The organism is Brachyspira pilosicoli P43/6/78 (assembly GCF_000325665.1).
GTDB classification, from domain to species: Bacteria; Spirochaetota; Brachyspiria; order Brachyspirales; family Brachyspiraceae; genus Brachyspira; species Brachyspira pilosicoli.
This window is the reverse complement of record NC_019908.1, coordinates 1038087-1095757: the sequence shown is the minus strand read 5'-3', so window position 1 is coordinate 1095757 and position 57671 is coordinate 1038087. Positions and strand designations below refer to the sequence as shown.

Below are 57671 nucleotides of genomic sequence, written 5' to 3'. Positions count from 1 at the left end.
CATATTTATCATTAAGTGAAAGTGATTTGGAGAAACTTGATACTTATGCTGTGCCTTCTGGTTCTTGGTCTTTGCTTTTTAATCCTGTTCCAAATAAAGCTCCTTATACTGTTACTACAAGAGACGGCAAAACTCATTTTAATCCTTTAGCTATAAAAGAAGTAAGATTTGCAATGAATTTTTTGATAGACAGAAAAAAGCTTGTTGATGAAATTTTAAGAGGGGCAGGGGAGCCTTCATTTACTCAGGCAACACCAGGTCAGCCAGGCACTTATAGATATAATCTCATTCCTTCAAAAATGGGTATGACAGCAAACGGCAATGAAGAAAAAGCAATTAATGATATAAATAAAGCTATGGAAAAAGCTGCTAATCTTCCAGAAAACAGAGGAAAGCTAAAAAAAGAAAATGGCTGGTGGAAATATAATGGTGAAGTAGTAACTATTAAATTTGTTATAAGAGTAGATGACCCAACAGGAAGACTTCCTGCAGGCAATGCAATATCTGATTTAATAGAAAAGACAGGCATAAAAGTAGAAAAACTATTATACGACAGAAACAAATCCACCCAAGTTGTGTATGGTTCAAACCCAAAAGATTATGAATGGAATATTATAACCGAAGCTTGGGGGGCAGGAGCAACAAGAGCTTGGTGGGACGTTACGCTTAGGCAAATGTATGTAAGAGAAGGAAACTATATGCCTGGCGGAAACATTGCAGAGTTTTGGAATTATGACAACAAAGAAGCTTCTAAAATAAGCGATAAAAATTCAAACGGCTGGTTTTTAACTGCTGATGAATATTGGAATGGTAATATGCGTTTGCAAGAGATTGGGCTTGAAGATGCTGTGCGAATATATTTAAACTCTCAAACACAGTTTTTTGTAGCAAACAAAGAAAGATTTAACAGAAGAATGCTTTACGGTGTTGGCGATGGTGTTAATGATTGGTCTATAAGAAGTGCCGACATAAAGCCAAATAGAAACGGTGAAAAAGTATTAAGAGTCCTTCAGCATTCTGCACAAGGTTCATTATTTATAAGCCCATGGGACCCTGTAGGTGTAGGAGGATTTTCTGATGCATATTCTGCTATAATGATAGGCCCTTGTTCTGATGCGGGTGCTACATTTGAATCGCCTTCCACCGCAAAGACAGAGTTTATACTTGGCGAGGCTGATACTAATAGTTTGGAGATAGGTGTAACTGCAGGAGATAATGGCATACCAGTAGGCACTGTAAAAGTTCCTAATAATGCTAAAATGTATAACCCTTATACTCAAAAATGGGAAGAAGGTTTAACTACAAAAGTTGAAAATGGTGAGATAATTTATAAAAAAGCTGATAATCTTACTGCTTATGTAAAATGTGATTTTAAGCCTAAAAGTTTTAAATGGCATCATGGCATAGATTCGTCTTTAGTTGATTTGATGTATGGAAGCGTGTTTATTGCAAATATAATAACAAAGACAAATGAAAATGATAAGTATTATGATTCTGCTATGGCTGGAAGATATACTTCTGCTATGGATAATGCCGTTGGAAGTGTAATAAATGAAGATGGAAGTTTTACACTTTATGGTAACTATTATTGGCCAATGGATATGAATAGGCAAATTGCTATTGCTGCCGTTGGACCAAAAATAGGTAACCCTAATAGAAACACAGTCATTCCTTTTGAGATAAATGAAGCTATAATGAAAATGGTTCTTGAGGGTTCTAAATCTGGTAATGTTTATACTATTTCACAAGACCAATCATTGACTGCTATAGATGTAAAAAATCCTATATGCGTGTCTGATATAAAAGAAAAATTAATTGAGATGAGAGACAGCGAATATATACCTCTTGGAATAGAAGATTTTATTACAAAAGAAGAGGCTGTTAAAAGATATCAGGCTGCTATTGACTTTATAGATAAATATGGACATGCTTATATATCAAACGGACCTTTCTTTATTTCAAGAATAGATTCAAAGGCTAATTATATAGAATTAACTGCTTTTAAGGATTATGCTTACACTGCTGAATATTGGATAGAAAAATTATCAACAAAAATGAGCAGAATAGAAGATATTGAAATGCCTGCAATAGTAAATAAAAACAATGATATGAGTATAGATATTTATGTTTCATCATATAATTATCCTAATAATGCTTTAGAGATGCCAGACCCTAATACAAAAGTAAAAGTGCTTCTTCAATTACAAAATGGAGGAGAAAGAGAGTATAATGCAGTTTTAGAAGATGATGTGTTTAAGCTCACTATAGCAAAAGAGGAATTAATGGCTCTTCCAAAAGGAAATTATATTGTTGTAATAGAGTCCTATATTGCCGATGAAACGCCTTATATAGAAACAAGAAACTTTATATTACAATAAATATTTTAAATCTCATTATATGAATTATCATTATTCATTTTATATAGTTTTATGTTTTCATTTTTTAGTATGCATTTCATGAGGTTTATATCAGAATCATCAAAGCTATATGATAAATATACCGCTTTTACTTTTAATTGTAACTCTTTTTTATATGATATTATTTTATCTCTATCTTTATAAAAAATAGAAAGTAAATTGCCGTATTCTATATTTTCATTAGATGATAAAAATTTAGCCTTTTTACCGTATATGTTAGTGTTATCGTTTTTATGAGCAATGCATATATTATGGTTTAATAATTCATATTCTACGCATATAGTATCAGTATTCCAATTATTAATATCATCTATATTTTTATAAAACGAAATTATATTTGTTTTTTCTAATATAGGTTTTAATGCCCTTAAATGATTTTCTGTAAAGTTGTCTTTTAATATAGTATTGATATCTTCAAATTGTATTCTGTTTTCGAATATGGTTTTTAAAGTGTTTGTATCATATTTGAAAGTTTGATATATTGTTTTTATATAATTTGTATATGTGATACTTTTCTCTAAACATTTATCTGCTAGTTTTAAAAAATCATTATAGCTAATTTTTTTGTTTGCAAGTAAACTATATGAAAGCAAAAATATACTATAACTTGCTAAACTATTATTCTCTAAATATTTTAAATAAGTTTCTACAATAGAAGGGTAGTCATTTTTTAAGAAAAACAAAATAGCAATATTATTATAATAAATAAAATTATCTTTGTTTGTTTCTAAAAGTTTTTTATAGTATTCTATGGCTTTATCATAATTTTTTGTGTAGAAGTATGAATTAGCTATAATCTCATTATTAACTAGATTATTATTGTTTTCTTCAAATAAAGTTATTATTTTTGAATATTCTTTTTTATCATACAAAATATTTATAAGCTTATCATAATATTTATTATTTTTTCTAACGCATACAATTGCCTTATCATAATCTTCTAAATCTATATAAATATTAAAAAGCATATCTATATAATTTTCATTTATATTATCAATGTTTTTATTTAAATAATATGCAGAAGTCTCTTTTTCGCCTTTACTATAATAACAAATAGCTATTCCATAATAAGCCTCATCGCTATCATTAATATCTATGGAAGATTTAAAATATTTTATAGCTTCATCATAATCTTTTAAATTTAAATATGCATTAGCTAAATTATTGTAAGCCTTATAATACATATCATTTATTTCTATAGCCTTTTTAAAATATTCTATAGATTTGTCATATTCTTCATTTGATAAGTAGCAAAGCCCGATAAAATTATAAGCCTTATATGAATTAGAGTTTCTTTCTATAACTTTTTTAAAATACTCTATTGCTTCATAATAATATTTTTTTGAATAATAGCTAATTGCCAATTTATAATAATCTGTAAAAGAATCCAAATCAAACTTTCTTGCTTTATCAAAATATAATGCTGCTTTGTCGAAATTTTTTTGTTTAAAAAATATTAATGCTAGATTATTATAAGCGTTGGCGTATTTAGGGTTAATTTCTATTGCTTTATTAAAATACTCTATTGCTTTATCATAATTTTTTAGATAAGAATATATTGCTCCTAATGTATTTGATATTTTATAAGAGCGGCTATTGCTTTGTAAATATCTGTTTAAACATTCTATTGCTTTATCATAATTTCCAATATTATAATAACACATTCCAAGCATATCATAAGCTTTAAAAAGCATTTCGTCCATACTTTTTGAGTTTTCAAAGAAATTTATTGCTGCTTCATAATTTTTGCTTCTATAGTGGTATAATGCTAAGTTGTTGTAAGCTTTATCATATTTAGGATTAATTTCTATTGCTTTATTAAAACATTCTATAGCTTTATCATGTTCGTTTTTTTTGTAATAACTTATACCAAGTAAATTGTATGCGGTATAAGATTTTGGAATTATTTTTAATGTTTCATAAAAGCATTCTATTGCCTTATCATAGTTGCCTATTGCATGATAGCTTATGCCAAGTAAGTTGTATGATTTAAATGTGTTAATATCTACTCTTTTCGCTTCTTCAAAATATTTAATAGCATCATCAAATTTTTTTATCTCAACACATAATTGTCCTTTGTATAAATTGGCTCTATAATTTTTTGGTACTTTTTTTAGAATATTATCTAATGCTTCTAAAGTACCTTCATAATCTTCATTTTTTATATTATAGGATATATGATTTAAAATATTATCCATAGAGTTTTGCATGCGTAAAACCTCAAAAATTATAAAATAATAATATATTATATTGTATAGTATATATGTATATTATGTCAACTAAAAATATTTTTTATATGTATTAAATATATAATAGGGTATTGATTTATATGAAAAATAATATATAATTTTATGACTTTTTGATTTATGGCTACTATTTTTAAAAAATAGTTAAAGGAGCGAAAAAAACTTTTATTTATAGGGGAGAATTATGAAAAGGATTGTTATCATTTTTAGTATAATACTGTGTGCTGCCAATTTGGAAACACATAGTTTCAATATCAATAATTATTCTTTTGTTACAAATAATTGGGTTAATTTAATACAAGACATTTCTAATCATTACAATCAAGATTTTTGGTTTATTAAAGATATTTTCGACATATCTCAAAGCTATGATATAGACCCGCTGCTCATGGTAGCATTAATAAAAATAGAAAGTGATTTTATACCGACTGCATTGTCTAAGAAAAATGCCTATGGTTATTGTCAAATTACGCCTATAGCTAATGAAGATGTTGACCCTACTCTTAATAGATATAATCATAGAGAAAATATCATACTTGGCACTAGATTTATAGCTAAACTTTTAGACAGATTTAATGGAAATATAATACAGACTCTTAGATATTATAATGCCGGAAGCAATTATGATGAAACAAGGCTTTCTTATTCTGAAGATATTAAAGAAGAGTATGATATGCTTACATCTCTTTATGTTAATAAAAAAGATGTATATGGTGATATATATAAAAAAGAGAGCTTTTAAAAATTTAAAAACTCTCTTTATTTTTTGTTATAGAATTAAATTATCTTTTTAAATTTACAACAGTAGCTAATAGATTATCGCTAGTTTGTACAGCTTTAGAGTTCATTTCATAAGCTCTCTGTGCAACTATCATATCTACCATTTCATCTACTACTTTAACATTAGACATCTCAACAAAACCTTGATGTATTCTAGGGAAACCTTTAGAACCAGCTTCACCTTCAAAAGCAGGGCCGCTTGCTATAGTTTCTTTATATAAGTTATCACCTATAGAAAGTAGTCCGGCTTGGTTTATGAATCTATGTAATGTTATGTTTCCTAATTCAACAGGTTCATTTTCATCTCCTATTGTAACAGAAACAACTCCCTCTCTTGATATATTAATTTTTTCTACAAGGAAGTTTTCTGGAAAAATAATTTCTGGTACTAATTTGTATCCATTAGAAGTTACAAGCTGACCATTAGCATCTACTTTAAAAGAACCATCTCTAGTATATGATACGCTTCCATCTGGCATAAGTACTTGAAAGAATCCTTCTCCTTCTAATGCTAAATCTAACTTATTTCCAGTAGCCTGCAATGAACCTTGGTCAAACATCTTTTGTGTAGCAGCACTTTTTACACCCAAACCAGTTTGAAGTCCAACAGGTGTTACAGTATCTTCTGTTGCAGGAGTGCCCTGTATTTTTAAGTTTTGATATATTAAATCTTCAAAATCTGCTCTTACTTTTTTATATCCAATAGTGTTAACATTAGCAAGGTTATTTGCTATTGTATCTGTTTTAAATTGCATACCATTCATACCGCTTGCAGCAGTCCATAAAGAACGTAACATAATTTATTACTCCATTTATTTATGATATTATATTTTCGGTATATACTAAATTCGCTTTATAAATTTTTATACTAATAAAAAAGAGGCAATTGTAAATTACAACGCCTCTTTATTTATTTTTTTGATACAAAAGATTATTTATTTAATCTTGCCTTTAATTCTTTTCCCATTTTCTCATAGCCTTTTTTACCAAGCATAGCAAACATATTTTTCTTATAAGCCTCAACACCAGGCTGGTCAAATGGATTAACTCCAAGCATATGCCCAGATATACCGCAAGCTTTCTCAAAGAAATACATAAGCTCTCCAATAGTAAATGGAGTAATCTTGTCTATATCAACTATAATATTAGGAACTCCTCCATCAACATGGGCTAAAACAGTAGCCTCTAATGCAGATTTATTTATTTGATGTAAAGATTTTCCTTTTAAATAGTTAAGTCCGTCTAAATCAGATTCTTCTTTTTTTATTTTCAAATCTATCTCTTCTTCGTTTACTCTTATAACAGTTTCAAATAATCCTCTTCTTCCATCTTGTATAAATTGACCTAGAGAGTGTAAATCAGTAGAGAAATCTACAGAAGCAGGGAATATTCCTTTTTTATCTTTACCTTCACTTTCTCCGTATAATTGTTTCCACCATTCAGATATATAATGCATTCTTGGTATATAGTTTACCATTATTTCTGTATTAAAACCTTTACTGTAAAGTGCGTTTCTTAGCATAGCATAAAGCATAGAAGGGTTTTTCTTGTAGTCTGATTTTTTTGTAGCCTTAGCCATAGAATCAAAGCCTTTTATAAACTCTTTAATATCTATTCCAGCAACAGCTATAGGTATAAGTCCAACAGGAGTAAGCACAGAATATCTTCCTCCAACATCATCTGGTATAACAAAAGTTCTGTATTTATTTTCTGTAGATAATGTTTTTAATGCACCTTTTGATTTATCTGTAGTAGCTATTATTCTTTTTGCAGCTTCTTCTTTGCCATATCTTTTTTCAGCATATTCTTTTAATATTCTAAAAGCTATAGCAGGTTCTGTTGTAGTGCCGCTTTTTGATATAACATTAATATAAAAATCTTTATTTTTTAAATAGTCTAATAAATGTTTAAAATACTCACCATTCATATTATGACCAGCATATACAACTTGAGTATTACCTTTTTTAGCTTGAGCAAAAGGATTTAAGAAAGATTCTATAACAGCCTTTCCTCCAAGATATGAACCTCCAATACCAACAGATACTAAAATCTCAGCATTTTCTCTTATTTCTTTTGCTAAAGTTTCTATATCTTTTGCCATCTTCATAGCTTCAGTTGGAAGATTAACCCAACCTAAAAAATCATTGCCGGCACCTTTTTTATTTTCTAAAAGCTCATTAGCATACTGTGCTGAGCTTGCTAAATATTCTAATTCATGCTCTTGCAAAAAACTCAATACATTTTTATAATTTATAGATAGCATTTTTTACACCTCATATTATAGTTTTATAATACATAAATTATACAATAATAATACCGAAAAATAAAGAAAATAAATATAAAAAAATAAGGTACAAATAAAATGATTTTGTCTGGACTTGAAATAGAAAAGAATTTAAATAAAAATATTATAATAGAGCCTTTTAACAGAAAACAATTAAACTCAAATAGTTATAATGTAAGGCTGCATAATAAACTTTTAGTATATAAAGATAATGTACTAGATATGAAGAAGCCTAATGAAACTAAAGAAATAATTATACCAGAAACAGGATATCAGTTAGAGCCTAATCAGCTTTATTTGGGAAGAACTTTAGAATATACCAAAACAAAAAAATATGTGCCTATGATAGAGGGTAGGTCATCTATAGGAAGGCTTGGCATATTTATACATATTACTGCTGGATTTGGAGATGTTGGTTTTGCGGGTTATTGGACATTAGAGATATTTTGCATTAAGCCTATAATAATATATCCGGAAGTAGAAATTGCTCAGCTTTATTATCACACTATAGATGGTGAATATGAAGAGTATGCAAGCAGTAAATATCAAAACAACACTGATGTTCAGCCTAGCATGCTTTACAAAGATTTTAAATAATTATCAATAAAATCAAATTATGAAAAAATCTAAAAATAAACTCAATTCTACTAATAAAGAATTATATGAAGGTGCTGTTATAAGGAAGTGCCGTATCGAAGAAGATATTGAATCTATGCGATTAGATAAATATATGGGAAACAGATTTTCTTATTATTCCAGAAACAAGTGGCAGGATTTGATAGGTGAGGGGCTTGTATTAGTAAACGGAGAGAAGATAAAATATACTAGAACTATTTCAAAAGGCGATGAGATATCATACTATTTTAAAGATATGAAAGAGCCTGAAGTAAATAAAGATATAGAGATAATTTATGATGATGGCGATTTAATTATAGTGAATAAGCCTGCTAATTTGCCTGTTATTCCTTCTGGAAAATATTATTACAATACTTTGCATACTATTATGCAAGAGAGATTAAGATGTCATTTAAATATGATTAACAGAATAGACAGAGAGACGAGCGGGTGTGTAATACTTTCTCGCGGTTCTTTAGTTGCTTCAAAGTTTTGTGCTATGCTTGCAAATAAAAATAATAATAATATAAAAAAAACTTATATTGCCATAGTGGAGAATGCTAAAGATATAGAAGATTCTTTTACCGTTGAAGGATATATGCAAGAGGTAGGCGATAAACTTTATAGAAGATATCAAATACTTCATAAAGAAAATGTTGAAGATTCAAAATATTCAAAGACAAAGTTTAAAACTGTAAAAAAAATAGGCGATTATGCCATACTAAAAATAAGGCTCTACACAGGACGAATGCATCAAATAAGGGTGCATCTTCATTCAAAGAATCTCTATATGGTTGGAGATAAAATATATGGTAAATACGGTCCTAAAGTTTTTAATTCTTTTATAGAAAAAAGTATTATACCAGAAGGATTTTTTTATAGGCAGGCACTTCATTCTTATATGTTAGAGTTTAATCACCCAATTACCAATGAACGTATAAAAGTAAAGGCAAAAATACCAAAAGACTTAAAAGATTTTATTGTTAGCATATAGTGAAAATTTTTAAGTTCGTTAAAAAATATATTTTTATTTTAATTATTTGCAGGGCTTTGCCCCGCACCCCAGTTCTTTTGTTGGCACAAAGAACCAAAAAGACTGCATTTTTATGAAATATAGCTAAAAATATATGGTATTATTTATATATTTACTTTATATAAAAATATTCAATTTGCATTTTCGCAAAGCGTGTCCGAAGGACAAAAAACTTTTTGCTGCGGGAAAAAGTTGAATAAAATAAAAAATCTACTGCAAAATATATTTATTTCAGTATATAAAACCGTTCTTTATTATAAATACATTCTTGCCGTCTGAGGCTATTGATATAGCTTCGCTGCTGTAGGCATCTATTTCTGATATATAATCATAGCCGCCTAACTCTTTTCTTGTAGCTGTTTCTTTATTCCATATAAAATAATACTTTCTTCCAAGTCTCTCTGCTGTAAAAGCAAAAGAATCTCCATAAAACTTAAATGAAGTTACAGTGTTGTATGAAGGGCTTTCAAAGTTGTCGGATATAATATATTCTCTGTCATTTTTTGAAGCGTTGTATACTAATTCATTATTGTCAGAGAAGTATATATTATTTATTTTATTGTATTCTTCATTAATTTTTTTGTTATTAAAAATTATAAAAGATATATTATTGCTGCTTACTCCATAGGCAAAGTTTTTTGAGTCTTTGGAATATTGATAAGTATATATATTATCATAGCTACCTAGCATATTTCCTTTAACATATAATTGCATCATATTGTTTGTGTCTATATTAATAAATACTAAACTTTGACCGTCTGGAGAAAAACTCATATTTGTAATTAAATTAAACTCTCCTATATTTCTATTGTTTATTAATATGCTTGTGTTTATAAATTCGTTTGTAATAATATTTGTATCTCCGAAATTCAATGTGTTTTCTACTATGTTTGTAATAATATTTGTAACCATCATTAATGCTATAGTGTTTGATTGACCTTTTACAGTTATTCCTTCTTCATTTGTATAAACACTTATATTAGATAGATTATAATTTGTAACAGTAGATATATTTGTAAGAATAGTATCGTTTGTGTTAATATTTGTAGACATCATATTATCATTTGTTGTTATTAAATTAGTGTCTATTTGAGGCATTAATTTTACAGCAAAGGCTTGATTTTGTAAGCTGTATGAAGCTAAATCATCAACAGATATAAAACTCTCTGTATCATTATTTCCATTATATATAACAGCACTTCCTTCACTGTTTATAACATACATTAAAGTTCTTCCGTCAATACCATATTTCATCTTTTCTGCTTTTCCCGAAACGGATTTTTCTTCTCCATTGATATTAACAAAATATTCTCCGTCTCTAGAATAAGAAAATGCATAGTTATTATTATTTATAACATATTCATATAATTCAGAGTATTGAGTTGCTGCTTCTCCATTAATAACTGCAATACCATAATCCATAAGTCTTGCAAATATTATAGAATTGTTCTCAGCAAAAGCAGAAGCTTCTATAGAATCAAATTCCTGTTCTTTATTGCCGTATATAACAACCCACATATCTTTACCAATAGAAGGTTTTAGCATAGTAGCAACTAATGTGCCATTTGGTAATACTTTTATTATACCAGAATCTTTGTATCCTTCTAATCTGCTGTTTTTATAGAGTATATCATATGTTTGGTTATTAGCGTTATTTTTCTCTATGATTATAGCATAGTTTGTATCATTTAATATATGAGCATTCTTTAGAGTTTCATTGTTTTGTAATGTGTATATTTGAGGGAATAGTAAATTGCTTATTAATATAAAATAAATAGGTATGTATTTTTTCATAGTAAATTCCAATTGTTTTTATAAAGAAAATTATTTATATACTCGGTAATATTATAAACTAAAATTAATAATATACAAAATTATCTTATTAAAAAAACTAAATTTTTACGATTATTTTTTATATAAAATACTTGAGGTTGTTATGAGATATTTTATTATAATATTGCTTTTTATTTATTCTTGCAGCTCTGTAAATACTAATTCTAAAACTCTTAATAATGGTTGGATTAATGAAAATAAATTTAGCATTAATTCTATAGGCTATCCAAATAGTGATAATAATGCCACATTAGAAGAAAATAAAAATAGTGCTTATAATGCTGCTTTATCTCTTTCTATTGTTAAAATTGAGAATGCTTTTTCAAAAGAATTGCCTCAAAATTATAAATATTATGATGATTTAAAAAGTTTTATATCTAATAATGTGAAAGTAGAATATGCAAATTATGTAGATAATAGATACTATAATATAATGGTTTCTATAGAATATGATAATTTATTAGATAATTTAAGAAAAGGTAAAAAAATAACAAAATAGTGTAAATTTTTTTGTTTTTATTTTACTTTTAAATTAAATATGAGTTTTTATAAGAATAAAAATATATACAATAGGAGAAAAGTATGAAGTCTACTAAATTGATTGCATTTGTAGGTTCAATTGCATTATTATTTGGTATGATAGCTTTTGCTCAAACTCAAATTGATTTGGCTAAGATACCTGATGGTACTTATTTGGGCAATTACAAAGCTACTTACAAAACTAAACAAGGTGACTACCAAGCTAAAGTAACAGTTCAAGGTGGTAAATTAACTAAAGTTGTAATGACTAAATGTGCTCATTCAAGCGGTCCTGCTAGAGCTAAAGCAGCTTATGACCAAATGATTAAAGCTAACAACATTTATGTTGATGGTGTTACTGGTGCTACTTGGAAAGCTCTTGTTGAAGATGCTTTAACTAAATTAACTCCAGCAAAATAATCTTAAAAATAGGTGAAAAATTGTATTAGAAAGTGTATTCAAATATGAATACACTTTTTTTATATACTTTTATTTATTTTTATATTTAATAATAATCCTATTAGCATAATGACAAAAGTAATAAATATTGCTATATACATATTTAATTCAAAATTATATCTTAAGTATTGAAAATCAGAAATTCCTTTAGATAATTCTATTAAAAGATTTGCAGCAAACTCTGTTGTTTTTGCTGGGTATATTGATAGACTATTAAATATTTGATATGTGAATATAGTTATTAATGATGATGAGAGTATAATAAAAGATAATGGTACAGCGAATATATTTGCTATTATTGAGTTAAGATTTAAAATTTTAAAATGGTATATATTTAATGGAAGTATTGATATAAGTGATATTATATTAATTGCCAAAAATCCTAATATGGTTATAAATATATTTTTTAAAAAAGTATTTATTTTCAAGTTTTTAATTTTTGATATTATATAAAAATTATAAATAGGGTAGTATAATATTATGCCTAATGTTGCTAAAAATGAAAATTGAAAACTTATTTCTTTTATAGAGTTTGGTTCTATCAGTAATATTATTAATGCTGCCAAAAATAGAGAGTTTACATTGTTTCTGTTTCTGTCAAAGTAGTAGGATATTAATATACAAAGAGCCATTATACTTGAACGAACTATTGAAACAGAGAATATGCTTACAGTTGGGTATATTATTATAGTTATGATTGTAGAGATGAATATTTTGTTATAAAAGTTTATTGGAAAAAAAGATAATGCTGTAAATAATATAAAAAGTATCATAGATATATGAAGACCAGATATTGATAATATATGAGATATTCCAGAGTTTATAAAGTATTGATTAATATCTGCCGGTATAATATTCTTATCTCCTGTAATTATGCATTGAGCAACTGAATAGCTTATTGGTTCTATATGTTCAGCTAAAGATTTTTTTATTGTATTTCTAAAATATAGACCGATTCTATTTAGAAAGTTTAATATTGAAAAAGCTTCTTTTTGTACAGTAAAATTAATATATGGATAAATACTGCTTACACCATAGAGCATTTGATTTTCTAATGCTTTTACTATATTGATGTTATTTGTAAGTAAATTTTTATATAGATTAATTTTTGTGTATACTGTAATAGTATCATTTATATATATTGGTTTTGCTGAGTTATGATATAGTCTAATTTTTCCAGCATAATTATACCAATTCTCTCCGTCATAAACTTTATCAACATAGGCAATATATCTGTCTCTAAAATTAATCACTCCATCATAATCTATTATTTTGCAATTATATCCTTTAATTTCTTTGTTAAATTCTTTTAATGGCGATAAAAATATATTGTAATATCTAGAAATTGTATAACTATAACCCAAAAAAAATACTGAAATTATTAAAATAAAAAAGCTATTTTTGTTGCATACAGCAAGAATTATTGATATTACTATTAGAATAAAAGATATTATTAATGATATATAAAAAAAATAATTGCTGTTAAACTTTAATGCAATAGATATACCAAAAGCAAAGCTTGTTGTAATATAAAGTATATATGTAATAGGATAGGGTATTTTCATCATTAATAATTATCTTTTTACTATTCCATAGAAGATAATATTAATTATGATATCTAAATCTTTTTCATTATTTTCTATATTTTTATTTTTTGCCCACTCCATTTCAAAACCCTTAATGATTGCTAGTATTGATTCTGTGGCAAGTCTTAAATCTATATTAAATAAACCCTTTTTTACACCGCTTCTTAATATCATTTTGATAGTATCATATTCTTCTTTATGATATTTAGCTCTCATATGTTCTATTAATGTAAAATCTTCAAATATTTCACTATGAAGTGCCTCATAAAGATTAGCTAATTTAATATATCCCTTTTGCCTTGTAAGTATATATGCTCTTATTTTGGCTTCGGCGGTATCTTCTTTTTTTATTGCCTCGTATATAGACCTTTTTAAATCTGATGCTTCATTTTCAGCTATGGCAAAAAAAATTTCTTCTTTACTTTTAAAATAATGATAGATACTGCTTTTAGATTTGTGAACCATTAAAGCAATATCACTCATAGATGTTTTTTTAAATCCATATTTTTTGAATAGCTTTTTTCCAGCATTAACAATTTGTTCTCTTGGATTCATTTGTATCCTTCATATAACTTTCTTCTATAATTATATATAATATTTTTTATTTGTCAAAAGTTATATGAAGATAGCAATATTATATAAAGTTTTTAATTTATTTTTCTATAGTAGATTGATTAACATTGATTACTGTATTATCAGGTAAAGTTACTATACTTCTATAAAAATTTACTTGAGTAACATTATTAGCATAAGGCATATTAATTATTTCATTTAAATAACTTTTAATATTTGCATTCAAAACTATATTGCCTGTAGTTATTTCTGTATTTGATATATTAGCCTGCATAAAAGTACTAAGTTCTGTATTATTATTAATTTTAGCAGAACCAGATAATACTTTAACAGTAGTTATACCATTATTGTTGGCTATTATAGCAGTACCTCTCATAGAAATATTAGCATTTGGAGTAATTATATTGATTGAATCAAGTTTTGTAATTGCTATAATTTCTCCGGAAGATAATGTGAATTTTATATTATTATTTCTATCTAATGACTCATCTATATTTAGAGAAGTATTTTGTTTTAGTTTAAATAAAGAATTATTTTGTATATAATAAGTTAAGTAAGAATTTCCCTGCAATGTTAATCTATCATTACTAAATAATAAATCGCCAATATTAGCAGGTTTAGCTATTATATCTTTTGATGTAATTTTTACTTCACCTTGAACTGATACTACTTCCATATAATTAGCATTATATTGGGCATTTAAAGCAAAAGCACATACAAATATTATAGCAATTATTTTTTTATACATTTGTAAAACTCCATAATACATTTTGGTATATTATCGGAAATATTTTTTATATATACATAATATTTTTTATTGTACAAATATATTTACTTTTATACTGTTTAAGTTTTGATTTTCTTTATTTAGTGCTTTTATATAAAAACTATGCTCTCCTTCTTCTAATTTCCATCTAATATTTCCGCTTTTTAATTCTTCTATGCTTGCTATAATTTTATCATCACAGTATAGATTTGCTGAGACAATATTTTCTGGTATATATGTTTTTATAAATATGTTTTGATATTCTTTTGGAAGGGTAGAATCTATTTTATATACGGAGTTATCTGTAGGTGATGTAATCATTATATTTTTTGAGTATTCACTTTTTTCTCTGTAAGTTAATGTTCTATTATAAATATTATCAGCTTTTATCCAATCTCTTGTTGGAGTTTCTATTTGCTGTTCTTTTATCCAGCCATTATATTCTGAAGGAAGGTTTACAAATACTTTTTTGCTTATGCTTCCATCTTCATTATTTTTTATATACAAATTATGAACATCGCATTCTTCTGTTGGTACATGTTCTTTAGAAAACTCTTCATTTCTATATTCTTTACAAAACTCTCCTCTTAGTTTTCCGCTTATTAAACATATATCTCTATTTACTATATTTTCTGGCTTATTCCATTTTGTTTCTTTTTGACTTTTATTAAGCATGATAAATAAATCATATATTATAGGAACAGCTCCGTTTCCGCCTGTAATATTTATCATCTCGCTTCCCTTAAAATCTCCAAGCCAAATACCAACTATATAGTCTTTAGTGTATCCAATACCCCAAGCATCTCTCGAGCCTTTTGATGTACCTGTTTTTATGGCAACAGAAAAAGGATAAACAATTCCTCTATAGCTTCTAAAAGAACCCATTCTTGCATTTCTGTCTGATAATATGCTTGTTATAAGGTAGGCACTTTCTTTTGATATTACCTGCCTTGTGCTTTTTTTGGGTATATTTATTATTTCTCCATTTTCTTTTTTTAATGATTTTATAGAATAATGATTTATAAATTTGCCTTCATTTGGAAATATGGTGTAGGCTGAAACCAAATCAACTAATCTCACCTCAGCACTTCCAAGCACGAGAGAATAACCATAATAATCTGGATTTTTGTTTATAGAGCTTAAACCAGATTTTAATAATATATTTTGAAAATCTCTTATACTGTATCTTGCAAGCCATTTTACAGCTGGTATATTTAGAGAATTAGCAAGTGCATCTCTTATTGTAACAGGACCATGATATTTATGATTAAAGTTCTCTGGTATATAATCCCCTCCAGGTGAGTTTATATAAGTTTTAACATCGGCTATAACAGAGGCAGGAGTTTCACCTTTATCAAATAAATATCCATACAAAAAAGGTTTTAAGGTGCTTCCAGCTTGCCTTAAAGAAGTAGCTCCATTAACAGCCCCATCAACTTCTTTATCAAAATAATCCATAGAGCCTATCATAGATAATATTTCACCTGTTTTAGCATTTAATATAACGCATGAAATATTTCTTACATTGAATGTGTGAAGTGATTGACTTGCATTGCTTATTACTGTTATTGCTTCTTGTTGAAGTTTATAGTCTAGAGTGGTTTTTATTTCTGTTATGTTGTTGTATTTTAATTGTGCTAATGATTCTTTTGCATACATTGTAAAGTGCGGTGCTTTGAAAGTATATTCATCTTTATTGTTGTATACATCTATCTTTTCATTAATATTTTTTTGATATTCTGCATCATCTATATAGCCGTTATTTTTCATTTCGTTTATAACATATATTCTTCTGTCATTTAACCTCTCTTCATATTTGTATGGATTAAACTTTGTGCCTGATTTTATAATTGAAGCTAGTATTGCTGATTCATTTACATTTAAATCTTTTGGCTCTTTTTTGAAATAAACTTGAGAGGCAGCTCCCACTCCATAGCAGTTATTGCCTAAAAAAACTCTATTTAAATATTCTGTAATAATTTCTTCTTTTGATAGGTTTCTTTCTAATCTTATGGCGTCTAATGCTTCATAGAATTTATTAATATATGTTCTCTCTCTTGGTATTATGCTTTTTGCTAGCTGCTGAGTAATAGTGCTTCCTCCAGATACCACTCTGCCGCTTATTATATTAGCTAAAAAGGCTCTCATTATTGCTTTATAATCTATTGCATTATGCTTAAAAAAGTTTTTGTCTTCAGCACTTATGACTGCATTTATGAGGTTTGTTGATATGTCGTTGTATTTTACTTCACTATAAAAACCGCCTTGTTTTGGAAAGAGTGTTGATATTAAAATATTGTTTCTGTCATATATTTTTAATACTCTCTCTTCGTCTAAATTTAATTCATCTTTTGTAAATGGTATATTTATATAATCCTTACAAAACTTATAAAAATCATATCCCTTTGGAATAAATATTACTGATAATACTAAAACAGAAATTAATAAAATATATATTATAGCTAATGATATTCTTCTAATTATTTTTTCCATAAGCAGTTTTCCATAAACCTATATTTTTATTTTACAATAAAATGAACAATAGTCAATTTTTTGTTATATTGTAATAATTTTTAAATTTGGCAATTTTTAATTTTTTAGTCTTGTAATTTGTGGGGACTAGCCACCACACCCCCAGTTCTTTTATTGATATAAAAGAACCAAAAGAACTGCATTTTAATAAAGTATACCTTTAGGTGAATCAAAATATATGTGTAATCTTACATTTTATAAATATTCAATCATATAAAATTAAAACACTTGCACTTTTTGGTTCTTTTGACGAAGTCCGCACCGCGAGCGGCGGGAAAAAGAACAATAAAAAAATTATAAAATATAATCATAATCCATAAATGCTTTACAATTTTCTATTATCATTTATAATTCACTTTCAAACATTAATATACCTACAGAGGCTATCTCAATATGTCTGAAAATAAATTAATTAATAACAGTACTAAAAAGATATTATATTTTTTATTAGTATTTACTCTTATGATGTTTTCTTCTATTCCTATGGATATACAAATATTATTGTTTGATACTACATATGATTCTGAAAAATTAATTTATAATATAATTTTTAATAGTTTTTATTTTCAAGTATTTTACTTTTTTTGTTATTCATTTTTATTTAGTATAAACAGTAATTTTGAAAATGTTAATAAAAGAACTGTATTAATAACATTTTTTATCATTTTTACTTGTGCTTTTACTTGGTATATTTACTTCAGCTCCGTTAAAAGATGAAATACCTAATATGCTCGATTTTTTTATGTCTAATATAATGATTAATAAAAGCATACTATCATATATAATATTTTTTATTATAATAGTTTTGGCAGATAACAATTTTAAAAATAATATATCTAATAGTTTTACTAAATTAGGAGATATAATTTTCTTTTCTGCAATAGCTGCAATTATTGCATTTGTATTTTGTATATTTATTGTTTTTTTATATGACAGATTTATTTTTAGAACTAATATAGCAAGTGATTTAGAACCGTTAATTGAAAAGCTCATTTTTATGTCTATTATATTTGTTCTTTCTATAATACCTTTTATATTTTTCTTTATTCAAAAGAGATTTAAAACTGTTTTGTCAATATATATTTCTAGAGTCTTATTATTTATATATTCATTTTTAATATTTATTTTGTTTTTTGCATTATTATATGAACCTATAAGACCTTTTGAAAATATGAAGTCTTTTATAGTTTATAATATATTATTATATTTATTTGTATTTACTTTATATTTTGTGAGGGCTGATTATAAGGCTGGAATAATAACAAAAGCAATTTATATAATATTTCCAATACTAGCATTTTTATTTAATATATTAGTATTAGGTGCAAGCATATACAGAGTGATTATTTCTGAAGTGAAAATAAATGAAGTTTCTATTACAGTTCTTAATACTATAATAGCTGTTAATTTAACATACATAATAGTACAAAATATAAAATCTATAATAACAACTTTAAAAAACAATGTGAATATAAATGAAGCAATAATTGGAAATAATAAAATATATAGTTTTATTTATGTTTATGGAATTTACTCATTTATTTTTTCTTTTATAGCTCCTATTGTAATGATATTTCTAAAAAATAAATAAAAGTTTAATAATTTAAAGAGGTTTATGAATTATGAAAAAGTTAATATTTATTTTATTTTTATTTAGTCTGTGCTTATACGGTCAAAATAATAATAAAAGCAAAGTTTCTGAAAAATTAATAGATTATGTTAATGAAGGCAATATTAAAGAAGCTGAAAATATTCTTAAAAAATATAATGATTATGTAAATAATCGTAATTATGAGGGATTTACATTGTTATCTCTTGCCGTTATGGATAATAATATAGAAATGGCTAAGCTTCTTTTGAAATATAAAGCAGATGTTAATGAGACAGTATATCTTACAGATAGTGTATTAATACTTGCAATTGATAATAATAATATGGAAATGGTTAAACTTCTTTTAAGTTATGGTGCTGATATTAATTATCAGGGCTTTAGAGGAAGAACTGCATTATTTTCTGCTTTAGAACATAATAGAAAAGAAAATATTGAAATGGTAAAACTCTTAATAAAAAATAAAGCCGATGTTAATATAGCTTATGACGGAGATGATGAAAACGAAGAAACACCTTTAATGTATGCTGCTATGAAAGGCTATAAAGAAACTGTAAAAATATTAATTGAAAATAAAGCTGATATAAATAAAAGAAACAGAAATAATGCAAATGCTTTGATTTATGCTTATATGTATGGACATGATGATATAGCAGATATTTTACTTCAAAATGGTTCTGATTCTTTGGATAGAAGTTTGAAAGTTTGTGATCTTAATCAAGAAACTTTGCTTAGTTATAGTGTTCCATTGATAACTGCAGTAAATTATTCTACTAATGAAGTTTTTTTACAGAAGTTAATTGATAATAGTGCTGATGTAGATTATAAAACTTATGATAACAAAACTGCATTGATAGAAGCTGCTTCTTATAACAATATTAATGCTGTAAAAATACTTCTTAAAAATAATGCCGATGTTAATGTTCAAAATAAGTATGGTATGACAGCATTGATGTGGGCTTGTCATAGAGGAAATTTAGAAATGACAAAAATGCTTTTAGATGCTGGTGCTGATAAAAGTATAAAAAGAGGTAATTATGATGCCTTGTATTATGCAAGAGAATACGGAAAAAATGAAGAGATTATAAAACTTCTTACAAGATAAAAAATAATTTACTAATAAAGCAAAAGATTATTTATAATCAATTGCTTTATTAATAAAACTATAATTATTTTGAAGATATAATTCTTATTATTTCAAGAGTAGTTTCTAAACTTTTATGAAATGATGGTATAGGCAAAAACTCATATATAGAGTGGAAATTATGTGCACCTGTAAAATAGTTTGGTGTTAGTAGGCCTTTTACAGATAATGCTGAGCCGTCTGTACCGCCTCTCATTGATAAAGTTTTTGCTTCTATATTTAAGTTTTTCATTGCCTCATAAATAACATCTATAGGAAACTTATCTTCTTTAACAGAGTCAGCTATATTGCCGTATACATCTTCAATAGTTAGTTCTATTTTTGCTCTAGGTTCTAATTTTTGATGTTTTTCAACAGCCTCTCTAATCTTAGCTTTTTTCTCTTCATAGAGTTTTTTGTTATGGTCTCTAATATTTAATTTTAAAGAAGCATTTCTCTGATTTCCGCTAATACCTTGCACCCAAATGTATCCTTCTTTTTTTTCTGTACATTCAGGAGTTTGCTTTCTATCGAATTCATTAGCTATATCTATTGCTATAAGTATAGGGTTCACCAATACACCTTTAGCACTCATAGGGTGAGCAGTTACTCCTTCTATCTCTATAGAAGCACTTCCAGCATTGAATGTTTCATATACTACTTCTCCTATTTCGCATGAATCTATAGTGTATGCAAAATCCGGCTTAAATACATTCAAATCTAATTGCTTAGAACCAAGAAGTCCTATCTCTTCATCTGGGACAAAAGCTATATATATATCGCCATGCTCTATATTATTATCTTTGATATATTTTAATGCAGACATTATTGTTGATATTGCTGCTTTGTTATCAGCACCTAATACACTTGTTCCATCAGAAAATATAATATCATTGTTTATATAATTTTTTATTTCAGGGTGTTCTGATACTTTAAACATTATATTTTTTTCTTTGTTTAAGCATAAATCATTGCCTTCAAATTTAAGTATCTGAGCATGAACATCTCCTGTAAGTCCAATATCAACAGTATCAAGATGTGCTACAAATCCAATAGAATGTATATTATCTTTATTTTTTGGAAGCAATGCTGTAACAATAGAATTATCATTTACAACAACATTTATTAAACCTAAAGCTTTCAAATCTTCTGCTAAAACTTTTGCTAACTTCATCTGTCCTTCAGAGCTTGGAAGTGTTTTTGAAGATGCATTGCTTTGACTTGGTATAGAAGAATATTTAAAAAAACTGTCAATTTGAAATTTTTTAATATCATCGTTTAACATATTATTTTACCTCTTTTAAGTTAATTATTTAATGAACTGGCGGATAAACATAGCCGCTATTAAATCCTATAGGTATATTTAATCCCCAGAATATATAAAGCATTATCATAAGAACAATTAATAAACCTATACTATAAGGAAGCATCATAGAAGATAATGTTCCCACACCTGTTTTATTACAGTATTTCTGACAATAAGAAATTATTAACGGATAGAATGCAAACATTGGAGTTACAACGTTTATAGCAGAATCGCTTACTCTAAATGCTGCTTGAGTTAATTCTGGAGATATCCCTACAGCCATAAGCATAGGTACAAATATTGGTGCTAATATTGCCCATTTTGATGAAGCTGAAGTTATTAATAAATTTAGTATTGCTGTAAGTAAAGTGATGCCTGCTACTGTTATTTGCGGTGCCATATTTAAAGATTTTAAAAACTCAGCACCAGATATAGCTATCAATGTTCCAACATTAGAGTTTCCAAATACATACAAAAACTGAGCACAGAAAAATGAAAAAGTTAAAAATGAAGCTAAATTTTTAACACTTCCAGCCATAGCTAAACTAAACTCTTTTGTAGTTCTAAATTTGTTAGTAAGCTTTCCATATATATATCCAGGTATTACTAAGAATAAAAATAGTATAGGTACTATTGCTTGCATTACAGGAGCATCTGGAGTAGTTAATTCGCCGTTTGGAGATCTTAATAAAGAGTTCTCTGGAATAAGTAAAACTACTAAAAGCACAATCATTAATATTAAAACAGAAAATGCTATTTTAAAGGCTCTATTTTCTTCTTTTGTTATTGAAGAAATACTTGTATCTTCTGGTTTAATGCCTTCATCAATAGGCATAGTTTTCCATAAGAAAGGCTCTACTATTTTATCTGTTATAAACCAACATACTAAAATTACAGCAAAAGTTGATGATATGCTTAAAAAATAATTACATAAAACATTTACTGTATAAGTAGGGTCTATGAGTCTTGCTGCTCCTTGAGTAAAGCCTTGCATTATAGGGTCTATTGTAGAAGGAGTGTAACTTGCAGAAAAACCTCCGGCAAGCCCTGCAAATGAAGCTGCTATTCCTGCTAATGGGTGTCTTCCTACTGCAAAAAACATTATAGAAGCTATAGGCATTAGTATTACATAAGAAGAATCTGAAGTTATATGGCTTACAACAGAAATAAATATAATTGCTGGTGCTATTGCTTTTTTTGGTATAATAGCTAGTAATTTTATAAGAATCATTCTAATAAATCCGCTTCCTTCAGCTGCTCCTATGCCGAGTGTAGCTACAATTGTGATACCTAAAGGAGGGAAGTTTATAAAGTTGTATGTCATCTTTGTTATAAACTTTGTTATTTCTGCTGGAGCAAGCATATTAATAATTTTTATTTGCTCTCCTGTGGTAGGGTGAAAGTAATTAAATGTAAAATGAGACAATATCCATGACACTATAAGCATTATAAAAAATGCTATTAAAAATAAAATAGTGATGTCTGGAAGTTTGTTTCCTACTGTCTCAATGACATTTAAAAAACTTTCAAACTTATTTGACTTTTTCATGTCTTTAGTATTCATAATAATACTCCTGTTATAAAACTTTATAAATAAAATAACTATAAAATTAAATATTTATAATTATATAGTTGAAATAAATAACATAATTTGCCGGTTTTAAAATAAAAAAGTATTATTTATTTTATTAGATTAAAATAAAAGAAAAAGCAATTATATTAAAATTAGACATATTATACTATTAAATTATCTATTCATCAATAGTATTATGAAAATTTTATATATAATATTATTATTTGTAATAATGATAAAGTTATTTATTAGAATTTTATATAAAATGATATAATAATTTTTATTAAAATATTTTATAATTGAAATTTTGTTGATTTGAATTTATTATTCAAAAATAACAATACGTACATGGGGTCTATATGAAAAATATTATTTCTATATTTGCAGCATTCATTTTAATGATTGCTGTAATTTCATGCGGAGGCGGAAACAAAGAAACGTATCAAACATCACAAAACAACAATACACAATCTCAAAATATTCAAACAAATACTTCAGCTAATCAAAGCAAACAAACAGATAATCAAAAAGAATTCTTTGATATGAAATATGTTTATAAAGGTATTAGAGCAGATAAAGCTAAATTTAATGAGAAGCTTAAAAAATTAAGAGAAAATAATGAATATGCAAAAAGGAATTTTGATTTTCTTAATAGGAAATTTTCAAATGATGATGAAAGAAAAAAATATTCTATAGAGTTTATATCAAATGTTAATTATGCTACATTAGATCTAGAATTCTTAATAAGCTGGGGTAACTGGGGCATATATAGTGAAGTTGAAGATTATTATGCTGTTGGATATCTATATGTTGATCAAAATTTAGCATTAAAAAAAGCAAGAGAGGAATTATTAAAATTAAATAAAAAAGATGCTGATGTTTATTTAGCTTTATTCTTATCGCATTTTGCTTGCGATTCGCTTTACTATTTTGAAGAAGAGAAAAAATATTTAACAGAATGGAAAAAAGCAGGTGGAAGTAATATTGCTATGATGCTATCAAAGTATGATGATGATAATGATTACAGCAATAAAATGAAATTAGTTGATTATATAATAGAAGCTCCCGATTCTTTAAGAGCAGAAAAATTAGTTGCTGATGCTTATAAAGATAATTTCTATAGATACATTGTAAAAGATAATGGATATATAGATTTATTCAATGAAAATAATTATTCTTTAACTTCAATTGAATTGGAAGGTACAGCCCGTTTATCTTCAGTAGAAATAGCAGAAGAAATAGGCAATACAAATATAATGAACAAATATATAAAAACTTATATAAATAATAGATTAGGCAATGATGATATACAAGACCATTTAGAATATTATCAAAATTATTACAATATTAATGCCGTTTATTGTTATGACGGTTGGAACAATCTTAATTTACTTGAGTTTAAAAAGAATACATTTTTAATTGAAAGCACTATGAAAGGATTAGTAAATATGCATTATTACAATCCTGAGTTCATAAAAGATAATTTATATGCTTCATTTAAAGAAATAAAAAATTATAATTTTAGACTTGGAGATATAGATAAAGTAGAATATGCTGAAATTAATTCAATTTCTACAAATGATTTGAAAGATTATACTAAAGGCTCTAAATTTATAGATTCAGGTAACTTTGATATAAAACAATATTCATCTCATATAGCTAGCAACATGTATTATCCTTTGCATAGCGTATCTTTCTTCTTATGTGATATCAATAATGACGGCAAAGAAGAATTAATGCTTTCAGGAGAATATACGAGTTCGGCAGGAAGAGGCGGTATAGCACATTATACTTTACTTTTAAAAGATAATTTGGAAGTAGATTTTGATTCAGAAATAGGACAGCTCATTAATAATTCGGATTTTCAAGATTTGGGATGTATTCAAAAAATATACACAGAAAATAGTAAAAATAAAATGATTTTATTGGATACTCTTAATAATAAAGCATATGATATATTTATTGATAATAATGAAATAAAGAATGCATAAGTTTTTGACTATATTATATATACCTATCAGCCAAAATTGGAATGGAAAGGAAGTATACTTGACGGAGTGCCTGAAGGAGCTTTAAAAACAGATGCCAGTTTTGATATGTCTAAGGCAGAAAATGCATCAGACAAAGCAATAGTGTCAGACAGAACTTTAAGAGTAGCTGACAAACTTATAAGCGATGCGTACTTTACTAAAAAAGCTACTTTGGATAAACAAGGTCAGGAAGAATTATTGGAGCAAAGAAGAGCAGAAATAAAAGCTATTCAGGAAGCAAAAGGAGACATTAAGGCTATAGAAGCTGAAATGCTTAAAATTTTGAATATACAATAATTTTTAATAGTTTCAATAAAAGTGCTTGCATTATGTATGTATGCACTTTTTTATTAATATTTTCTAATTGAAATTTTGTTAATTTTTTTTTATTATAAAAAACTATAATACATATAGAGGTAAAATATGAAAAAATTTATTTCAATACTTACAGCGTTTAGTTTAATGATTGCTGTAATTTCCTGCGGCAATGTTGACAAAGAAACACAACAAAATATTCAAACTAATCAAACAGAAACTAATAAAGTATATGTTAATCCTACAACTAATAATACAGATATTGATATTAATTTTGATGAAACTCAATATACTAATGAATATATTAAAGGTACAGAATTAGACCCTATACCTACAGGATATAAAAAAATAGATGAAATACTTAATGAGCATAAATATAAAGCACCAATATACGAAATATCAAAACTAATAGCAGAGGAAGGACTAGAAGGAAAAATTACTGAATATACAAATTTTGGTGATAAATACATATTTGAAGATTCTACACCTTTGTTTTTGGCAGTACAATTCGGATACAATGATTTGGCAAAAGAGCTTATAAAAGAAGGTGCAGATGTTAATGCCAGAGCAAGCGATATGGAAACAGAAGACGGTATTGATATGCTTTATTATGCTGTTAAAAATAATAATCCTGAAATGACTAAAATCTTAATCGATAAAGGGCTTGATAAAAATAGAGATTATGGTTACGAGTATTCTTATTATTTGACAGATATTGCTATTGGCAACAATAATCTTGATGTACTTAAACTTCTTGTAAAAAAAGGAGATTCAAAAGAAACTTTAATTCCAAAAGCAGTACAAGAAAATAATATAGAAATGGTTAAATATTTATTATCTATAGGACAAGATATAGATGCTCAAATATTTTATGACGGATTTTGGGTAGATTCTCCTTTGAAAGTAGCTGCAGAAAACGGATATATAGAAATGGCTAAATTTTTAATTGATGAAGGAGCAAATTTAAACTCAGCTGATGATTATATGTATTATGCAATAAATTCTGGTAATTATGATATAGCTAAATTATTAGTGGATAATGATGTTTTTAATCTTAATACTAATACAACTAGAGAAGAAGCTATAGAATTATCAAAGAATCAAAAATATTATGAATTAGAAAAATTATTATCAAGCAAAGATTCCAACAATATAGACGGATATGATGAATTAATGAATGCTGTATCAAAAGGCGATATGAAGGCATTAGAAAAACTTATAAAAGATGATACTGATTTAAATAAACAATATAGTAAGATTACACCTCTTGGTTTAGCTGCTGCTAGAAATGATAAAGAAATGGTTAAATTTTTAGTAGAAAATGGTGCTGATATAAATTTAGAAGATGGATACGGATATACTCCTTTAATAATAGCAATGAAGTATCGTAATATTGGTTTAGCTAAAAATATTGTTGATTTGAAAGCTGATTTAAATGCTATATGCTCAGCAACAGGTGATACTCCTTTAACATATTTAGTGCGTGAAGTTTGGTTTGGAACAGATGTTTGTTATTATTTAATAAAAAATGGTGCTGATATAAATAAAAAAAATAAAGACGGAGATACTCCATTAATAGTTGCCGTAGAAAATGTTGTTGGAAGTTATGGTATCTTAGGAGTACTTATAAATATGGGTGCTGATTATAACATTAAAAACAAAGAAGGAAAAACAGCTATGGATATTGTTATAGAAAAAGATGACAAAGCAGCACTTCATCATTTAAATAATCCTGACGATTTAGAATACTATCTTACTATATAAAAAATAATAAAATAAAAAAGTGCATGCATTATATGTATCACTTTTTATTTTATTATTTTCCAATTGAAATTTTGTTAATTTTCTTTTATTATAAAAAACTATAATACATATAGAGGTAAAATATGAAAAAAATTATTTCAATGCTTACAGCGTTTAGTTTAATGATTGCTGTAATTTCCTGCGGCGGTAATAAAGAAGCAAATCAAACATCACAAAATACTAATGAACAAAAAACTGCTTCATCAGATAGTCAAAAAACAGAAACTAAAAAAGAATTCTTTGATATGAAATATGTTTATAAAGGTGTTAGAGTAGATAAAGCTAAATTTGATGAAGAGGTTAAAAATATAAGAGAAAATGATGGATATGCAAAAAGAAATTTTGATTTTCTTAATAGGAAATTTGCAAATGATAATGAAAGAAAAAAATATTCTATAGAGTTTATATCAAATGTTAATTATGATCCGTTTAGTGAAACATTCTCAAGTTGGGATAGATATAATGAAGATTTGACAGATTATTATGCTGATGAATATTTATATGTAGAGCAGAATTTAGCATTAAAAAAGGCAAGAGAGGAATTATTAAAATTAAATAAAAAAGATGCTGATGTTTATTTAGCTTTGTTCTTATCTCATTTTGCTTGCGATTCGCTTTACTATTTTGAAGAAGAAAAAAAGTATTTAACAGAATGGAAAAAAGCAGGCGGCAGTAACATATCTATGATGATATCAAAGTATGATGATGATAATGCTTATAGTAATAAAATGAAATTAGTTGACTATATAATAGAAGCTCCTGATTCTTTAAGGGCAGAAAAATTAGTTGCTGATGCTTATAACAATGGTTTCTCTAGATATATTGCAAAAAATAATGGATATATAGATTTGTTTAATGAAAATAATTATTCTTTAAGTTCAATTGAATTGGAAGGTACAGCTCATGTAGCTGCAGTAAATATAGTACCGGAAATACTTAATACAAATATAATAAATAAATATTTAAAAACATATGTTACAAATAGACTCAGCAATGATAAATTATATTTTGATGATGCGGAGTATTTTAGAAATTATTACGGAATTGATTTAATGGAGTATTATGACGGATGGAATGGACTTAGTTTTCTTCAGTTTAAGAAAAATACATTTTTAATTGAATCAAAAGTAAATATGCATTATTATAATCCTGAGTTTATGAATAATCATATATATGCTTCATTTGAAGAGACAAAAACTTATAATTTTAGACTTGGAAATATAGATAACCTAGAATCTGCTGAAATCAAGTCAATTTCTACAAATGATTTGAAAGATTATACTAAAGGCTCTAAATTTATAAGTTTCGGTAAATTTGATGAAGAAAAATATTTGGAATATATAGATGAAACAATGGATTGGCGTATATATTTTCCATCTTTCTTTTTATGCGACATCAATAATGACGGCAAAGAAGAATTAATGCTTTCAGGGGATTATGATTATGGCGGAGGAAGAGGCGGTACAGTGAATTTTACTTTACTTTTGAAAGAGAATTTGGAAATAGATTTTGATTCAGAAATAGGACAGCTTATTAATAATAAAGATTTTCAAGATTTGGAATGTATTCAAAAAATATATACTGAAGACGGTAAAAATAAAATGTTTTTATTAGATAAATCTTATAATAAAGCACTTGATATATTCATTGATAATAATGAAATAAAGAATGCAGATTATTTTGATTATATTATATATACTTATCAGCCAAAATTGGAATGGAAAGGAAGTATAGTTAATGGAGTACCTGAAGGAGCTTTAAAAACTGATGCTAGTTTTGATATGTCTAAGGCAGAAAATGCATCAGATAAAGCAATAGTGTCTGACAGAACTTTGAGAATGGCTGACAAACTTATAAGTGATTCATATTTTGCTAAAAAGGATAGTTTGGATAAACAAGGACAAGAAGAATTATTGGAGCAAAGAAGAGCAGAAATAAAAGCTATTCAAGATAAAAAAGGCGATATTAAAGCTATAGAAGCTGAAATGCTTAAAATATTAGAATAGTTTATTATGGAAAATAATATAGAAACACATCTTTTTAGTGATACAAATTTCTTTTTTGATGATAGCGATATACTCATATTAGGAAGTTTTCCTGTGCCGTTATATACGCAAGAAGAAAAATTTAATTTGCTTAATGATGAAGAGAAAAATAATTCTTGGTATTATTCGAGCAAAAAAAGTGAGTTTTGGAAATTAATTGCATATAGTTTTGATATTGATAATAAAGATTTTTTAGTTTCTAAAGAATTAAAGAAAAAACTTTTTTATGATAAAGAAAATAGCTATAGCAGATGTGTTTTATACATGCAAAAGAAAAAATAAAAAATAGCTCTAAAGATACTGATTTAATTGTAGTAGAATATAATAATTTAATTGTTGATATTATAAAAAATAATAAAGCTCATAATTTTTACAAGCAGATTTACGGAGAATAATTTTTTTAAAATATTAAATGACAATAATATAAAATATAATTTAATTGAAAGCGAAGAGAAAAATATTTTAAATTTGTCAGAAGAGATTATTAATGCCGTTCGTGAAAGATATATTATTATAGAAAATAAAAAAATAAAAATAGCAACTATCACTTTAAAAATTAGCCCTATTAAGGGAGTGAGTCTTTATTCTACAAAGCAATTATTATTTAAACATTATTTAAATAACTAAAAAATATATTATTATTTTTACTTGAAGTTTTTTCATAAAGTAGTATATTTAAAAAGTATTCTATATTTAGGAGTTTTTAATATGTCAAAAATGAGAGTAGTTATAGCTTCATCAGAGGCTGTTCCTTTTATAAAGACAGGAGGTTTAGCAGATGTTGCAGGCTCTTTACCAATATATTTAAAAAAGCTAGATGTAGAGGTTTCGGTTGTTATTCCAAAATACAGAGATATTGATTTTAAGGGCTGTCATTTAGAAAATGTACTTCCTACTATGGGAGTATGGATGGGTACAGGTGAAGAGTGGTGCAGTGTTTTTAAAACTGTATATAATGGTATAGATTTTTATTTTATAGAGCATCATCATTTCTTTAGCAGAGAAGGGCTTTATCATGATAATGCTTTTAATGACTATCAGGATAATGCTTGGAGATTTGGATTTTTTTCAAGGGCAGTGCTTCAATTATGTAAGGATTTAAATTTAAAACCAGATGTAATTCATGCTAACGATTGGCAAACAGCAGCAATACCAGCATATATAAAAACTTGGCACTGGAATGATGAAGTAGGTAAGGCAGCAAGCGTACTTACTATACATAATGCTAACTATCAAGGTATTTATAATGCAACAAGCACTTATAATTATTTAGGTTTAGGTTGGAATAATTTTAGCCCGGACACTTTTGAAGACCATGGCAATATTAATCTACTAAAGGGCGGAATATTTTTCTCTGATTTAGTTACAACAGTAAGCCCAACTTATGCAAGAGAAATAGCTTCTCCTTATGGAGGTCATGGCATAGCACCTTATTTAAACAATAAAACAACAAGTTTCTTTGGTATATTAAACGGAATAGATGAAGATGTTTGGTCTCCAGAAAAAGATAGTATAATACCAGCACATTTCTCTTCTAAAGACATGAAAGGTAAAAAAACTTGTAAGAGAGAGTTACAGAAGAGATTTTTACTTGAAGAAGATGATGATGTAGCTTTAATTGGTGCTATAGGAAGATTTGTTGATCAGAAGGGGTATCATTTACTTGCTTCTGTTATTGAGCCTTTGATGGCTAATATGAAGTTTCAATTTTGTATACTTGGTACGGGTGATAAAGGTTTTGAAAGTTTCTTTGGTGATTTGCCTAAGAGATATCCTGGCAGAATTGGCTCTTATATAGGCTATAGTAATGAATTATCACATTTAATAGAGGCTGGTGCTGATATGTTTGTAATGCCTTCTTTGTTTGAGCCTTGCGGACTTAATCAGATGTATTCTTTAAGATATGGAACCATTCCTATAGTGCATGCTACTGGAGGGCTTGAAGATACTGTTGAAAATTATAATGAATCTACGGGAGAAGGCTCTGGATTTAAGTTTTATGATTCTAATGATTCTGCTTTATATAATACTATTGGCTGGGCTATTAGTGTTTATTATGACCATAGAGATAAATTTGAAGCTATGCAAAAACGTGTTATGGGTATAGATAATTCTTGGGAGAAGAGTGCTAAGGAATATGTAAAAGCATATAATATTGCTATAGAAAATAAGAAAAATTATGATAAAAATTGCGGACTATAATAAAGGAGAATATTTAAAAAATGTCTAAAAGTGTATTGTACGTAGTTGCGAATGAGAATTTTCAAGATGAAGAGTTTTTTGAAAGTAAAAAGATTTTAGAATCTAAAGGATATAGTATAAAACTAGCTTCTAGCATAATAGGCGAAGCACATGGAAAATTAGGAAGTACTGTTAATACAGAGCTTTTGTTTAGCGAAGTGAGTACAGATGATTTTGATGCTATAGTTTTTGTTGGAGGAGTTGGTTCTATAAAGCTTTGGGACGATTGGCGTACACAAGGGCTTGCTAAGTTATTTCTTGACAATGGAAAAATAGTAGCTGGTATCGGAAGCGGAGTTGTTATAATGGCTAATGCTGGTATATTGGCAAATATTAATGTTACTTGTTTAAAAGAAAATGAATCTCCTGTAAGACATAATAATGCTAATATTGTAGAAGAGAATGTTGTAGTATCTGGCAATATAATAACAGCTAACGGACCTCAATCTGCAAAAGAGTTTGGCAATGTTTTGCTTAATGCTTTAGAAGCCGTATAAATTTGTTTGATAGCATATAGATAAACAACTATATTTTTTTATAAAAGTTTTTATTTTATTCAACTTTTTCCCATCGAAAAAAGTTGTAAAAAATGCAAATGTTTTAACTTTATATATTGGAATATGTATTTAAATATAATGTAAAACATAAATTTGAGCTAAAAATGCAGTTCTTTTGGTTCTTTTATACCAATACCGAAAGGTACCTACTCGGTAAAAGAACTAGGGGGCCGGGGGCTAGCCCCCTAAAACAATAAAATTCAAGAACTCAAAATTGACAAACTCAAAAATTTTCAGTATATATAAAATTAAAATAAATAATATTTTTTATAGTTTAAAAGAGTTTTTAAATATTATCTAACTAATTAAAACATCTGGTTTTCTTTTTTTGTATAGTAGGGCAGAAACAATTAAGGTTGATACTTCGCTTATAGGAAGAACTAAAATTAAACCAAGAAATCCTATTATGTTAGGTAAAGTTAATACTAAAGCTATTGGAAGTATTGTGCTTCTTAAGGCTGCAACTATTGCTGAAGCTCCTGCCTTTTGTACAGATGTGTAGTAGGCACTCATTATAATATTTATTCCTACACCTATAAAAGTGGGTATTGATGCTCTTACAAAAAAATTAGCCTCTTCAAATGTTTTTACATCAATATCTTGTAAAAGCATTTTTACTAGTGAACTTGGATTTATTAATAATACAATTGATATTAATATTGATATAATAGAAATTAAGAATATTGATATTTTGAGAAAATCTTTCATTCTATTTTTGTTTTTGGCACCGTATGAAACGCTTACTAATGGCTCTAATGCTTCACCAATAGAATATGCTAGCATTATAAAAAACATTATAGCATAATTAGCAACTGAATAAACAAGTATACCGTTATTACCAGAAATATTATATGCTGTAATGTTAAATAGCCAAGGTATAAGTCCTGAAGAGAGATTGCTTAAAAACTCTGAAAATCCATTGAATGATGCTTTTAATATATAAATCCAGCCTCCATAAACTTTTATAATTTTTAATTTGCAATTTGGCTTAAAGAAATATAATAGCCCCATAATAAATGCAATCATTTGAGATATTGCAGTAGCCCAAGCAGCCCCGGAAATTCCTAACTTAAAAACCACGATAAAAATAGGGTCTAATATCATATTTGCTATAGAAGATATTATAAACATTAAAGAAGCAAACTTAGGAGAACCATTAAGCCTTACAAATTGGCTAAGTACATAAGCAATACCCCAAAAAAATGTGGCAAATAATACTCCCTCAATATAATCTAATGATAATTGATATATCTCTCCATGAGCTCCAAATAATGGAAGTAAACTAGTTCTAAATATATATGCTATTATAAGAGGCAAAGTTGCTATTGTAAGAACTACTATTAAAGTTTGAGTAAATATTAAATTTGCTCTTCTTATATTGTTTTCTCCTATGCATTTACCAGCGAGAGCAATAGAGCCTATTGTAAGCATTACATAAATACCAAATGATAAAGCAGTGATTGGCCAAACTATATTAATTGCAGTAAATGCATTAGCAGAAATAAAATGCGCCACAAAAAAACCGTCTACAAATACTGCAGCACTTCCCATAATCATACCCAAAATACTAGGTATAGCGAATTTAAAAAATAGTTTTATACTGCTATTTTCTATTAAAGTTTTATTATTAAGTTCCATTTTGTATGTCTATTTATTTAAAATAAAAAAATTAGAAGTACGTTTTCAGACTGATACCAAGTATAAATATTTTTGTTTATTTGTCAATAGTGTATATATAATATATAATAATATAAAGGAGATAATATGGAAATAATAAAATATAATAAAAAATATCTTGAAGAGGCTATGAATATATGGAATAATATTATAGAAGATGGTATTTATTTTCCTCAAATAGATGTTTTAAAAGATTTAGAAGAAGCAGATAAATATTTTTCTTCTCAAGATTATACTGGATTAGCGATAGAAGAAGAAAAAGTTTATGGTGTTTATATACTTCACCCTAATAATATAGGAAGGTGCGGACATATATGTAATGCTTCTTATGCTGTAGATAAAAATATTCGAGGTAAAGGAATAGGGGAGGCATTAGTAAGAGATTGTATTAAACAGGGTGCTAAATTGGGTTATAAAATACTTCAGTTTAATGCTGTTGTATTGTCTAATGAAGCTGCTCATAGGTTATATAAAAAAATAGGCTTTAATGAAATAGGTATTGTAAAAAAAGGCTATCTTAATAAAAATAATGAGTATGAGGATATAGTTCTTTATTATATAGATTTATGATTAATTAAATAAGGAGCATATAATGGACTTTAAAAAAGTAAAAATTGAAGTATATATACCTGAAGAATATAGAGATAAATTAAGAGAGGCATTAAATGATATAGGCGTTTTGGGAGTTGGAAATTATGATAATGTAATGTCTGTAACAAAAGTAACTGGTTATTGGAGGCCTTTAAAAAATGCTAATCCTTTTGATGGAGAAGTTAATAAATTATCAAAGGCTAGTGAAGACAAGATAGAGTTTGCTACAGATATAAATAATGTTGAAAATGCTGTAAAAGTGATAAAAGAAGTTCACCCATATGAAGAGCCTGTTATAAATATTATACCATTAATAAATGATAGATTTAATTTGGATTTTTAATTTAACTTTTAAAATATATAATTAATTACTACAATGAAAATTATAAAAACTATTTGGCTCTATTGATGTCAAAATCTCCTCTTTCTCCTGTGAGTATATAGCCTATGTCTAACATATTTTTTCTAAGGCTTTCAACACCTTCAGCTGATTCTGTACCTGTTGATATTTTATTGTTATAAAGCGAATATTTTTTTCTCACATCAAGAGGAGATAAATTAGGCATAACAACATTAGCTCCATAAAGTATTCCAAGCTCTCTTCCTCCTTCTTTAATAGTTCCTAAAGCAGTAGTAGCTGGTATCAGTGCTAATGGAAAAACTAAACGAAGTATTGCTATGAGTATTAAAGTTAATTCCAACTCTCCTTTTTTTTCTTTGGCAAATGGCGTGTCTTTATGAGGAAGAAAAGGCCCTATACCTATCATTTCAGGATTAATCTCTTGCATAAACATTAAATCATCAGCGATATTTTCTAAAGTTTGATAAGGACTTCCAACCATTATGCCTGTTCCTGTTTGATATCCTAATTTTTTTAAAGTTCTTAAGCATTCTTTTCTATTATCTAAACTCATATTTTTAGGGTGAAGTTTTGAGTAGTGTATATTGTCAGCTGTTTCATGTCTAAGTAAAAATCTGTTAGCTCCTTTTTCTTTTAAGACTTTATAATACTCTTTTTCTTTTTCTCCTATTGATAATGTTAAAGCAGAGTCAGGAAACTTAGTTTTTATTGCATCAACTATATTAGACATTATATTTATATTATAATAAGGGTCTTCTCCGCCTTGTAATACAAAAGTTCTAAAGCCTATTTCATAACCAAGTTCACAGCATGATAAAATATCTTCTTTGCTTAGTCTATAGCGTTCAGAATTTTTGTTGCTCTTTTTTATTCCGCAGTATATACAGTCATTCTTACAATAATTAGTAAACTCTATAAGCCCACGCATAAAAACATATTTGCCAAATACTCTGTCAGCTTTCTCTCTTGCCTTAATTCTCAAATATTCTTTTAATTTTTTTACTTCTTCTTTTTCTTCATTATTTAAATTTTTGATATTGATATTATTGTCATATTCAAAAGAAGAGAGAAGAGTAAAAGCATCTTTTCTTGATATTTTTTCTTTTTTTTCTATTTTGTTAATAATATCTTTTGCTTTATTTATATTAATCAAGTTTATATTTCCTCTTAAAATTATTATATATATTGAACGCCATTAATTTTCGCTATAGTCATACCATAATTAGTGATAGGTACATTCTGCTCTTCGCATATTCTTATTCTATTTAAAATATGTTTTCTAGTACCCATGCACCCTCCGCAGTGTATCACCAAATCATATTTTGATAAATCATCTGGAAAATCATTTCCTGCCACATAATCTATATCAAAATCAAAACCGAATTTCTTTTTTAACAGATTAGGAATTTTTACTCTGCCTATATCTCCTTCAAGAGGTATATGAGTACAGCTTTCTGCTATTAATAGTTTGCTATTTTTATTTAATTTATCTATAAACTCAGCACCTCTTTTGTATACTTCTTCATTTCCTTTGTAACGGGCAAAAAGAACTGAAAAAGAAGTAAGTAAACTCTCTTTTGGTTTCAATCTTTCTACTTCTTTGAATACTTGAGAATCTGTTATTATAACTTTAGGAGATTTGCTTAATGCTTTTAATGCATTTTCAAATTTATCAAATGTAGAAGCAATAATTATAGCTTTATTGTCTAAAATATCTCTTATAGTTTGAACCTGCGGAAGAATGAGTCTACCTTTAGGAGCTTGAATATCCTGAGGCATAACGAGCATTACTATATCATCTTCTTTTATTAGATGTCCTGTTATACTTATTTCTTCTGTTTTTGGGATTGTTAATTTTATAGTGTCAATTAACAAATCTATATTAATTTTGTTACTAGCACTTATTGAGACAGTTTTTATATCAAATATGTCTTTTATATTTTGTTCTGCTTGTTTATAATTATTATTTAAATCTATTTTGTTTAAAACTGCTACAACAGGTATCTCTAAACTTGTTAGTTCATTTTTCCATTTTAACTCAAGTAAATAATCATTAAAATTAGCATCAAAAACAAGCAAAGCAATATCAGCTGCCTCCATTATTTTTTTAGTTCTCTTTATTCTTAGTTCACCAAGTTCCCCCTCATCATCAAAGCCCGCAGTATCAACAATAGTGCATGCTCCTATTTTGTTTATTTCTATAGCTTTTTTAACAGGGTCGGTAGTTGTCCCTGCAGTATCAGAAACTATTGCAACATCTTGATTTGCAATTGCATTGATGATGCTTGATTTACCTACATTTCTTCTTCCAAATATTGCAATATGAGTTCTATTTGAATTTGGTGTATCATTCATATTTTTTCCTATTATAAATAAATTAATTTATGCTTTTTAATATATAAAAATTTTTTAAGTTTGTAATTTTTTTGTTGTTCTTTTTCCGCAGCAAAAAGAACCAAAAAGTGCAAGTATAAAATTAGTAATAAATCATATTAATTTTGTTTTACATGTAATATAAATTATTAATTTAAGCTAAAACATAGCCCTTTTGCTTCTTTGGGTTACGCCTCCGGCACTTCCTTCGGTCGCCCTGAAGGACTCCCTTTGGTCGCAAAAGAAGTGTGGTGCTACCCTAAGGGCACGCTTCGCAGGTGGGCAAAGCCCTGCAAATTATTTTAAATTTAAGAAATATATTTTTTACAAAATATATTTACTCCAGTATAATAAAAAAACTAAATCAATCATAAAAGAATAATCCTAAATTAAAACTTAAAATCTCTCCTTCCTTCGTCTATTCCTTTTAAAGCTTCTGCCAATTTAGCTTTAACTTTTTCATTAGGTATACGTTCTATTTCATTATTCATAACTTTGTCTATTGATTTTTTAGTTTCTTCTTTGGCATAATCATTCTCATATTCTTTCAAAGTTATTATAGCATTAGCCTGACAGAAATTTTTTATTTGTCCGCTTTTAGCAAATGACATAAACCTGTCGCCAGTCCTCCCTTCTCTATAACAAGCTGTACAAAAACTTGGAAGATAATCTATATCACAAAGCCATTTTATAATATCATCAAGTGAACGGTTGTCAGAAATTTCAAATTGTTTAGAGTTCTCTTCTTCCTCTTCAACATATCCGCCCACACTTGTTCTTGAGCCTCCGCTTATCTGTGAAACTCCAACTTCTAAAGCTTCCTCTCTTGATTTTTGGCTTTCTCTTGTAGAAACTATTATTCCAGTATAAGGAACAGCAATTCTTAAAACAGCAACAATCTTTTTGAATAAACTGTCTGTTATAGCATTAGGGAAGCTCTTCACATCAACATCATCAGCAGGTCTTATTCTCGGAACACTTATTGTATGAGGTCCGCACCCGAAAGTCTCTTCTAAATGTTTGGCATGATAAAGCATAGCAGTAAAGTCATATTTATAATTGTAAAGCCCAAATAATACTCCTATACCAACATCATCAATACCGCCTTCCATAGCTCTGTCCATTGCTTCGGTATGATATTCATAATTGCTTTTAGGACCGCTTGGGTGAACTTTCTCATAGGTTGGTTTATGATAAGTTTCTTGAAATAATACATAAGTACCAATGCCGGCATCTTTTAATTTTCTGTAATTTTCTACTGTAGTAGCAGCAATATTAACATTAACTCTTCTAATTGCACCGTTTTTATGTTTAATGCTGTATATTGTTTTTATTGATTCAAGTAAATATTCCATGCTTGCATAGTCTGGGTCTTCTCCTGTTTCTAATGCAAGCCTTTTATGTCCCATATCCTGCAATGCTATCACTTCTGCTCTAATCTCATCTTGAGTTAATTGCTTTCTTGCTATATGTTTGTTTTTAGCATGATAAGGACAGTAAACGCATCCATTAATACAATAATTTGATAAATAAAGCGGAGCAAATAATACAATTCTCTTTCCATATATTTCTAATTTTATTTTCTTTGCTATTTCAAACATTTCATTTTCTATTTTCTTGTCATCGCAAAGAAGTAAAGCCAATGCTTCGTTAGGTTCAAGCCCTTTCATTTCATTAGCTTTGTTTAGTATATCTCTTATATTGTAATTACCGCTTTCAACTTGAGATATTGTTTTTAATATTTCTTCATCGTTAATAAATTCGTTTGCATTTTTTGATTTTGAATCGTACTTAAATAAAGTTTCAGAAGACATAATATAAACTCCTAATAATTAAACTGCTTATTATTTTTTGTTTGCATAAAGTGCTTTTGCAGAAACACCTTCAAGCATACCTAGTTTACCAGTCAAACTATTAATTTTATCATTAGGAGCATTTAAGACTATGCTGATTATATTTATATTCTCTTCTCTATAAGGAATTCCCATTCTTCCTATAATAAAGTCGCTGTATTCATGCAAAACTTCATTTACCTTTGAAACATTATTAGTATTTTCAATTATTATACCTATAACAGCAATTCTATTATTTTCCATAAATTAGATAATATAAAACTTAAAATATTCCTTCATGATAAACATTAATAGTTACTCATTTAGGTATTATTATGATATCAATTATTTTTTATTTGTAAATAATATTTTTGAATTTTTTTATTATATATAAAAATTAAATAAATATAGTTTTTAATATAATAAAAAACTTATTACTGATATTAAATTGACTTTAATATATATAAAGTGTATACTGTTTATAATAATACTTTACAAAGTTATTTTTTGTTTAATTGATGTTAGGAGGAAATATGGCAAAACTAAATAAAATAATCATATCTTTTTTTATCTTTTTATTTGTTATATCATGTTCAAACGGTAATAAGAAAGAAGAAGGAATATCGATATTTATAAACACTGGTCCTGAACCAAACACTATAGACCCTAGTATAAATGTAACATCAGATGCAGTATTTTATTTAACTCATACATTTGAGGGATTAGTAGAAAAAGATGATAATGGTAAATTGATACCAGGAGTTGCAGAAAGCTGGGAAGTAAGTGATGACGGACTTATATATACATTTAAACTTAGAACGAATGCAAAATGGACTGATGGTAAAATAGTTACAGCAAATGATTTTGTTTATTCTTGGCAGAGAGTAGTAGACCCTGCAACAGGAAGCCAGTATGGATATCAACATGAACCTGTAAAAAATGCAAAAGCTATAACAGCTGGAAATATGCCAAAAGAAAGTTTAGGAGTAAAAGCAATAGATGATTTTACATTAGAAGTTCAATTAGAAGCACCTGCTGCATATTTTTTAGAGCTTTTAAGTTTTCCTACTTTCTATCCTTTAAGAAAAGATATTATTGAAAAATATGGTGACCAATGGACTTTAAATGCAGAAAGTTATATAGGAAATGGAGCTTTTAAGCTTGTAGAGAGAAATAGAGATGAAAGCCTTATAATGGTAAAAAATACAAACTATTGGAATATAGATACTATTATACCTGATAAAATAACATTTGTTCTTATGGAAAATGAGACTGCTTCTGTAGCTGGTGTCAAAGCAGGAAGTTTGCATTTTGCTAGGTCATTTCCTAGACAAGATATACAAACATTAAATGATGAAGGACTTATAGTAATTAAACCTAGAATATCATCATATTACTATTGTTTGAATTTAACAAATGATATATTGAAAGATGTAAGAGTAAGAAGAGCATTATCTCTTGCAATTGACAGAAACTATATAGTTGAGCAAATAACAAGAGGCGGAGAAAAACCTGCTGGTGCTTTAGTTCCTTATGGCATATCAGATTATGAAGGTGATTTTAGAGAAAATGGCGGTGAATATATAGATGTAAGCAAAGAAGCATATAAATCTAATGTAGAAGAAGCTAAAAGGTTAATGGCTGAGGCTGGATATCCTAATGGTGAAGGTTTTCCTGTTATGGAGTTTAAGGCAGACCCTGGACTTCATGTAAAAATATTTGAAGCTGTTCAGCAGATGTGGAAAGAAAATTTAGGTATTGATGTTAGTTTAACCCAAGAAGAGTGGGCTGTATTTTTACAAACTAGATATGATAGAAATATAGAAATGGCTAGGGGAGGGTGGAATGGAGACTTTAATGATCCTATTAACTTTATGACTTTATGTGTTAGTTATTCTCCAAACAATTATAGTGTTTACAGCAATAAAGCTTATGATGATATGATAAATGAAGTTATGCTTTCAGGAGACCAAAAGTTTAGAATGGAGACTATGCATAAGGCAGAAGAGATGCTCATGAAAGAGGAGGCTATAATACCAATATATTTCTATACAGAACCTCTTTTAGTATCTCCAAAACTTAAAGGTGTATATTATGACTCTTTGGGTTTCCACAGATTCCATCACTGTTATTTAGAATAGTTTTAATAATTTGTAAATGATATTAGGCTTGGATTTTAATAATAAATTCGAGCCTATTTTTATATATACTAAAAAAGCCAATAGCTTAATATTAAATTAAACTATTGGCTATATTTCTAAGAAAAATTATTAACTAAATTATTTGCTTAATCTAGCTCTTAATTCTTCTAATTGTTTTTTAAGTCTAGCTGGAAGTCTTGAACCAAATTTAGCATAATGAGCTTCAATCTGATTAGCTTGATCTTTCCAAGCTTCAACATCTACTCTCATAAGCTCTTTGAAATCAGCTTCAGGAATATCTAAACCTTTAAGGTCTAAATCGCCGTCTTTAGGCATTTTACCTATAGGAGTGTCAACAGCATCAATTTTACCTTCAACTCTTTCACACATCCATTTTAATACTCTTGAGTTATCACCAAATCCAGGCCATAACCATTTACCGTCAGCATCTTTTCTAAACCAGTTTACATAGAAGATTCTAGGAGCTTTATCGCCTAATTTATCTCCCATTTCAAGCCAGTGGTTCATATAATCACCCATGTTGTAGCCAGCAAATGGAAGCATAGCAAATGGGTCAAATCTTAACTGACCAGCAGCACCAATGTTAGCAGCAGTAGTTTCACTAGCAGCAGTAGAACCCATAAATACACCATGATCCCAGCTGTAAGATTCATGTACTAATGGCATAACAGAAGCTCTTCTTCCACCGAAGATAAATATATCTATAGGTACACCTTTAGGGTCTTCCCAGTCTTTACATATAACAGGACATTGTCTAGCAGGAGCAGTAAATCTAGCATTAGGGTGAGCACCTTTCTCTCCGCTTTCTGGAGTCCAGTCATTACCTTTCCAGTCTTTACCATGTTTAGGAGCAGGACCCATACCTTCCCACCATACATCACCGTCATCTGTTTCTACACAGTTAGTAAATATTGTATTTTCTTTTATAGAATCCATAGCCATAGGGTTAGAATCATAAGAAGTACCAGGAGCTACACCAAAGAAACCAGCTTCTGGGTTAATAGCATAAAGTCTGCCGTCTTCAGGATTAATTTTCATCCAAGCAATATCATCACCTATAGTTTCACATTTCCAACCAGGAATTGTAGGCTGTAACATAGCAAGGTTAGTTTTACCGCAAGCACTAGGGAATGCAGCAGCAATGTGGAATCTTTTACCTTCAGGGTTAGTAAGGCGTAAGATAAGCATATGTTCTGCCATCCAACCTTCTCTTCTAGCCATAGCAGAAGCGATACGTAAAGCAAAACATTTTTTACCAAGTAAAGCGTTTCCGCCGTAACCTGAACCATAAGACCAGATTAAGTTTTCATCAGGGAAATGAGAAATATATTTTTTCTCTATTGGTGCACAAGGCCATTTAGTGTCTTTTTCACCGTCAGCAAGCGGAGCACCTACAGAATGTAAACAAGGTATAAACTCACCATCAGAACCTAATACATCTAATACTTTAGTACCAACTCTAGTCATTATATGCATGTTACATACAACATAAGCACTGTCAGTAAGCTCAACACCAATTTTAGCTATAGGAGAACCAACAGGACCCATAGAGAAAGGAATAACATACATAGTTCTGTTTTTCATTGAACCTTTGTATAAACCTTTCATAGTGCTTTTTAATTCATCTGGAGACATCCAGTTGTTAGTAGGACCTGCATCTTCTTTATTAGGATAACTAATATAAGTTCTGTCTTCAACACGAGCCACGTCAGAAGGGTCGCTTCTAAATGAATGGCTATGCGGTCTTTTAGTTAATGGATGAGCTAGTCCTAAATCAACAAGCCCTTGCATACATCTATCATATTCTTCTCTAGTACCATCGCAAACATATATATCTTTTGGTTCGCACATATCAGCTACTTCTTTTATCCAAGCTTTAAGCTTTTCATGTTTTAAATCTTCAAGCCTCATTAATTATACTCCTTAAAAAAATTGTTGCAATTATTATACAATAAAATCAATTTTTAGTAAATAATTTAAATTTAATAATATAAAAAATTATAATAAAAAAGAGAGCATATATAAAATATATACTCTCTTTAATTTTATTAATATTTTATTTTAATTAGTTGCCAGTTTGTTTAGCAATGTAGGCTTGAGAATATCTTGTAAATACATTGAAATAATTATAATCATCACCGCCTTCTTCTGCATAAGTAACAATAGTACCATCAGCCAACATATCTACAGAAGCAGACCTTCCAACAGAATTTACTACAAAACCTTTTCCTCTAATATTTATATTATCATCTACAACATACATTGTTAAATCTCTATATGTAACTCCATCTTTGTATTTAGTAACCATCAATATTCCGCTTGAACGATAACTATTATTATCTCCTTGTATCCAACCATCTTTAATAGGGTATTCCCAAGTACCAAACCATTTTGTACCTAGATTATAATAACCTATAGAACCTTCTGAAGCTGTTATTGTTGTATCTTTTGGTTGACCGCTTGGTTCAGTTACAATACCTAATTTATACTTTTCCCATAAAGCACTAGGGCTAACAAGAAATTTAGTATTACCAGTACCAGTACTTATTACCTGTGTCTCTTTCCACATACCAACTCTTCCGCTAAAATGAGAACCATATCCAGGATAGGCAATAGGACTCTCATATTCCTTCCAAGTTACAGCATTACCATCAAGAGTTCCTTGTAAAACATATCTTCCTGTAAGCTCGTATACATAAGAGTTCACGCCCATATGTGCAAATATAATTGGCATAATCATATATGTTTTTTCAGATGTCATTACATAACCTTTTGCAGCCTGTGTACCTATTTGAGAATATTTTCTTCCGTTGTAATCATGTTCTAAATATTTAGCAGAAGTTTGTCTAGCTTTTTCTAATAATGTAATACCTTCAGTTGTTTTTACTTCCTTCCAACTGCTCCAAGTAATTTGAGTGCCATTTACAGTACCAACTATATAATCAACTCTTGAAGGAGGATTTTTTTTGTCTGGGTCTTCATCTGTTCTTGCTAAACCTGCACCTGCAGATGCTACAATTACTATTTTATCATCAGAATATTTAAATACCACATGACCGCTGTGTGAATCGTTTATACTGCTTGTTGGGGTATTGCCTGGATTAACATAACTTTCATTCTCGCTCCAGGTATTTCCGCTATTGGCACTTACCATATAAACTATATCAACTTTAGTTTTGCCATCCACACCTGCATCTTGACCTGCAGAAGAGTTTATATATCTCTTTTCTGAGAACGCAAAAATATTGTGCCCATTAACTACAACAATAACAGGGTTTCTATAGTATGCATTACCAACACCTTGAAGAAGTATTTTTCTTCTCATAGGGCTATCACTTTGAAAATCTGATGAAACAGTGTATGTAGGACCAGTAGTTCCGCCTCCAGTGCTTCCTCCGCCTGTGCTACCACCTTCTGTACTTCCACCTGTATTATCTCCTTCATCAGGGTTTATAAGTCCTGTATCTGGATCTGTAACTCCATCTGGTATTTCTATCTCTTCAGGTGGTTTACCTAAGTTATTTAATTGATCTTTTAAACCTGTTATATCTTTACAGCTTATAGAAGTTAAAAAAGATATTATCAATAAAAAATAGATAATCTTTTTCATATAGACCCCCACAATATTATTACATAATTTAATAGTATAGTAATGTTATTGAGAAAGTCAAATATTTTTTCAAAAAATAATATAAAAATATAGCTTTTTTATAAAACGACTTTTTTGCTATAAATATTTAAAATAAAAAAAAGAGAGCATAACACTCTCTTTTTTTTATTTAATTGTTATAAATTATAAACCTACATAAGAATATTGTCCGCCGGATATTGCAGATAATCCAAATCTTCTATAATATGGTATATATCCTTGTCTATCTGTAAAACTAGGTCCAACACCTTCTTCATAAGCTAAACCGATACTTCCATCTCTAAACACCATTAATCCGCTATGTCTAAAAGCAGTAAAATTAGTTCCTTCTTTTCCTACAACATTTGTAATCATAGTCCAAGTTTTACCATCATCTGCACTTATAGATAGAGCTGTAACATTATATACAGTTACCTCTCCTGCAGGTGCCTGATATTTACGCTGAGGATAAGAATGAGCTAAAATAATGCCATCTATTGTTGTACTTGAATCTTTAAGATGATATTTTATACTGCTTCCAGATACCACACCTCCACTATTTTTATCAAATAATGTTATTTTACCCAGAGTAGGGTCTTGTACCACTGGGCTAGTTACACTAAAAGTATTTATAGATGAATCAAGAGTATCTGCCAAATACCAAACTATGCTTCCAGTATTTTTATATACATTTATATCATTTTTACCAGTATCTTTTACTGAAGCTATAAGAAGTTTACCGTCTGTTCTCTCTGCTATAATTTTAGCAAATCTATGACCATTTCCATTATATTGCAATGTACCGCCCAATTGCCAAGTTTTACCATCGTCTTTTGAATAAAGTATAGCAGCTCCTTGTGCAGCTGAATCAGCATCTCTTTTATAATCTATCATACAAGCTAAAGTTCCATTTCTTAATGTTATTCCATTTCCTGGAGTTGTATAAAATCTATCATAAGAACTATTTAAAAGAGATTCAAATATTTTTTCATCCAAATTACTCCAATCAGTCCATTCATATCCATTATTTGTACTAATACTTACAGCTAATGTTGTTTTTTGTGCAGCACCAAGGTTTTGTGCAAAACCTGCTCCTCCTGTAGATAATACTACAATATCTCCATTTTTAGTTAAAAAAGAAACAGGAGAACCATGTGATACTGTGGGGTCAAAACCTTTTGTATTTCCAACTGTAACAGTGCTATCAAATGATGCAGAATCTTTAGATATTCTTGCTGTTACTTCAGTTTTTTTTCTTCCGTTTATTCCATAAAGATCTAAATCAGATGCACTAATTGTTCTATTTTCGTATATTGCTATTAAATAATTAGCAGGTGTTGCTATTATAGAAGGAGAAGAGAAACGATTGAATGTAGTTGTAGTTCCAGTAATTTGTGCACGAGTGTCAAGAGTTGTTTGTTCTGATAAAGATGTAAGCCATAATAATTCTCTGCGAATAGTAAAGCTAGAATAAAAATAATCGGTACCGCAACTATTTAGAGTAAATAATAAAACTATAAAACAAATAATTTTTTTCATTTATCTTTTCCTAATTAAAAAACAACAAGGAATATACTTGAAACTATCAAATATATTCCTTGTATCTATTCAATTATTTTTCTCTCAAATTATTCTAACTGACTAGATAAATAACTTTGAGTATATCTGCTAAAGAATATATTGAATTTCAAACCGCTAGCACCAGTATTTCTTTCTTTTTCAGCAACAACAATTATAGTACCATCTGGCAATACATCTATAGAAGAACTTTTGCTAGTTTTAGATATTTGTAATGATTTACTTAGAGGCTCATATTGTTGAGGGTCAAGTAAACGCATCTGGTTCTGTCCAGCTGGAGTTGTTACATGTGAGAACAATACTTCATCTTTACCTGCTTGATCACCAGTAGCTCCACCAGCTTGGCTAGGATTACTAGCATATTTTGATGGATCATACTGATTAGCTCCATACCAACTACCTGTTAATTTTAAGAAACCAAAAGAACCTTCAGAACCTGGTATTGTTGTAGAAGTAACATTATTTTCAGCACCGCTATCTCCTTTACCCATTTTTCCGTCTCCACCATCAGGATTTGGTACTGCGAAATAAGTTACTTTAGTATTATCATAAGCTATAGGTTTTGCTTCTTTATATTTACTAAATCCAGAAGTGCCACTTCCTTGTGCGAATTTAACTGTTTGACCAATTTTCTCTCCAATTGTGAGTGTATCATTAGCAGTTACTTTATAAAACTCAGCTCCCATCATTTCTTTAGCAGCACCATTTTTACCTTGTTCTGCTGTTATTATAGGAAGAACCATAGTAGTACCATCACTAGCAATTATACCTCTTCCAGAATGTGTACCAAATTGAACATTTTCACCTATTTTACCACTTACACTTAATTCTTTCCATTCACTCCATTGTATTGAAGCTTTATTATCAGCACCTGTAACAGTACCAACAGAATATTTAAGCATTGATTTTGGATTTCTTGCTGAATAATCTTGATCTGTACGAGATATACCAGCACCAGCAGAAGCTATTACATATACTTTATCTTTTTTGTAATATACTACAGGGGCAGAAACAGCATTATCGGCACTAGTAGATTCTCCCCCTATTGGTAGAGGTGAAGAGAAATTATCACCAGCATCAGAGCTTAATAAATATACTATACTTACTGGTTTACTACCATTAACACCTATGTCATTAGCAGAACCAGGATAATTAATTCTTTTTTCAGTAACTATTAAAACATTAGCACCGCCTAAAGCAACTATTACAGGGTTTCTATAATAGTCACCGCCGCTTTCACCTATAACAGCATAGTCATTCATAATAGTTTTATCTTTAATTTGATCCCATGATGTTTGTAAACCGCCAGTGTTTTCTTTGATTTCATCTTCTTGGTTAGTATCACCTTGAATGCCGGTAACACCATCATTTTTCTTACAGCTTGCAAACACTAAGCTTAAAGCCATAAGTAAAGATAATAAATAAATAATCTTTTTACTCATATAAATCTCCTTATATAAAATTTTTTTTGCTTATTTATTTAAAATAAAAAATTGAAAATAGCTTTATTCTCCTAACAGCTATTTTTAACAATTTATTATTTCCAAAAGAACATATTATAGAGAGCTTTTTGCACTCTATATATAAAATATATTAAAATAAAATACAAAGTCAAGCAAAATTTACAAATTATTTACTTGGAATTTCGGATAAAAGTAGATAATTTTTTAATTTTTGCTTTAAAAACATAAAGTATAATTATAGTCATTTTTATCTTTTTATCAAGTGTCTTTATAAAATATAATTGTTAATTAATTCTTTACTTTTTTATATAATATAGTATATTTCCTTATATGAGGGTTTTTAATATGAAGAAATTTTTAAAAATATCATTAATTGTTTTTTCTTGCTTTTTTTTGATGTCTTGTAATCAAGTATTTAAAAATAGATTTAATCTTAACCGTGCATACAACCTCTATGAGAAAGGTAAAAATGAAGATGATGATAAAGCCCTTCTTGATGTTACAGATACTTACAATGATATAATTAATCAGAAAATTTATGCACAAGATAGGCTAGGAGCAGTATATAGGGTTTTGGCAGAAAGAAGCCTAGCAAAAAAACAATATGCTTACTCTGCAAAATATTTTACAGAAGCTTTAAAAATTCTTCCTAATAGCCCATACTTGCGTTATGGTTTAGGATTGTCATATGCCAACCTTGCAGAAAGTGCTGACACAGAAACACAAAAAACAAACTTTTTGGCACGTGCAGAAAGTAATATACAATTTGCTATAAATAAAGACCCAAACAACCCAAACTACTATGCAGCACTATCATCACTTAGAGGCATACAGCAAAATTACTACGAAGAAGCATTAGGTCTAATAAATAAATCTTTAGAAACAGACCCTAATAATATAGATTATTTGTTTATACTAGCACGTATACAATACAGTTTAGGAAACGGCAAAGAGTCTATTGAAGCCTATAGAAAAATAGTCTCTTTAGCAAAAGAAAATAATATAAAGCAAACGGCTTTAAATAATATAAATCAAATAATTAATCAAATGAATTAGAGTTGGATTTACGGAGAACAAGTTAAAATGCATAGTGATAAAAATATATATCTAATAGCCTTGAATCAGATTGACAAAGTAGGTGATAAAAGAATATCAGAACTAATTAATCATTATGACTCCGTAGAAAATATTTTTGAAGACAAAGAAGAGAATATAAAATTGCTGCTAGAAAAAAAGTTCAAATCACAAATAGGCAATTTTAATAAAAATGAAATATTAGATAAAGCTAACGATATAATAGAAAAATCAAAAAGTTACGGAATAGGTATATTAAGTTTATTTGATGAAGAATATCCATTTAATTTAAAGCAAATAGATAATCCTCCGTATATACTTTATTATAAAGGTGATTTAAAAAAATTAAGAAGAAACTCTATAGCAGTGGTAGGCACAAGATTTCCTACAGATAAAAGTTCTAAATATGCTTTTGATATATCTTCAAAATTATCAGCATTAAATATTTCTGTAGTATCAGGTATGGCCAAAGGAGTAGACAAAGAAGCACATATTGGAGCTATAAGTTCTGGAGCAAACACTGTGGCAGTATTAGGGTGCGGAATAGACAATGTTTATCCTTCAGAGAATTTAAAGGTTTATAATAAATTAATAGAAAAAGGGCTTATAATAAGTGAGTTTGAAGTAGGAAGAAAACCAGATAAAACTAATTTCCCAAGAAGAAACAGAATAATATCAGGACTTTCCTATGCTGTTATTATGGTTGAGGCGTCTAGTAAATCGGGTGCTTTAATAACTGTAGATTTTGCTCTCAATCAAGGCAGAGATGTTTATATAGCTCCATACGATGAAAAATTAAAGGAGTATTACGGCAATCATAAGCTTTATAAAGACGGTGCTAAAATAGCTTATAATATATTAGACATACTAGAAGATTTTGATGATATATTTTCTAATGATGAAGATTATGTTAAAATGAAGCTTAAATATTTTGAAGGCGGAAATATTAATAAAACTACAGAAGTTAAAAAAGTTAATGATTTTAAAAAAAATAATAAGCTTTTAAAGCAAGAAAAGAAATTAGATAATAAAAAGCAAAATAAAAAAGCGAGTATTATAAAACCTGATTTACAAGATGACGAAGCTTTTATTTATGATATAATAAGTAAAGTTGAAAAAATACACATAGACGATATAATAAGAAAAAACTAACATGAAAGTTCAGAGTGTAACATCTTTGCTTATGCAATTAGAGATTAATGGTTTTATAAAGCAGTTATCTGGAAAATATTATAGTATAGAGAAATAAAATTTAAGGATATAAAAAATGGCTACAAAAACTAAAGAAAAGAAAACTACTAAAAAGAAATTAGTAATAGTTGAGTCGCCTGCTAAGGCAAAAACTATAAATAGATATTTAGGGTCAGATTATGTAGTATTATCATCAATGGGGCATTTAATAGATTTGCCAAGAAGCAGACTAGCTATAGATGTAGACAATGGTTTTGAGCCTGAATATATTACAATAAGAGGAAGAGCTAAGATATTAAATGATCTTAAAAAAGAGGCAAAGAAATCTGAAGAGGTGTTGCTTGCAGCCGATGATGATAGGGAAGGGGAGAGTATTGCTTGGCATATAGGAAATAAAATAAGAAGCGTTAATTCTGCTGTACCTATAAAAAGAATAGTTTTTCATGAGATTACAAAAGATGCACTTAAAGAAGCCATTGATAAACCTAGAGATATAGACATAGCAAAAGTAAATGCACAAAAAGCAAGAAGGGTATTAGACAGACTTATTGGTTATAATTTAAGCCCTTTGCTTTGGGAAAAGATAAAAAGAGGGCTTTCTGCAGGAAGAGTACAGAATGTCGCTTTGCTTATAATTTGTAATAGAGAAGATGAAATAGAAACATTTGTTCCTGTAGAATATTGGACTTTTGGAGTATTTTTAAAACATAAAAATAAAGAGTTTTTAGCAGAGCTTCAAAAATACAAAGGTGAAAAACCTGATTTAAAAACAAAAGAAGATGTTGATGCTATAATGGAGCATTTAAAAGATAAAACCTATACAGTATCAAGTATAGAGATAAAAGACAGATTAAGAAATCCAACAGCTCCATATACTACAAGTAAATTACAGCAAGCAGCAAGTACATCTTTAGGCTATAACTCATCAAAGACAATGCAAATAGCACAAACACTCTATGAAGGAGTTTCTATAGCAGGAGAGGCTACAGGACTTATAACATATATGCGTACCGATAGTGTGAGAATATCTCCAGTAGCACAAGAGCAGGCGAGGGATTTTATACAAAAAGAATATGGAAGTAATTATTTACCTCCAGAGCCTCCAAACTATTCTGTAAAAAAGAATGCACAAGATGCTCACGAAGCTATAAGACCTACTAATGTATTTTTAACACCAGATAGTATTAAAGAATATTTAAAACCTGAACAGTATAAACTTTATAAACTTATATGGGAGAGATTTGTATCTTCTCAAATGCTTCCTGCAAAAATGAAAAATACAAGAGCAGTAATTGTTGCAGGCGATTGTGAGTTTGCTGTTTCATCATCAAAAATAGAGTTTGACGGATTTATGAAAGTGCTTACTATAGACAAAGAAGATAAAGAAAAGGCTTCAAAAATGCCTAGTTTGTCAAATGGTGAGGTATGCGATTTTGTAGAGCATAATCCTCAGCAGCACTTTACAACACCTCCTCCAAGATATACAGATGCTTCATTAGTAAAAATACTTGAAGAATCAGGAATAGGAAGACCTTCTACTTATGCTCCTACAATAAAAACAATTATATCAAGACATTATGTACAGAGAAAAGGTAAACAGCTTGTACCTACAGAGCTTGGAAAACTTGTTAATGAACTTATAAGCGAAAATTTCCCAGAACTTGTAAATATTAACTTTACTGCCGAGATGGAAAGTAAACTTGATAAAATAGAAGACGATAATGTAGAATGGAATAATATATTAAAAGAGTTCTATCCTCATTTTTTGGATACGCTCAAAACTGCTACAGAAAATATTCACAATATGAAAGATTTCTTTAATGAAGAGACTGATTTTGTATGTGAGAAATGCGGCAAGAAGATGATTAAACGTTTAGGAAGATACGGATATTTTATTGCTTGTTCTGGTTTTCCTGAATGTAAAAATACTAAGGGTATATCTTTTGGTATTTGTCCTAAATGCGGAGGCGACATTACATTAAAGCGTTCTAAGAGGGGAAGAGAGTTTTATGGTTGTTCCAATTATCCTAAATGCGATTTTGTAAGTTGGGATAAACCTTTGCTTGAGCCTTGTCCTAAATGTAATGGGCTTATGGTAGAGAAGAATATTAAAAACAAAGGATTGTTTAAAGTTTGTATCAAGGAAGATTGTGGTTATTCAGAGGAAATAAAAGAAGAATAATATTATTTTTTGTATTAGCTCTATTTAATACTTGCTTTTTATACTCTCAGAATAATGATAAAATAAAATTAAACAATTTAAATATTACAGCAGAAGAATTAAAAAAAGCTTTTAATCCAGCAAAAAGTAAATTTGATTCTAAAGGTATTACAACAATAATAATAGACCCAGGGCATGGCGGAAGAGACCCTGGTTCTATTGGTGTTGGAAAGATATATGAAAAAGATATAGTTTTGTCATTTTCTCTAGAACTAAAAAAAGAATTGGAAAATATACTTCCAGATGTAAAAATAGTATTAACAAGAACTAATGATGTTTATCCAACTCTTGCAGAACGTTTTAAAATAGCCAATACTGCTGCAAAAATTAATACAGAAAAAGCAAATAATGCATTATTAATAAGCGTTCATGCCAATGCTTCATTAAGCTCCAGTGCCAAAGGTTTTGAGGCATATTTTGTAAGTGCTCAGGAATCTAGTGAATATGCTAGGGCTGTATCTATGTTTGAAAATGATGCTTTGGTGAAATTTGATAAAATAGATTCAGCTAAATATGAAGACTATTCATCACAAATTACTCACAATTATATGCTTATAGAACAGTATCAAAAAGAAAGCAGAATATTAGCAGAGTCTATTGCAGATGAAGTGCATAAAGTATCTGGAGTAGCAAAGAGAACTAAACCTGTACAAAATGCATTATTTTATGTTTTAAAAGGTGCTATAATGCCGTCTACGCTTATAGAGATTGGATTTATCACAAACCCAGATGATGCTAAGTTTTTAAAAAATAAAGAGACAAGGCTAAAAATGGTAAAAGCCACAGCAAAAGGCGTAAAAAAATATATAGAGCTTTATGACGACACCAAAGGTTTTACAAAATAATTGTAATTTATTAAAAATAAAATAGATATATTCTTTTTTTCACTATACTTATATATTATAAGAATAATAATATGGAGTTTTTAATGAAAAGAGGATATATTATAATAACTATTATTTCATTGTTGGTTTTTATGTCTTGTAATAATTCTAATAATAATAGAACTTACCCCGAGGGGGAGATTAATTTTACTATAGTTGAAACTACAGATATACATGGAATGATTTTTCCTTATAATTTTATTACAGATAAAGAAGAAAATACTTCCATGGCTCAGGTAAGCACATATATTAAAAAATTAAAAGATGAAGGTAAAACAGTATTACTATTAGATAATGGAGATTCTCTTCAAGGGCAGCCTACAGTTTATTATTATAACTTTGTTGCCACTAATGAGCCTCATATATGGTCTGAAGTGCTTAACTATATGAATTATGATGCTGTTGGAGTGGGCAATCATGATGTTGAGGCTGGTCATAATGTTTATGATAAAATAGTAAAAGAGATAAAAGCACCTTTACTTTCTGCTAATTTAGTAGATGAAAAAACAAAAAAATCCATATTTTAAGCCTTACACCATAATAGAGAAAAATGGAGTAAAAATAGCAATACTTAGTTTGATAGAGCCTGCAATAGATAGGCAGCTGCCAAAGGTATTATACGAAGGATTGGCTACTGAAGATATGGTTGAGTCTGCAAAAAAATGGATAAAAACTATAAAAGAAAAAGAGAGTCCTGATATTGTGATAGGGCTTTTCCATGCGGGTGCTAATTACACAGAAGATAAAGAAACTTTTAAAAATGAAAATGCTAGTCAATTAGTTGCAGAGCAAGTTGATGGGTTTGATATTATACTTGTAGGTCATGACCATCAGGGTTGGTCTGGTTTAGGTTACGATGAAACTACAAAGCAAAAAACTAAAGAAGTAAAAAGTCCAAGCGGTAAAGTTGTGCCTATATTTGGAGGGGTTAATGCTGCAAGATTTATACCTTCTATTGATGTGAGTATGATTTACACTAATAATGCTTGGGATATTAAGTTTAAAGGTGAATTAATTGATGTTTCAAAGTATGAGGCAGATAAAGAGTTTTTAGATAATTTTGATTCTTCTAAAAAAGCTATACAAACTTGGGTGAGCCGTGATATTGGTAATTTGAACACTAAACTTACTTCTGATGATGCTATGTTTGGAGACAGTTATTTTTTAAGTTTTATACATAAGCTAGAGTTTACTATAGCTAAAGAAGAGTTGGGAGAAGATGTTGATGTGAGCTTTGCTGCTCCTTTAAGTAAAGATGCTGTTTTGAATAATGGTGTTGTAAGGGTTAGGGATATGTTTAGTCTTTATCCTTATGAGAATTTCTTTTATGTGATGAAATTAACAGGAAAACAAATAAAAGATGTTATGGAATATTCTTACGACAGATGGTTTAATACTATGACTAATATTAATGACCATTTAATAGCATTTAAAAAAGATGCAAATGGAGAGTTAATATTTAATAATAGATATAATTCTTATGACACAGTTACACCTAGTTATAATTATGAAAGTGTTGGAGGAATTAATTATATTGTTGATGTTACTAAACCTAGGGGAGAAAAAGTTACAATAGAATCTTTCACTGATGGAAGACCTTTTGAATTGGATAAAGAATATAAAGTTGCTATTAACTCTTATAGAGGAAGCGGCGGCGGCGGACATTTGTCTCAAGGTGCTGGAATAGATTTAAAAACTTTGCAAAACATGGATTTGGTATTAAAGGCTACAGATAAAGATTTGAGATATTATATTATAGATTGGTTTGAAAAACAAAATGGTGCTATTACTGTTGAAAAACTTAATAATTGGAAAGTAGTGCCTGAAGATTATGTTGAGGCAGGAAAAAAGAAAGATTATAAATTGATATATCCTAATAATTGAAAAGCATTCTAATAAAAAAGCGAAGGGTCTTTAGTTGACCTTTCGCTTTTTTATTATTTATAAAAATTATTATAATTTTTTTAATTCTTCTAAGTTTCCTGAATCTATAATTTGTCTTTTAAACTCTTCTTCAGATAATATATTTTTGATACCTATAATTTTAGTATCATCTTTTACACATTCTTTTACTTTTTCTAAAAAAGCAAAAGGGCAAAATATTAAATTGTATTCATCTATTTTATTGTTTTGTAAATCAGAATGTTCTATCTTTACATCTTTTATATCAAAACTTGATAAAACTCTTTTTATTTTTTCTACCATCATTAAACTAGTTCCAGAGCCATTAGCACAAATTGCAAGTACTTTTAACATTTTAATTTATACTCCTTCTAACAAAATTATTTTTTCATTAATTCATCTATATGCTTAACAATATCAAATCCAGCATTTAAAGCCTTAGCAATAGAACCGCCGGATTTATATAATATATCTCCAGCTATAAATAGATTTTTAACAGAGCTTTCATGTTGGTCATTAACTATAGGCACACCGCTTTCATCTAACTCTATATCACATCTCTTTAAGAAATCTATTGGAGCTACTCCTCCTAAAGCATATATTACTCTGTCATAAGTATCATCAATGCCATCAGTATAATGAACTAATACTTTTCCATTACTATCTTCTATAGATTTAATATCAACACCTAATCTTGGTTTTACTTTACCGCTAGCTATATCTTCTTTAATAGTTTCTAAGTTCTTTTCATTAGGTCTTGTAAACTCAAGCTTCCTGTAATTGATTGTAACATCATTATCTTTACCTAAAAGATAAGCATACTCAACAGCAGAGTTACCACCTCCAACTACTAATACTTTCTCATTTTCTTTACATTTATAAATATTAAAGTTTACAATATTATTCAAACTAGGAGGTATATTATAATCAGGTCTATTAGGTCTTCCCATCTTACCAATAGAAGCTACAACATATTTAGCATTATATGTTTTATTATCAACGGTAGTAACTTCTAAATATTCACCATTTTTTTTAATAGATTCAACTTCAGTATTAAACATAGCTTCAATATAGTTTCCAAATAAACATTCGCTAAACAAATCTAATACATCGCCTTTAGTTGCAGTTTCAAATTTGATGTTGCCTTTTAAATCTAAAGCTTCACCTTTATAATCTTTATCAACTCTTTTATCATCTTTATAAAACTTTCTAATAGTAGTAGAGTGATTGTCTCCTTTCTCTATAAGAAGCACTTTTTTCATTTGAAGTATAGCAGCCTCAACAGCAGCAGCAATTCCTCCAGGACCACCTCCTACTATAATTAAATCATATATATTATCCATAATTTTATTCTCCTTTTTTATTATATATCAAGATTTTTAACATATTTAGCATTAGCCTCGATAAACTCTCTTCTAGGCTTAACTTCATCACCCATGAGCATAGAGAATAATTGGTCTGCTTTTTCAGCATCTTCTGTTAATACCTGATACATAAGTCTTGTTTCTGGGTTCATAGTAGTTTCCCATAATTGGTCAGCATTCATTTCACCCAAACCTTTATATCTTTGTATGTCATATTTTCTATCTTTATTTTCTTCTAATATTTTATCTCTCTGTTCATCGGTGTATGCATAAACAAAATTTTTCTTATCAAAACTAATTTTGTATAGAGGAGGAACAGCTATAAATATATGTCCTAAATCTATTAAAGGACGCATATATCTAAAGAAGAAAGTTAAAAGTAAAGTTCTTATGTGTGAACCGTCAATATCAGCATCAGCCATTATAATGATTCTTCCGTATCTTATTTTAGATATATCAAAAGAAGCACCAACTCCGCAGCCTAAAGCAGCTATTATTGGTTTTAAGCTGTCTGTATCTATTATTTTATCAAGTCTTGCTTTTTCAACATTCAATACTTTACCTCTTAAAGGAAGTATTGCTTGGAAATGTCTGTCTCTTCCGCCTTTAGCAGTACCGCCTGCAGAGTCTCCCTCTACAAGATATACTTCACATTTATCTACTTCCTGCTCAGAACAGTCAGCCAATTTACCAGGCAAAGAATCGCTCTCTAAAGCATTTTTCCTTCTTGCCAAATCTCTTGCCCTTCTTGCAGCTTCTCTGGCATTTGCAGCTGATATTATTTTTTCAAGTATTGCTTTTATTACTTTTGGGTTTTGTGAGAAATAATCATTAAGTCCTTCAACTACAAGTTTTTCTGTTACAGCACGAACTTCAGTATTACCCAATTTTGTCTTTGTTTGACCTTCAAATTGAGGATTAGGTATTTTTACAGATACTACAGCAACTAAACCTTCTCTTGTGTCTTCGCCCATAAATGTTATTTTATTTTTTTTGTCTAATTCTAACTTTTTAGCAAAATCTGTATAAACTCTTGTTAGAGCTGTTCTAAATCCTACTAAATGCGTACCGCCTTCTGTAGTGTTTATGTTGTTACAGTATGTGAATATATTTTCATTGTAGGCA

39 protein-coding genes and 5 pseudogenes (2 of these 44 cut by a window edge) are annotated in these 57671 nt (G+C 28.4%); 22 read left to right on the top strand and 22 right to left on the bottom strand.

Features of this window, described 5'->3' with window-relative positions:
- Positions 1-2378, top strand: the 3' portion of a protein-coding gene (locus tag BPP43_RS04850; protein WP_015274345.1) for an ABC transporter substrate-binding protein. Its footprint begins 211 nt before the window's first position; the window shows 2378 of its 2589 coding nt (coding positions 212-2589); its start codon lies off the left edge, out of view; it ends in the stop codon at positions 2376-2378.
- 5 nt (positions 2379-2383) lie between these two features.
- Here BPP43_RS04850 and BPP43_RS04845 read toward each other — a convergent pair whose 3' ends face one another.
- Positions 2384-4627, bottom strand: coding sequence for a tetratricopeptide repeat protein (locus tag BPP43_RS04845; RefSeq protein ID WP_015274344.1), 2244 nt, complete (start codon positions 4625-4627; stop codon positions 2384-2386).
- A gap of 220 nt (positions 4628-4847) precedes the next feature.
- Between BPP43_RS04845 and BPP43_RS04840 the strand changes: the two genes are divergently transcribed.
- Entirely contained in the window at positions 4848-5405 is a 558-nt protein-coding gene (locus BPP43_RS04840; protein ID WP_014932741.1) for a lytic transglycosylase domain-containing protein, read from the top strand.
- A gap of 40 nt (positions 5406-5445) precedes the next feature.
- On the opposite strand, the gene flgG is transcribed toward BPP43_RS04840, so the two are convergent.
- Both flgG and BPP43_RS04830 read right to left on the bottom strand, forming a co-directional pair.
- On the bottom strand, positions 5446-6240 hold the full coding sequence (gene flgG / locus BPP43_RS04835) for a flagellar basal-body rod protein FlgG (protein ID WP_013244918.1): 795 nt from the start codon (positions 6238-6240) through the stop codon (positions 5446-5448).
- 134 nt (positions 6241-6374) lie between these two features.
- A complete protein-coding gene (locus BPP43_RS04830) occupies positions 6375-7706 on the bottom strand; it encodes a glucose-6-phosphate isomerase (RefSeq protein ID WP_015274343.1) in 1332 nt (443 codons plus the stop codon).
- Positions 7707-7805: 99 nt separating this feature from the next.
- Here BPP43_RS04830 and dcd point away from each other — a divergent pair, with 99 nt between their 5' ends.
- On the top strand, positions 7806-8324 hold the full coding sequence (gene dcd, locus BPP43_RS04825) for a dCTP deaminase (protein WP_013244920.1): 519 nt from the start codon (positions 7806-7808) through the stop codon (positions 8322-8324).
- Positions 8325-8343: 19 nt separating this feature from the next.
- Positions 8344-9336, top strand: coding sequence for an RluA family pseudouridine synthase (locus BPP43_RS04820; RefSeq protein ID WP_015274342.1), 993 nt, complete (start codon positions 8344-8346; stop codon positions 9334-9336).
- Positions 9337-9606: 270 nt separating this feature from the next.
- On the opposite strand, the gene BPP43_RS04815 is transcribed toward BPP43_RS04820, so the two are convergent.
- Positions 9607-11169 carry a hypothetical protein gene (locus BPP43_RS04815; RefSeq protein WP_015274341.1) on the bottom strand — a complete coding sequence of 521 codons (1563 nt, stop codon included), beginning with the start codon at positions 11167-11169 and terminating at the stop codon, positions 9607-9609.
- Between the two features lie 142 nt (positions 11170-11311).
- On the opposite strand from BPP43_RS04815, the gene BPP43_RS04810 reads away from it, so the two are divergent.
- Both BPP43_RS04810 and BPP43_RS04805 read left to right on the top strand, forming a co-directional pair.
- Positions 11312-11707, top strand: coding sequence for a hypothetical protein (locus tag BPP43_RS04810; protein WP_013244923.1), 396 nt, complete (start codon positions 11312-11314; stop codon positions 11705-11707).
- 83 nt (positions 11708-11790) lie between these two features.
- Complete coding sequence (locus BPP43_RS04805; RefSeq protein WP_014932744.1) at positions 11791-12147, top strand: FMN-binding protein; 357 nt, start codon at positions 11791-11793, stop codon at positions 12145-12147.
- A 59-nt stretch (positions 12148-12206) separates the two neighbouring features.
- Here BPP43_RS04805 and BPP43_RS04800 read toward each other — a convergent pair whose 3' ends face one another.
- From BPP43_RS04800 to pbpC, 4 genes are all read right to left on the bottom strand, one after another.
- The gene (locus BPP43_RS04800) at positions 12207-13754 is read right to left on the bottom strand and encodes a ComEC/Rec2 family competence protein (protein ID WP_015274340.1); all 1548 of its coding nucleotides are present in this window, start codon (positions 13752-13754) and stop codon (positions 12207-12209) included.
- Positions 13755-13760: 6 nt separating this feature from the next.
- The gene (locus tag BPP43_RS04795) at positions 13761-14327 is read right to left on the bottom strand and encodes a TetR/AcrR family transcriptional regulator (protein WP_013244926.1); all 567 of its coding nucleotides are present in this window, start codon (positions 14325-14327) and stop codon (positions 13761-13763) included.
- Positions 14328-14424: 97 nt separating this feature from the next.
- Positions 14425-15093 carry a FecR domain-containing protein gene (locus tag BPP43_RS04790; protein WP_014932746.1) on the bottom strand — a complete coding sequence of 223 codons (669 nt, stop codon included), beginning with the start codon at positions 15091-15093 and terminating at the stop codon, positions 14425-14427.
- Positions 15094-15159: 66 nt separating this feature from the next.
- On the bottom strand, positions 15160-17604 hold the full coding sequence (pbpC, locus tag BPP43_RS04785; protein WP_015274339.1) for a penicillin-binding protein 1C: 2445 nt from the start codon (positions 17602-17604) through the stop codon (positions 15160-15162).
- Positions 17605-18036: 432 nt separating this feature from the next.
- Here pbpC and BPP43_RS04780 point away from each other — a divergent pair.
- Together BPP43_RS04780 and BPP43_RS04775 are read left to right on the top strand one after the other, a co-directional pair.
- Positions 18037-19234 (top strand): annotated as a pseudogene (locus tag BPP43_RS04780) (hypothetical protein).
- Positions 19235-19265: 31 nt separating this feature from the next.
- Positions 19266-20357 (top strand): ankyrin repeat domain-containing protein, encoded by a 1092-nt coding sequence (locus BPP43_RS04775; protein WP_015274338.1) that lies wholly within the window; start codon positions 19266-19268, stop codon positions 20355-20357.
- Between the two features lie 64 nt (positions 20358-20421).
- Here BPP43_RS04775 and pepT read toward each other — a convergent pair whose 3' ends face one another.
- Positions 20422-21660, bottom strand: coding sequence for a peptidase T (gene pepT, locus BPP43_RS04770; RefSeq protein ID WP_015274337.1), 1239 nt, complete (start codon positions 21658-21660; stop codon positions 20422-20424).
- 28 nt (positions 21661-21688) lie between these two features.
- Positions 21689-23245 carry an AbgT family transporter gene (locus BPP43_RS04765; protein WP_015274336.1) on the bottom strand — a complete coding sequence of 519 codons (1557 nt, stop codon included), beginning with the start codon at positions 23243-23245 and terminating at the stop codon, positions 21689-21691.
- A 368-nt stretch (positions 23246-23613) separates the two neighbouring features.
- Here BPP43_RS04765 and BPP43_RS04760 point away from each other — a divergent pair.
- From BPP43_RS04760 to BPP43_RS04735, 6 genes and pseudogenes are all read left to right on the top strand, one after another.
- Positions 23614-25581 (top strand): annotated as a pseudogene (locus tag BPP43_RS04760) (lysozyme inhibitor LprI family protein).
- Between the two features lie 126 nt (positions 25582-25707).
- The gene (locus BPP43_RS04755; RefSeq protein ID WP_015274335.1) at positions 25708-27363 is read left to right on the top strand and encodes an ankyrin repeat domain-containing protein; all 1656 of its coding nucleotides are present in this window, start codon (positions 25708-25710) and stop codon (positions 27361-27363) included.
- A gap of 122 nt (positions 27364-27485) precedes the next feature.
- Positions 27486-29408, top strand: a complete 1923-nt coding sequence (locus BPP43_RS04750; protein WP_015274334.1) for a lysozyme inhibitor LprI family protein — start codon at positions 27486-27488, stop codon at positions 29406-29408.
- Positions 29409-29414: 6 nt separating this feature from the next.
- Positions 29415-30074, top strand: a pseudogene (locus tag BPP43_RS12550) (uracil-DNA glycosylase family protein).
- Positions 30075-30155: 81 nt separating this feature from the next.
- Positions 30156-31649 carry a glycogen synthase GlgA gene (glgA, locus tag BPP43_RS04740; protein WP_014932757.1) on the top strand — a complete coding sequence of 498 codons (1494 nt, stop codon included), beginning with the start codon at positions 30156-30158 and terminating at the stop codon, positions 31647-31649.
- A gap of 20 nt (positions 31650-31669) precedes the next feature.
- Positions 31670-32185, top strand: a complete 516-nt coding sequence (locus tag BPP43_RS04735) for a DJ-1/PfpI family protein (RefSeq protein WP_013244938.1) — start codon at positions 31670-31672, stop codon at positions 32183-32185.
- Positions 32186-32542: 357 nt separating this feature from the next.
- Here BPP43_RS04735 and BPP43_RS04730 read toward each other — a convergent pair whose 3' ends face one another.
- A complete protein-coding gene (locus BPP43_RS04730) occupies positions 32543-33883 on the bottom strand; it encodes an MATE family efflux transporter (RefSeq protein WP_015274331.1) in 1341 nt (446 codons plus the stop codon).
- A gap of 126 nt (positions 33884-34009) precedes the next feature.
- Between BPP43_RS04730 and BPP43_RS04725 the strand changes: the two genes are divergently transcribed.
- Together BPP43_RS04725 and BPP43_RS04720 are read left to right on the top strand one after the other, a co-directional pair.
- Positions 34010-34492: a GNAT family N-acetyltransferase gene (locus BPP43_RS04725; protein WP_015274330.1), complete on the top strand. Its 483-nt coding sequence runs from the start codon at positions 34010-34012 to the stop codon at positions 34490-34492.
- Positions 34493-34514: 22 nt separating this feature from the next.
- On the top strand, positions 34515-34856 hold the full coding sequence (locus BPP43_RS04720) for a YqfO family protein (protein ID WP_015274329.1): 342 nt from the start codon (positions 34515-34517) through the stop codon (positions 34854-34856).
- 49 nt (positions 34857-34905) lie between these two features.
- On the opposite strand, the gene hydE is transcribed toward BPP43_RS04720, so the two are convergent.
- From hydE to BPP43_RS04700, 4 genes are all read right to left on the bottom strand, one after another.
- Positions 34906-36027 (bottom strand): [FeFe] hydrogenase H-cluster radical SAM maturase HydE, encoded by a 1122-nt coding sequence (gene hydE, locus BPP43_RS04715; protein ID WP_015274328.1) that lies wholly within the window; start codon positions 36025-36027, stop codon positions 34906-34908.
- Positions 36028-36050: 23 nt separating this feature from the next.
- Complete coding sequence (gene hydF, locus BPP43_RS04710; RefSeq protein ID WP_015274327.1) at positions 36051-37229, bottom strand: [FeFe] hydrogenase H-cluster maturation GTPase HydF; 1179 nt, start codon at positions 37227-37229, stop codon at positions 36051-36053.
- Positions 37230-37636: 407 nt separating this feature from the next.
- Positions 37637-39061, bottom strand: coding sequence for a [FeFe] hydrogenase H-cluster radical SAM maturase HydG (hydG, locus tag BPP43_RS04705; RefSeq protein WP_015274326.1), 1425 nt, complete (start codon positions 39059-39061; stop codon positions 37637-37639).
- 30 nt (positions 39062-39091) lie between these two features.
- A complete protein-coding gene (locus BPP43_RS04700; protein WP_015274325.1) occupies positions 39092-39343 on the bottom strand; it encodes a TM1266 family iron-only hydrogenase system putative regulator in 252 nt (83 codons plus the stop codon).
- Between the two features lie 269 nt (positions 39344-39612).
- Between BPP43_RS04700 and BPP43_RS04695 the strand changes: the two genes are divergently transcribed.
- Positions 39613-41220 (top strand): peptide ABC transporter substrate-binding protein, encoded by a 1608-nt coding sequence (locus BPP43_RS04695; protein ID WP_015274324.1) that lies wholly within the window; start codon positions 39613-39615, stop codon positions 41218-41220.
- 138 nt (positions 41221-41358) lie between these two features.
- Here BPP43_RS04695 and BPP43_RS04690 read toward each other — a convergent pair whose 3' ends face one another.
- The 4 genes from BPP43_RS04690 to BPP43_RS04675 all read right to left on the bottom strand — a co-directional run bounded on the left by BPP43_RS04690 (position 41359) and on the right by BPP43_RS04675 (position 47889).
- Positions 41359-43152 (bottom strand): phosphoenolpyruvate carboxykinase (GTP), encoded by a 1794-nt coding sequence (locus BPP43_RS04690; protein WP_013244947.1) that lies wholly within the window; start codon positions 43150-43152, stop codon positions 41359-41361.
- A gap of 154 nt (positions 43153-43306) precedes the next feature.
- A complete protein-coding gene (locus tag BPP43_RS04685; RefSeq protein ID WP_015274323.1) occupies positions 43307-44851 on the bottom strand; it encodes a sialidase family protein in 1545 nt (514 codons plus the stop codon).
- A 183-nt stretch (positions 44852-45034) separates the two neighbouring features.
- Positions 45035-46408: a sialidase family protein gene (locus BPP43_RS04680; protein ID WP_015274322.1), complete on the bottom strand. Its 1374-nt coding sequence runs from the start codon at positions 46406-46408 to the stop codon at positions 45035-45037.
- An 89-nt stretch (positions 46409-46497) separates the two neighbouring features.
- Positions 46498-47889: a sialidase family protein gene (locus BPP43_RS04675; protein WP_015274321.1), complete on the bottom strand. Its 1392-nt coding sequence runs from the start codon at positions 47887-47889 to the stop codon at positions 46498-46500.
- 366 nt (positions 47890-48255) lie between these two features.
- Here BPP43_RS04675 and BPP43_RS04670 point away from each other — a divergent pair, with 366 nt between their 5' ends.
- The 5 genes and pseudogenes from BPP43_RS04670 to BPP43_RS04650 all read left to right on the top strand — a co-directional run bounded on the left by BPP43_RS04670 (position 48256) and on the right by BPP43_RS04650 (position 55164).
- Positions 48256-48966, top strand: coding sequence for a tetratricopeptide repeat protein (locus BPP43_RS04670; protein WP_015274320.1), 711 nt, complete (start codon positions 48256-48258; stop codon positions 48964-48966).
- Between the two features lie 27 nt (positions 48967-48993).
- Positions 48994-50233, top strand: a pseudogene (dprA, locus tag BPP43_RS04665) (DNA-processing protein DprA).
- Between the two features lie 18 nt (positions 50234-50251).
- The gene (gene topA, locus BPP43_RS04660) at positions 50252-52357 is read left to right on the top strand and encodes a type I DNA topoisomerase (RefSeq protein WP_013244953.1); all 2106 of its coding nucleotides are present in this window, start codon (positions 50252-50254) and stop codon (positions 52355-52357) included.
- Positions 52309-53241: an N-acetylmuramoyl-L-alanine amidase family protein gene (locus BPP43_RS04655; protein ID WP_014936320.1), complete on the top strand. Its 933-nt coding sequence runs from the start codon at positions 52309-52311 to the stop codon at positions 53239-53241. Before topA ends, BPP43_RS04655 begins: the two co-directional genes overlap by 49 nt.
- A gap of 83 nt (positions 53242-53324) precedes the next feature.
- Positions 53325-55164 (top strand): annotated as a pseudogene (locus tag BPP43_RS04650) (bifunctional metallophosphatase/5'-nucleotidase).
- Positions 55165-55233: 69 nt separating this feature from the next.
- Here BPP43_RS04650 and BPP43_RS04645 read toward each other — a convergent pair.
- The 3 genes in view from BPP43_RS04645 to gyrB are tightly spaced (at most 26 nt apart) and all read right to left on the bottom strand, a layout consistent with a single transcriptional unit that may run on beyond the window.
- The gene (locus BPP43_RS04645; RefSeq protein WP_015274317.1) at positions 55234-55536 is read right to left on the bottom strand and encodes a PTS sugar transporter subunit IIB; all 303 of its coding nucleotides are present in this window, start codon (positions 55534-55536) and stop codon (positions 55234-55236) included.
- A 26-nt stretch (positions 55537-55562) separates the two neighbouring features.
- Complete coding sequence (locus BPP43_RS04640; protein WP_015274316.1) at positions 55563-56525, bottom strand: NAD(P)-binding domain-containing protein; 963 nt, start codon at positions 56523-56525, stop codon at positions 55563-55565.
- 20 nt (positions 56526-56545) lie between these two features.
- A protein-coding gene (gene gyrB / locus BPP43_RS04635; RefSeq protein ID WP_013244958.1) for a DNA topoisomerase (ATP-hydrolyzing) subunit B crosses the window boundary here: on the bottom strand, positions 56546-57671 show its 3' portion. The gene runs 788 nt beyond the window's last position; 1126 of the gene's 1914 nt are visible here — the last part of the coding sequence; its start codon lies beyond the right edge, outside the window — the gene reads right to left on this strand; its stop codon occupies positions 56546-56548.

Excerpts from the sequence above, each read along its gene's own strand:
- BPP43_RS04690 (WP_013244947.1), bottom strand. The coding sequence starts at position 43,152 with ATGAGGCTTGAAGATTTAAAACATGAAAAGCTTAAAGCTTGGATAAAA.
- BPP43_RS04840 (WP_014932741.1), top strand. The coding sequence starts at position 4,848 with ATGAAAAGGATTGTTATCATTTTTAGTATAATACTGTGTGCTGCCAAT.
- BPP43_RS04675 (WP_015274321.1), bottom strand. The coding sequence starts at position 47,889 with ATGAGTAAAAAGATTATTTATTTATTATCTTTACTTATGGCTTTAAGC.
- BPP43_RS04795 (WP_013244926.1), bottom strand. The coding sequence starts at position 14,327 with ATGAATCCAAGAGAACAAATTGTTAATGCTGGAAAAAAGCTATTCAAA.
- topA (WP_013244953.1), top strand. The coding sequence starts at position 50,252 with ATGGCTACAAAAACTAAAGAAAAGAAAACTACTAAAAAGAAATTAGTA.
- BPP43_RS04725 (WP_015274330.1), top strand. The coding sequence starts at position 34,010 with ATGGAAATAATAAAATATAATAAAAAATATCTTGAAGAGGCTATGAAT.
- BPP43_RS04805 (WP_014932744.1), top strand. The coding sequence starts at position 11,791 with ATGAAGTCTACTAAATTGATTGCATTTGTAGGTTCAATTGCATTATTA.
- flgG (WP_013244918.1), bottom strand. The coding sequence starts at position 6,240 with ATGTTACGTTCTTTATGGACTGCTGCAAGCGGTATGAATGGTATGCAA.
- BPP43_RS04830 (WP_015274343.1), bottom strand. The coding sequence starts at position 7,706 with ATGCTATCTATAAATTATAAAAATGTATTGAGTTTTTTGCAAGAGCAT.
- BPP43_RS04730 (WP_015274331.1), bottom strand. The coding sequence starts at position 33,883 with ATGGAACTTAATAATAAAACTTTAATAGAAAATAGCAGTATAAAACTA.
- BPP43_RS04765 (WP_015274336.1), bottom strand. The coding sequence starts at position 23,245 with ATGAATACTAAAGACATGAAAAAGTCAAATAAGTTTGAAAGTTTTTTA.
- hydF (WP_015274327.1), bottom strand. The coding sequence starts at position 37,229 with ATGAATGATACACCAAATTCAAATAGAACTCATATTGCAATATTTGGA.
- BPP43_RS04800 (WP_015274340.1), bottom strand. The coding sequence starts at position 13,754 with ATGATGAAAATACCCTATCCTATTACATATATACTTTATATTACAACA.
- pbpC (WP_015274339.1), bottom strand. The coding sequence starts at position 17,604 with ATGGAAAAAATAATTAGAAGAATATCATTAGCTATAATATATATTTTA.
- dcd (WP_013244920.1), top strand. The coding sequence starts at position 7,806 with ATGATTTTGTCTGGACTTGAAATAGAAAAGAATTTAAATAAAAATATT.
- BPP43_RS04700 (WP_015274325.1), bottom strand. The coding sequence starts at position 39,343 with ATGGAAAATAATAGAATTGCTGTTATAGGTATAATAATTGAAAATACT.
- BPP43_RS04680 (WP_015274322.1), bottom strand. The coding sequence starts at position 46,408 with ATGAAAAAAATTATTTGTTTTATAGTTTTATTATTTACTCTAAATAGT.
- BPP43_RS04750 (WP_015274334.1), top strand. The coding sequence starts at position 27,486 with ATGAAAAAAATTATTTCAATGCTTACAGCGTTTAGTTTAATGATTGCT.
- BPP43_RS04845 (WP_015274344.1), bottom strand. The coding sequence starts at position 4,627 with ATGCAAAACTCTATGGATAATATTTTAAATCATATATCCTATAATATA.
- BPP43_RS04695 (WP_015274324.1), top strand. The coding sequence starts at position 39,613 with ATGGCAAAACTAAATAAAATAATCATATCTTTTTTTATCTTTTTATTT.
- BPP43_RS04685 (WP_015274323.1), bottom strand. The coding sequence starts at position 44,851 with ATGAAAAAGATTATCTATTTTTTATTGATAATATCTTTTTTAACTTCT.
- BPP43_RS04820 (WP_015274342.1), top strand. The coding sequence starts at position 8,344 with ATGAAAAAATCTAAAAATAAACTCAATTCTACTAATAAAGAATTATAT.
- hydG (WP_015274326.1), bottom strand. The coding sequence starts at position 39,061 with ATGTCTTCTGAAACTTTATTTAAGTACGATTCAAAATCAAAAAATGCA.
- BPP43_RS04815 (WP_015274341.1), bottom strand. The coding sequence starts at position 11,169 with ATGAAAAAATACATACCTATTTATTTTATATTAATAAGCAATTTACTA.
- glgA (WP_014932757.1), top strand. The coding sequence starts at position 30,156 with ATGTCAAAAATGAGAGTAGTTATAGCTTCATCAGAGGCTGTTCCTTTT.
- BPP43_RS04810 (WP_013244923.1), top strand. The coding sequence starts at position 11,312 with ATGAGATATTTTATTATAATATTGCTTTTTATTTATTCTTGCAGCTCT.
- BPP43_RS04670 (WP_015274320.1), top strand. The coding sequence starts at position 48,256 with ATGAAGAAATTTTTAAAAATATCATTAATTGTTTTTTCTTGCTTTTTT.
- BPP43_RS04735 (WP_013244938.1), top strand. The coding sequence starts at position 31,670 with ATGTCTAAAAGTGTATTGTACGTAGTTGCGAATGAGAATTTTCAAGAT.
- BPP43_RS04720 (WP_015274329.1), top strand. The coding sequence starts at position 34,515 with ATGGACTTTAAAAAAGTAAAAATTGAAGTATATATACCTGAAGAATAT.
- pepT (WP_015274337.1), bottom strand. The coding sequence starts at position 21,660 with ATGTTAAACGATGATATTAAAAAATTTCAAATTGACAGTTTTTTTAAA.
- BPP43_RS04775 (WP_015274338.1), top strand. The coding sequence starts at position 19,266 with ATGAAAAAGTTAATATTTATTTTATTTTTATTTAGTCTGTGCTTATAC.
- BPP43_RS04645 (WP_015274317.1), bottom strand. The coding sequence starts at position 55,536 with ATGTTAAAAGTACTTGCAATTTGTGCTAATGGCTCTGGAACTAGTTTA.
- BPP43_RS04640 (WP_015274316.1), bottom strand. The coding sequence starts at position 56,525 with ATGGATAATATATATGATTTAATTATAGTAGGAGGTGGTCCTGGAGGA.
- BPP43_RS04790 (WP_014932746.1), bottom strand. The coding sequence starts at position 15,093 with ATGTATAAAAAAATAATTGCTATAATATTTGTATGTGCTTTTGCTTTA.
- BPP43_RS04755 (WP_015274335.1), top strand. The coding sequence starts at position 25,708 with ATGAAAAAATTTATTTCAATACTTACAGCGTTTAGTTTAATGATTGCT.